Source organism: Catellatospora sp. KI3 (genome assembly GCF_029948125.1).
Taxonomy (GTDB): domain Bacteria; phylum Actinomycetota; class Actinomycetes; order Mycobacteriales; family Micromonosporaceae; genus Catellatospora.
In genome coordinates, this window is the sequence record NZ_JASAMB010000032.1 from 1 (window position 1) to 55,991 (window position 55,991).

Here is a 55,991-nt window from a genome sequence, read left to right on the forward strand (position 1 = left end):
CTTCGCGGGCAGGCCGCGCGGGTTGGCACCACAGTGATCACCATGGGGGATGGTGGTCGCACTGAGGGGGCGTGGCCTCACGTCGGTCCCGGCGTCGCTGACGGGCGGGTAAAGCATGAGCATAGTTGAGAACTCAAGAAATACCAGCACCTGATGCCTTTGTCACGCACCGCAGTTGCTCGCGCACGCACGTTTCGAGCATGTTTCCGGCGTGTTTTCGGAGCGGTACCTCCCCCGTGAGGTGCGCGGGCGGGGGTGGAGGTGGCACGATCGGTGCGTGCTCGGTTCCCCTCCCGACGACAGCGTCCGCAACCGCAGGTCGACCGGCCCCCAGGCGGGCCCACCAGTCGGCCCGCAGTTCGATGGCGGCCAGTTCCGTCCTGCCCCAGGCCCGGCCGGGCGCGGTCCCGCCGCCCCGGCGCCCGCCGCCCGCGACCCGCGCGGCGGGACGGACACGGCCACCCGGGCCCGGCGCGACGAGGCGGCCCGCAGCGGCCGCCGTGCGCTGCGCGGCGGGAGCGCCCCGGACCCCGACGACGATCTGGACATCACCGACGAGGGCCCGGAGCTGCCGATCGTCCCGGTCCGCCGGATGCTGGCACTGGCCATCGCCGGGTTCTCGCTGCTGATGGCGGTGGGCCTGGTCATGGGCGCGCAGACGGCCGGCGTCGGTTTCGGCCGCGTGCCGTACGCGGTGGTCATCTTCGGCGCGCAGCTGCTCTACATGTTCGCCACCACGATGGCGATGCGCCCGCCCGCGCTGCGGGTGGTCGCCACGGTCGGGGTGCTGGCCGCGATCGCCGCCGACGTCGGCGCGATCCTGCCCGACGTACCTTCGATCACCCCGCTGGGCCTGGTCGCCGCGGGCGGCCTGGTCGCGGGCGTGCTCGGCCAGATGTTCCGGCCGCAGGGCCGGATGCGCGTGTCGGAGTCGCTGGCCTCGACCGTCGTCATCGTCCTGGGCGTGGTGTCCTTCGCCACACTGATTGTTTTGACCCGCGTCCCGGCGGGCACCCAGGCCATCGTGGTGTGCCTCATCGCCAGCGGCATCGCACTGGGCGTCGCCCGGCTGACCGACGTGGTCGCGCCGTGGCCCCGCCTGGCCGACCAGGTCCCCCGCGGCTCGGCCGGCATCGTGCTGGGCGCCATGCTCGGCACCGCCGCGGCCGCGGTCATCGGCCGCTACATGGTCCCGTTCACGCCGCACGAGGCGGCGATGGTCGGCATGGCCGCCGCGGGCGCCGCGGTCCTGGCCGACCTGACCATCGGCTTCGCCGAGGCGGGCCGCGAGCTGGCCGGCGACGCGCCGACCATGTGGCTGGCCCGGCACATGCAGGGCCCGCTGGCCGGGTTCGCGCTGGCGGCTCCGGTCGCGTACGTCATCAGCGTGATCTTCCTGGTGCCCGCGTGAGGCGGGCGCTGCGCGTCACCGCGGTGGTCGCGGTGGTGCTGGGCGTGCTGCTGGTCGTCGCCGACCGGGTCGGCGCGCACGTGGCCGAGGACCAGATCGCGCAGCGGGTGGCGACCCGGCTGCAGGAGCGCGGCATCACCTCCTCGCCGCCGAAGGTGTCGATCACCGGGGTCCCGTTCCTGACCCAGGTCGCCGCCGGGCGGTACGACGAGATCGACCTGACCCTGCGCGACCTCAAGGGCGGCACCCTGCCGCTGCCGCTGCTCACCGTGCAGGCGCACGACGTGGTGGCCCCCACCGCCGGGGTCCTCGACGGCACCGTCCACCCGGTCGCGCAGCGCGTCACCGGCACCGCCACCGTGTCGTACGCGGACCTGGTCGCGGCCAGCGGCCTGGCCAACCTGACGCTGCGGGCCAAGGGCGAGCGCGAGGTGCAGGTGAGCGGCAAGCTGCCGCTGCTGGGCGATGTGACCGGCGCGGCCGAGGTGTCGGTGGTCGGCGGGAAGGTCCGCCTGCGCGCCACGGAGCTGCGCAGCTCCCTGGGCGGCGTGAGCCAGGCGCTGCTCGATACGTACCGGGAGAAGCTGGCGGTGACGTTGAGCCTGCCCAAGCTGCCGTTCGACCTGGCGCTGACCGACCTGCGCACCGCCGAGACGGGCCTGCTGGTCTCCTTCACGGCGGCTGAGGTGGAACTGGCCTGAGCGCCGAACGACCTGATCAACGGCTGGTACCGCTGTCCCGGATGATGGACGGCACATTCCCGGATAGCGGCCCCTGCTGGTAGGGTTCTGGATTATGAGCCCGCTGCTTACCAAACGGCGCGCGGTCGACCTGTGCCGCGTGGCCACGTGCCTCTGTCGCCCCGTCCTCTGACGGCGGCACAGTCTTCGCACTCGATCCTCTGATCGAACAGCAGCTCTGCCTCCTGACCCCCTGACCGGCGCTCATCGCTGAGCGCGTCGGGCCGTCAGCTTGCCGCCGTCGCCAAGTGCCCGGTGATTCCCTCGTGGACCCGTGCGCGGCGATGCTCCCCCGGTCTCCCGCATGCGCTACGTGGACTGTCACCCCAGATATCGACGTTCACCAGACCGCCAACTCTCAAGGGAGACCCTCCATGAGTCGCGAATCCGCCCTCGTCTCGGCTGACTGGGCCGAGAAGAACCTGACCACGCCCGGCGTGGTGTTCGTCGAGGTCGACGAGGACACCACCGCCTACGAAGGCGGTCACATCGCCGGTGCCGTCCGGCTCGACTGGCGCCAGGACCTGCAGGACCCGATCCGGCGGGACTTCGTCAACCGCGAGCAGTTCGAGGCGCTGCTGTCCTCGCGCGGCATCGGCAACGACGACACCGTGGTGCTCTACGGCGGGAACAACAACTGGTTCGCGGCGTACGCGTACTGGTACTTCAAGCTCTACGGCCACGGCGACGTGAAGCTGCTCGACGGCGGCCGCAAGAAGTGGGAGCTCGACGCCCGCCCGCTGACCAAGGACGTGGCGGAGCGCCCGGCGACCACCTACAAGGCGCAGGAGCAGGACCTGAGCATCCGCGCGTTCCGCGACGACGTGGTCAAGGCCATCGGCGTGCAGAACCTGGTCGACGTCCGCTCCCCCGACGAGTACGCGGGCCGCCTGCTCGCCCCCGCCCACCTCCCGCAGGAGCAGGCGCAGCGCGCGGGCCACATCCCGACCGCGATCAGCGTGCCGTGGTCGAAGGCGGCCAACGAGGACGGCACCTTCAAGTCCGACGCCGAGCTGACCGAGCTGTACGCGGCCGCCGGCATCGACGACAGCCTCGACACGATCGCCTACTGCCGCATCGGCGAGCGCTCCTCGCACACCTGGTTCGTGCTGCAGGAGATCCTCGGCAAGAAGAACGTGAAGAACTACGACGGCTCCTGGACCGAGTACGGCTCGCTGGTCGGCGTGCCGGTGGCACTGGGCGACGAGCCCGGGAAGGCGTGAACGAGATGACGACCCCGACTCAGACTGCTGCCTCCACCGCCGCGGCCGGCTGCGCCGCTCCCGACCAGGCCGCTCCGCTCCCGCTGAGCGTCGACCTGGAGAAGGAGACGGTCATCACCGGCGTCGTGCAGGCCGCCGGCGGCGACCCGGTCGCCGGGGCGTACGTGCGGCTGCTGGACCGCAGCGGTGAGTTCACCGCCGAGGTCGTGACCTCGCCCGCGGGCCAGTTCCGCTTCTTCGCCGCGCCGGGCACCTGGCAGCTGCGGGCCCTGTCCCGCTTCGGCAACGGCGACGCCACCGTCACCGCCGAGCGCGGTGTCAACCAGCTCAGCCTGACGGTCGCCTGACCGAACGGCACGAACACGCGCGAGGGCGCCGACCGGAGACCCGGTCGGCGCCCTCGCCGCATTCCCGGGCTGCGACGGCGTGACAGTATGAACGGCGTGACGATCGAAGCCCCGGCCCCGTACGAGTCGCCCGCGCCCCCGGCCCGGCCGGCCCGACGGCGGCTGTGGCGCTCGGTCGTGGCCGCCTGGGCGGTGCTGCTGCTGGGCCTGGCGGTATGGTCGGCCTTCCACGACCAGCCGACCGTGCAGGACCAGACCACGATCGCGTCGGCGCGGGCCACGGTCGATCAGACGGCGGAGCGGCTGCTGCGCCAGGCCCCGACCGGCTGGACCGTCACCGACCAGGGGTACGCCGACAGCACCTGCGACCTGACCGCCGCCCGCGCGGGCACCAGCACGGTCCGCACGATCACCCTGTCCGGCCCGGTCGGCGACGAGTCACGCACCCTCACCGCCCTGGTGGCGGGCATCCCGGACGTGACCATGCGCCCCGGTGAGGGGCCCGCCGAGTCCTTCTTCTTCGACGCCGGCAACTTCGTCGCCGCCCGCGGCAAGATCACCGGCGACGGCACCCTGGCCCTCGACCTCAGCACCGGCTGCCGCGCCCGCTGAAGCAAGGAAGGGCCCCTTCCTATCGCTTTACGTAGAGGAAGGGCCCCTTCTTAACGCCCAGGTGGGGGTGCGCTCAGTAGACGAGCGCCTGCGTGCCGTCGGCGAGGCACTCTTCGACGAAGACGGCGGCGCCCGCGATGCGTACCCCCTCAATGAGGTCTTGCTGGGTGATGCCGCGGCGTGCCGCGCACTGGGTGCACAGGGTCACCGAGCCCCCGGCCAGGACCGCCGCGAGCAGGTCGGGCAGCGGGGCGGAGTGGGGCAGTTCGAACTCGGCGGCCCGGCCCGGCAGGGCGAACCAGCTCGACTCCCCGGTGAGCCACAGCGACACCTCGGCCCCGGCGGCGACGGCGGTCGCGGCGACGGTGAACGCCTGCGCGCAGCGCTCGGGGGCGTCGGCTCCGGCGGTGGTCTTGACGATGAGTTTGCGTGCCACGCGGACAGCTTATGCGCGCCACCGGAACCTCCTTCTAGGATCTGTCTGTGGTCACCGAGATCGGGTTCGTCAGCCTGCTGGTCGCCGGCTTCGGCGCGCTCGCCGGTGGCCTGGCGTACCTCGCCGTGAAGATCTCCCGAGGACGCTGGTGAGGCCAACTCCCGGCGTCGCGACGATAGGTGTGTGCCGTGACCACTGAGGACAACCCGATCCAGCCGCCCGCCTGGCTCAACGCGCCGCCGGTCGACCCGAGCCCCTTCGAGGACACCCACGACCTGCGCCAGGGTCCGGACCTGCACCCGAAGCTGCTGGACCTGCTGCCGTTCGTCGGGCTGTGGCGCGGCCGCGGCGAGGGCAGCTACCCGACGATCGAGAACTTCCACTTCGCGCAGGAGATCCGGATCAGCCACGACGGCCGGCCGTTCCTGTTCTACGAGGCCCGCGCCTGGATCCTGGGCGAGGACGACAAGCCGGTGCGGCCGGGCGGCCGCGAGGTCGGCTGGTGGCGCCCGTCGGGCGAGCAGGGCGACGAGGTCGAGGCGCTGCTCACCACGCCCACCGGGATCATGGAGCTGTACGTCGGCAAGGTGAAGGCCAACCCGCCGCAGATCGAGATGGCCACCGACTTCGTGGCGCGCACCGCCACCGCCAAGGAGGTCACCGCCGGGCAGCGGCTGTACGGCATCGTCGACCGCGCCCTGCTGTACGCGCAGGACATGGCCGCGATGGGCCAGGGGCTGACGCCGCACCTGAGCGCCAAGCTGATCCGCGTCGGCGGCTGACCGCCGTCGCGGCAGCGCCCCTTAACCGGTGTAGCTTCGCTTCGTGACTGATCAGAGCAGCGACCGCGCGATCCGCTGGGGCATCCTCGCCACCGGCGGCATCGCGGCCCGTTTCGCACAGGACCTGGCGAAGGTGCCGGGCACCGTGCTCGCCGCCGTCGGCTCGCGGACGGCGTCGTCCGCCGACACCTTCGCCCAGCGGTACGGCGCCGCGCGCGCCCACGGCTCGTGGGAGGCGCTGGCCGCCGACCCCGACGTCGACATCATCTACGTGGCGACCCCGCACTCGCACCACCACGAGACGGCGCTGCTGTGCCTGCGCGCGGGCAAGCCGCTGCTGGTGGAGAAGGCGTTCACGCTCGACCTGGCCACCGCGCAGGACCTGGTGTCGGTGGCCCGCGAGCGGGAGCTGTTCCTGATGGAGGCGATGTGGACGCGTACGCTGCCCGCGATCCTGAAGGCCAAGCAGCTGCTGGCCGACGGAGCGATCGGTGAGGTCGTCAGCGTTCAGGCGTCGTTCGGCATCGGGCTGGACCCCGGCCCGGAGCACCGGCTGCGCGACCCGAAGCTCGGCGGCGGGGCGCTGCTGGACCTGGGCGTGTACCCGGTGAGCTTCGCGCAGTTCCTGCTGGGCGCGCCGACGCAGGTGCGGGCGTGGGCGACGCTGCACCCGGAGGGCACCGACGCGCGTACCGGCATGATCCTGGGCTTCGACTCCGGCGCGGTGGCGACGCTGTACTGCGGCGTCGGCGGCGACGTGCGGATGGCCACGATCACCGGCTCGACCGGGAAGATCGACTTCCCGTGGGGGTTCCACGCGCCCGACAGGTTCGTGCTGCACCGCGACGGCGCCGAGCCGCAGCAGTTCGACTTCGACCCGACCGGCCTGAATTACGAGGCCGAGGAGGCGACCCGCTGCCTGCGCGCGGGCAGGCTGGAGTCGGACCTGGTGCCGCTCTCCTCGACGCTGGCCGTCATGAGCACCCTGGACGCCGTCCGCGCCCAGATCGGCGTCGTCTACGCCTGACCTGCGGTAAGGAAGGGTCCCTTCTTATCGCTTTACGCGGTATAAGGGGCCCTTCTTAACGCCCATCGCCGGGAGGCGGGCCGCGGGCCGCAGCCGCCTGACGGCGACAGTTAAGAAGGGCCCCTTCCTATACGCAATGCGATAAGAAGGGGCCCTTCCTTACCCCAGAGCTAGAAGATGGGGCGGACCAGGACGTACGCGATGATGGCGGCCAGCGCCGCCCCCGGAAACGTCAGGATCCACGCCATCACGATGTTGCCCGCCACGCCCCAGCGCACCGCGGAGAACTTCTTCGTCGCGCCCACGCCCATGATCGACGAGGTGATGGTGTGCGTGGTCGAGATCGGCCAGCCGTGCGCGGCCGCGGTGAACAGCACGGTGCTGGCGACGGTCTCGGCCGCGAAGCCCGCCATCGGGTCGAGGTGGATCACGCGGCGGCCCAGGGTGCGGATGATGCGCCAGCCGCCGGCGTAGGTACCGGCCGCCAGCACGGTCGCCGAGGTGTAGTAGACCCAGCCGGGGATGTGGTCGGGGCTGGACTGGAAGCCGCCGACGTAGAGGGCGAGCACCACGATGCCCATGGTCTTGGCGGCGTCCTGCATACCGTGGCCGAACGACATCGCGATGGCCGACAGCGACTGCATGAACCGGAAGAACCGGTTGAGCGGCGACGGGTGGGTGATCCCGGCGGCCTTGGTGCCGCGCAGGGCCTTGGCCAGGCCGTACACGCCCCACAGCAGCAGCAGCATCAGCAGCGCGCCGAGGATGAAGCCGGTGAACGGAGAGATGATCATCGGCAGGACGACCTTCTCCACGATGCCGCCCCACAGCACGGTGCCGTTGACGTTGAACAGCGAGGCGCACAGCGTCGCGCCGACCAGGCCGCCGATCAGGGCGTGCGAGGACGACGACGGGATGCCGAACCACCAGGTGAGCAGGTTCCAGGTGATGGCCCCGAGGACGCCGGCCAGCACCACGCCGAGGCTGGCGGCCCCTTCGGGCAGGGTGACGATGCCGCTGCCGACGGTCTTGGCCACCTGGCCGCCCCAGTGGGCGCCCACGAAGTTGCCCAGCGCGGCGATGCCCAGCGCGATCCGCGGGGTCAGCGCCCGGGTGGAGACGCTGGTCGCGATGGCGTTGGCGGCGTCGTGGAAGCCGTTGGTGTAGTCGAACACCATGGCCGCCAGGATCACCGCGATGACGGGGATGAGCAGGTCGTTCATGCCGGCCCCCGCAGGTTCGCGTCGCCCGGGGCCACTAGGACTCCTTGACCGCGATGGTCTCGACGGTGTTCGCCACGTGCTCGAACGCGTCGCAGGCCGCCTCGAGCTCGTCGGCGACCTCCTTCATCTTGAGCACCGTGAGCGCGTCGTACTCGCCGCTGAACAGCCGGACCAGCAGCATGCGGTACGTGCGGTCGCCGTCGTTCTCCAGGCGGTTGCACTCGACCCAGTAGTCCTTGAGGCCCTTCATCTGCTTGAGCCGCGGCATGGCCAGCGCGGTGACCTTCGCCTGCTGGTCGAGCACGTCGATCATCTCGATCATCTCGCGGGGCAGGGCCGGGAGCTTGGTCAGGCCGTACAGGTAGACCAGGTTGCCGACCGCTTCGAGGTGGTCCATCACGTCGTCCAGGCCGGAGCCCAGGCGGTAGATGTCCTCCCGGTCGAACGGGGTGATGAAGGTCGAGTTGATCTTGTTGTACAGCTCATGCGTGATCTGGTCGCTGTCGTGCTCGACATCGGCCAGACGCTCGCTCACCGACTGCACGTCGGCGCCGGGCAGCGCCAGCTCGGTCAGCAGCTCGGTGCCGCGAACCAGGTTCTGGGCGGCACGGGAGAACATCTCGTAGAAGGCGCCCTCTTGGGGGCGGAGCGAAAACTTCACCGCTTGCACCTTTGGGTCGGTGGTTTCTCAGGACGGTCCGGTCGGGGGGCAATGCTAAGCAGCCTCACATTCCGTTGGCGCACTGGTCACCCGTTGCCGTACGGGATTCATGACCTGTTCACCTCTTGTTCACCTTCGGCAGGACCGGCGAAACCTAGCCCGATCCATCCCCCTCCAGCCGTTTGATCTCGGTTTCTGGGTCGAAATCAGGCGGCGGATAGGTCAGTTCGAGCCCGTTCAGCGCGTCGAGCACCAGGTGCGCCACCGCCCAGTCGCGGTACCACTTCCGGTCGGCCGGAACGACGTACCAGGGGGCGTGACCAGTGCCACACCGGGCGATCGCGTCACCGTATGCGCGCTGGTAGGCGTCCCAGTACGCCCGGTTGTCGACGTCCTCGGGGTTGTACTTCCAGAACTTGGTGGGGTCGCGCAGGCGCTCGAGCAGGCGGCGGCGCTGCTCGGCGTACGAGATGTGCAGCATGACCTTGACCAGCGCGCAGCCGGAGCCGACCAGCTCCTGCTCAAAGGCATTGATCTTGTCGTACCGCGCCCGCCACGTCTTCGGCGGCACCAGGTCGCGCACCCGCGCCACCAGCACGTCCTCGTAGTGCGAGCGGTTGAAGATGCCGACGTAGCCGGCCTCGGGCAGGGCGTGGCGGACCCGCCACAGGAAGTCGTGCTGCAGCTCCTTGGGGGTGGGCGGCCCGAAGCCGACGATGTGCAGGCCCTGCGGGTTCATCGTGCCCGCCACCCGGCGTACCGTGCCGTCCTTGCCGCCGCAGTCCATCGCCTGGAGCACCAGCAGCACCCGGCGGGCCTCGGTCCGGTCCTTCTTCGCACAGGCGTAGAGCATCTCCTGGCGCTGCGCCAGCCGCGTGCCGAGCTGTGCCAGCTCCGCCCGCGCCCAGCCCTTCGGATCGCGCCGCACCTGCTTGCCCTCGGGCAGCCCCGGCGTGCTCGCCGGATCGATCGACGCCAGGTCCACCCCGGACCCGACCCGCAGCAATTCGGACACCTGCGCCACATCCCGATCATTGCGCAGGATGCCCGACCCCGCCTCCGCTACGGCCAATCCCGTCTCAGATGATCACGGTGCCAGGGTGGGAACACGCCGTTGAACACGTCCCCAAGTTCATGATCAACGCGTCGAGGCGGTGGGGCAGACCTGGGCGAGCCAGGGGTGGTAGTGGGTGGCGAAGGGTTCGCGGGGGGTGCGGACGGCCCTCAGGAGCCACTGGGCGGCGGCGCGGGCCTCGCGCACCACCTCGTCGGGGTAGTTGAACTTCGCGCGGTGGGCGGCGAACTCGTCCTCGTCGACCAGCTGGACCTCGCCGGTCTCGCGGATCTTGCGGACGTCGAGGTCCAGGTCGGTGACGACGACGGTGCCGTCGTGCCAGGTCGCCGGGGTGGTGATGTCGCAGTAGACCGAGGTGTTGCGCGGGGCGGCGTTGAACATGGCGGTCCACCAGCCCGAGTGCGGGACGAGGACGACGCCGGGGATCTCGTACACCTTGCCGCTGTCGCTGACGGTGCCGCTCGGGATGCCCAGCCAGGTGCCGTGCTCGTCGCGGCCGAGCAGGACGGCCGGGTAGGCCCGGTGCGCGCTCCCGTCGAACTTCCGGATCTCCACCCGTACGACGCTCATCGGCAACCTCACCTCGTGGCTGATCCCACAATGCGCCATACTCCCAAATCCGGCGCCGCGTTGGAAGAGCGTCGGTGCGTGCCGGTACGGTCAATCGGTGCCGCCGAAGAAGACCCGAACCCCCAGCCACAGCGCGCTGGAGCTGCTCGCCGCCGCGGTGGGCTCCGTCCCCGGCGGCGCCACCAGGCCGGGCCAGCAGGCGATGGCGCAGGCCATCGCCGACGCCGTCGAGTCCGGTGACCACCTGCTCGTGCAGGCGGGCACCGGCACCGGCAAGTCCCTCGCCTACCTCGCCCCCGCGCTGGTCGTGGACGGCCCCGTCGTCATCTCGACCGCCACGCTCGCGCTGCAGGCGCAGCTGGTCGACAAGGACCTGCCCCGCATCGGGAAGGCGGTCGCCCCGCTGCTCGGCCGGGAGCCGACGTTCGCGCTGCTCAAGGGGCGGCACCACTACGTCTGCATGGCCAAGCTGGAGCACTCCGACGAGGCCGATCCGCAGGACTCGCTGTTCGACGCCGGTGGCGGCGGCGGCACGAAGTGGCTCGGTGAGGCGGGCCGGCTGGGCAAGCAGATCACCCGCATCCGCGACTGGGCCATGGAGACCGACACCGGCGACCGCGACGAGCTGGACCCGGGCGTGGACGACACCGCCTGGCGGATGGTCTCCACCCCGGCCCGCGAGTGCGTCGGCGCCGCCCGCTGCGCGTACGGGCCGGACTGCTTCGCCGAGCTGTCGCGCGCCCGCGCCCGCGAGGCCGACATCGTGGTCACCAACCACTCGCTGCTGTCGGTGGACATGATGGCCGGGCGGCACATCGTGCCCGAGCACAAACTGCTGATCATCGACGAGGCGCACGAGCTGGCCGACCGGGTCTCCAGCGCCGCCCAGGCGGAACTGACGCCGGACGCCGTCGACCGCACCGCCCGCGCCGCCCGCACCTTCCTCGAGGGCGAGGAGTACCAGGCGCTGGTCGAGGGGGCCGACGCGCTGACGGTCGGGCTGGCCGAGACCCCGGCGGGGCGGATCACCGGACCGCTGCCGCAGGCCATCGTCGAGGCGTGCACGCTGCTCGACGGCGCCACCCGGCGGGCGCTGAGCCGCATCGGCGAGATCAAGGCCGACGACCCCGACCCGGTGCGCAAGCAGCAGGCCAAGGCGCTGCTCGACGAGGTCTCCAAGACCTCGCAGCGGCTGCTGGAGGACAACGACCACGACGTGGCCTGGATCGAGCAGGAGCCGCGCCGGGCGCTGGTGGTCGCGCCGCTGTCGGTGGCCGGCCTGCTCAGCGAGAACCTGTACGACGAGCGCACCGTCGTGGCCACCTCGGCCACGCTGACGCTGGGCGGCCGGTTCGACACGGTGGCCCGCTCGCTGGGCCTGCCGGTCTCCGACAAGCCGAACCAGGCCGACGGCTGGACCTCGCTGGACGTCGGCTCCCCGTTCGACTACCCGAAGCAGGGCATCCTCTACGTCGCCGCGCACCTGCCCCGCCCGGCCGCCTCGGGCCTGCCCGACGCGGCCGGAGCGGAGCTGCTGGCGCTGGTGCAGGCGCTGGGCGGCCGCACCCTCGGGCTGTTCTCCTCGAAGAAGGCCGCGACGCAGGCCGCCGAGCTGCTGCGGGCCAAGACCGACCTGACCGTGCTGCTGCAGGGCGACGAGACGCTGCCGCTGCTGGTGCGCAAGTTCCGCGAGGACCGCAACAGCTGCCTGCTCGGCGTGATGTCGCTGTGGCAGGGCGTGGACGTGCCGGGCGACGCGTGCCAGCTGGTCGTCATCGACCGGCTGCCGTTCCCACGCCCGGACGAGCCGCTGGCCGCGGCCCGCTCGGCCGCCGTGGACGCCACCGGCGGCTCCGGCTTCGCCTCGGTCAGCGTGCCGATCGCGGCGATCCGGCTGGCGCAGGGCGTCGGGCGGCTCATCCGGACCAGCTCGGACAAGGGCGTGGTCGCGGTGCTCGACTCCCGGCTGGAGACGGCGCGCGGCTACGGCGCCTTCCTGCGGGCCAGCCTGCCGCCGTTCTGGTACACCACCAAGCAGGAGGTGGTGCTGAACTCGCTGCGCAGGCTGTCGCAGACCTAGAGGTAGAGGCCGGTGGCGTCGGGCTCGACCCGGGACGCCGCCACGGCGTGCACGTCGCGCTCGCGCAGCAGCACGTACGACTCGCCGTGCAGCTCCACCTCGGAGCGCTCGTCCGGGTCGAACAGCACCCGGTCGCCGACCTGGATCGCGCGCACGTGCGGGCCGACGCCGACCGCGGTGGCCCAGGACAGGCGGGTGCCCACCGAGGCCGTGGCCGGAATCACCAGGCCCGCCGAGGAGCGCCGCTCCCCCTCGCTGGCCTCCTGCTTGACCAGGACCCGGTCGTGCAGGAGTCGGATCGGCAGCCCGGTGTCGGTGGTCGACGAGTTCACAGTCACGCCGGTCAGGGTACTTCCCCGAGGTGCGGCGGGCTCCAGGCGACTAACCTGAGCCAATCGTCCTAAGGAGGCGACTGTGGGTCGGTTGGAGAACTTCAAGGCGAACGTCCGGCGCGCGTACGAGGCGAGCCGCGCGGGCGTGCGCGCCCGTCGGGAGCAGGAGGAGCGCGAACGGCGGCTGGCCGAGCAGCCGGTGCCCGCCGTCGAGCCGGAGCAGGTCCACCACTCGACCATCAGCCGCGACGACGCCGACGTGCCGTACGGCCTGCGCATCGGCGCGGCGTGGGGCTGGCGCTTCCTGGTGCTCGGCTTCGCCCTGTACTACCTGCTGCAGCTGCTGGGCCGGGTCAGCCTGGTCATCGTGCCGCTGCTGATCGCGCTGCTGCTGGCGGCGCTGCTGGCCCCCGCGGTGCGGCTGCTGAAGCGCTGGAAGGTGCACAGCTCGCTGGCGACCGCGATCGTGGTCGTCGCCGGGCTGGGCGCGGTGGTCGGCACGCTGTGGCTGGTGATCAGCCAGTTCCTGGACGGCCTGCCCAGCCTCATCGACAAGGGCACCGAGGGCGCGAAGAAGATTCCCGGCTGGCTCAAGACCGGCCCGCTGCACCTCACCGACCAGCAGCTGGACAACCTGATCAAGCAGTTCACCGACATGATCAACGCCAACAAGGACGCGTTGACCACCGGCGCGCTGACCACCGCCACCACGCTGATCGAGGTGCTCAGCGGCCTGTTCCTGGTGATCTTCTCGCTCTTCTTCTTCCTGCGCGACGGCCGCTCGATCTGGCGCTTCCTGCTGCGGCTGCTGCCCAAGAACGCGCGGGAGCCGCTGGACCGGGCCGGGGTGGCCGGCTGGAGCTCGCTCGGGTCGTACGTGCGGGCCACCGTGCTGGTCGCGTTCATCGACGCGGTCGGCATCGGCATCGCGCTGTTCGCGCTGCGCGTGCCGCTGGCGCTGCCGCTGGCGGCGCTGGTGTTCCTCGGCGCGTTCATCCCGATCGTCGGTGCCACCCTCTCCGGCGCGGTCGCCGTGCTGGTGGCGCTGGTCGCCACCAACAGCTGGGTGACCCCGCTGCTGGTGCTCGCCGCGGTGATCGCGGTGCAGCAGATCGAGGGCCACCTGCTCCAGCCGCTGATCATGGGCCGGGCGGTGGCCATCCACCCGCTCGCCGTGATCATCGGTATCGCGGCCGGCGTGTCGCTGGCCGGGATCATCGGCGCGCTGATCGCGGTGCCGCTGATCGCGGTCCTGAACACGGCCATCCGCCAGCTGGTCAGCGCGCGGGTGCCGACCGGCGCCGAAGTCGCCGCGGTCGCGGTTCAGCCCGCGGCGGGGCCGGAGCCGAAGTAGGGCTGCGGCGGGTAGTGCGGATACCCCGGCGGGGGCGGCGGGGGCGGCGGCAGCAGCATCGGCAGCGGCACCACCGGCTCGGCCGGGGCGGGCACCGGGCGGGCCACCCCGTCCGGGAAGACCACCTGGTACGAGCTGCCGTCCCAGTGCGCCGGGGGCATCTGCGGGTCGCGTCCGGCGTACACCTGCCGCGCCGCCGCCAGGCGCGACAGCAGCTGCGCCTCCTCGGCCGCGCTCTCGGCCCGCTGCGCCTCGGTGGTGTCCAGGCCGCGGTTCATGCCGTCGCGCACCAGCGCCAGCCGGGTGGCCGCGAACTGGAAGTCGCGCATCGCCCGGCGCCCGGTGTCGCCCGCGACCCGCCTGGCCCAGACCTTGGCCGCGTGGCGGCGCCCCAGCGTGCCCAGCGACGCCACCTCCGGCGGGGTCAGCCAGCCCGCCGCGGCGTACGCGGGCAGCACCTGCAGCGCCAGTCCGCCCTCGCGGGCGCGGACCCACAGCGCAACGCCGATCATGGTCAGGAAGACCGGCATCATCACGGCGATGTAGCCGTACAGGAAGAACAGCGGGCTGTACTCGGCTGACAGGACGGCCATCAGGTTCCACGAGCCGTGCATGATCATCGCGAGCAGCAGGCCGCAGATCGGCGCGCACCAGCGCACCACCCGCCGGGGCGTGCGCGCGGCGATGCCGATGCCGACCCCGGTCATCGAGGTGAACAGCGGATGCGCGAAGCCCGACAGCAGGATGCGCATCAGGAACATGGTGAAGACCAGCTGCGCGCCCGAGTACGGCCCGTACTGCGAGTTGGCGTCGGCGAAGCCGTGCCCGCCCAGGTAGAGGATGTTCTCGACCATCGCGAAGCCGACCCCGGACAGTCCGCAGTAGACCAGCCCGTCGGTGACGCCGGACAGCTCCCGGCGCATGAACCAGAAGATCAGCAGCGGGCCGAGCGCCTTGCCGCTCTCCTCGATCACCGGCGCGACCACGGTGGCCACCACCGCGTCGGACCAGCCGACGACCTCGAAGAAGAACTTGTTCACCCCCAGCGCCAGCAGGGTCGCCGGGAAGGCGCCCCACGCGAACGCGCCCGCGAGCAGCCACGGCGGCTCCGGCTCGTACCGGTCGAGCCAGAGGTAGATGCTGACCAGCACCGGCACCGGCAGCACCGCGGCGACCAGGCCGATGAGGAACGCCTGCGGCCCGAGGTCCATGCCCAGGTAGGTGAGCATGCCGATGGCCGACCCGGCCACCACCACGATGACCAGCGCCAGCGGCAGCCAGCGGCGCCAGCCGGAGCGGCGGGGCGGTGGCGGCACCGGGTCGCCGTCGGCCAGGTAGGACGGCAGCGCGGCGGCGTACGGACCGGCGCCGGGCGCGGTGGGATCGGCCATGACCCGCAGCCTACCCAGGAACGCGAAAGGCCGCCGCTTCCCACCGATTGAGCAATCGAGCAGTAGCGGCTGGCGATGAGACGAGTTCAGATCGCTATACTGGCGCTCAGGTTACGAGTGTCAGCCGCCCACGCCGTCCCGGCGCGGGCAAAGCCCCGGCTCGCTGGCCGGCAACCCTCTGTGTTCGCGGCGGGGTGCCCCGGGTGAAGACCAGGTCCAGCCCGATGGTCGTGCTGGGCAAGCGCGGACCTCCTGCCTGTCACCGCAGCCGGGGTCCATGACCTCGGAGGTGCCCCCGTGACCGCTGTCGCCACCCGTTCGTGCTCCCCCGACACGGCCGTCGAGCCGGTCGGCCCGGTCGAGCCCGTACGCGTCGCCGAGGCCGACCTCGCCATCCTCGGCGTGCCCGGCCAGATCAATCTCGACTACGCCGCCACCGCCCCCTGCCTCAAGGCCGCCGCCGACGCCGTGACCGAACTGCTGCCCTGGTACGGCTCGGTGCACCGCGGCGCGGGCGCCCTGTCCCAGCGCTGCACCCTGGCCTACGAGCGGGCCCGGCAGACCGTCGGCGACTTCGTGGGCGCCCGCGCCGACGACTACGTGATCTTCACGCGCAACACCACCGACGCGCTCAACCTGCTGGCCGCCGCGCTGCCCGAGGGCACCACCGTGGTCACCTTCGCCGGTGAGCACCACGCCAACCTGCTGCCCTGGCACCGCGCGGTACGCCTGCCCGTGCCCGACTCGGCCGGCGCCGCGGTGCGCTACCTGGCCGCCGCCCTGGCCCAGGTCCGCCGCGACAGCCCCGACAGCCCGGTGCTGGTCGCGGTCACCGGCGCCAGCAACGTCACCGGCGAGCTGTGGCCGGTGCGCGAGCTGGCGGTGATCGCGCGCCGCTTCGGCGCCCGGGTCGCGGTCGACGCGGCGCAGCTCGCCCCGCATACGCCGATCGACCTGACCGAGCTGGACGTCGACTACCTGGCCCTGTCCGGGCACAAGCTGTACGCCCCGTTCGGGGCCGGCGCGCTGATCGGACGCGGCGACTGGCTGGACGCGGCGGAGCCGTACCTGGCCGGGGGCGGGGCGACCAGCGGGGTCGGCGACGCCACCCACGACGTGCGCTGGAACACCGGCCCGGCCCGGCACGAGGCGGGCACACCCAACCTGCTCGGCGCGGTGGCGCTGGCCGCGGTCTGCGCCACGCTGGAGGCCGCCGACCGCGACGCGCTGCACCGGCGCGAGCAGCTGCTGCTGGCCCGGCTGCGGGCCGGGCTGTCGACCATCCCGGGCGTCGCCGAGCTGCGCACCTTCGAACCGGCCGCGCCGCGCATCGGGGTGGTCTCGTTCGCGGTGCAGGGCCGCGACTCGGCCGAGGTGGCCGGCTACCTCGCCCGCGAGCACGGCATCGGGGTGCGCGACGGCCTGTTCTGCGCCCACCCGCTCGCCCGTCGCCTGCTCCGCGAGGCCGCCGACCGCAACCGCTGGACGGCCGCCCCCGGCACCGCCCTGCGCGCCAGCATCGGCCTCGGCACCACCGAAGCCGACATCGACGCCCTCATCACCGCCCTCGCCGCCCTGTAACCCGTTGATCATGAACTTATGGACGTCTTCGTCGGCGTGTTCACCCCCTGACGCCGTGATCAACTAACTGCTCCGTCCTCCCGGGAGGGGCGGGGGCCGGGCGAGCCGCCCGCGGGCGCCCGGATGGTGGAGTGGGCGCGGCGGACCAGGCGTTCGGCGCCCTCGCGGGGCAGGCCGGTGGCGCGCAGGAGGTCGGTCGCGGTCGAGCGGACCTGGGCGTAGATGACCTGGCCGGAGAAGTCCAGGCCGGCGGCGTGGGCCTCGCGGGCCGCGCGCACCGCCCGTACGCTCGCGTCGCGGCTGTCCTCGGGTTCGCGTGCCGCGGCCAGGTCGCGGCGCAGCAGGTCGACCGCGTCGGCGAGCTGGTGCACCGCGTCGACCAGCGGCGGCGGCACCCGCTCGCCGTCGCGCAGGACGGAGGTGATCCGGCGTACCAGGACCCTGCTGTTGCGCAGCGCCCGCGCCAGGTGGTCGGCGGCGTCGACGTACTCGGTCAGCGCCGCCCGCTTGCGCCAGTGCACCGGCGCGATCGTGGACAGCTCCCGCCCGGCCGTCAGCGACTCGCCGAACGTACGCAGCTGCCCCTCGGCCGCGCGCATGTCCACCAGCGCGGCCTGCGCCGCGTCGGCGTCGCAGTGCTCCAGCGCGTCGGCGCTCTCGTGCAGCCCGCGCGACAGGCTGTCCAGCAGCGGGGTCACCGCCCGGCGCACCACCGTCAACGGGTTCAGCGGCAGCAGCAGGCCCATCACCACCAGCGCCACCGCCCCGCCGACGACCGCGTCGACGAACCGGCTGAGGAAGTAGTCCGAGCTGGTCGGCAGCAGCGTGGCGACCAGGATGCCGGAGGAGGCGGACTGGCTGACCAGGGCCGCCGAGCCGCCCAGGAACACCGCCAGCGACATGGCCAGGAACACCACCAGGGCCAGCTGCCACACGCCCCGGCCGATGTAGAGCACCAGCAGCTCACCGAGCAGGATGCCGACCGCGTTGCCCGCGACGATCTCGAACGCGCGCCGCATCCGCTGGCCCATCGAGATGGCCAGGGTGACCACGGCCGCGATCGGCGCGAAGTACGGCTGCCGGTGGCCGAGCAGGTCGTGCGCCACGTACCAGGCGCCGCCCGCCGCGATCGCCGACTGCGCGGCCAGCAGCCAGCCGGTCCGCACCCGGTGCACCCGGTCGCGCAGCGTGACCTGGGTGCGTTGGCGCAGCTCGGCGGCGTCCATGAGACCACTGTGGCGCAGACCGCACCGCGAGCCGGGCCGATGCGTCAAGATTGCGCCATGGTCGAGGTAGCCCGATTCGCCGCCACCGCCCGTGCCGCCGGGGCCACCGCCCCCGACGACACCCTGACCGCTGTCGGCACCGAACTGGTCAACCGCTGGTCGGAGCCGCACCGCTACTACCACAGCCTGTCCCACCTGGCCGCGACCCTGGACCTGGTCGACGACCCGGTGGTCGCGTTGGCGCTGTGGGGCCACGACGCGATCTACGACCCGACCGCCGCCGACAACGAGGAGCGCAGCGCCGAGCTGACCGCAGGGTTGCTGGCCGAGTGCGGCCTGCCCGCCGCCGTGGTCGAGGAGGCGGTCCGGCTGGTACGGCTCACCGCCGGCCACCGCGTCGACCCCGCCGACCGCACCGGCACCGAACTCGCCGACGCCGACCTGGCGATCCTGGCCGTCCCGTGGCCGGACTACTGCGCCTACGTCGCCGGCGTACGCGCCGAGTACGCCCACGTCCCCGACGAGCTCTGGCAGGTGGGCCGCGCGACGGTCCTCCGCAACCTCCTCTCCCTGCCCGCCCTGTACCACCACCACCCCGCCTGGGAGTCGGCGGCCCGCGCCAACCTCACCCGCGAACTCTCCGCCCTCCACGCCCCCGGCTAACCCGCCCCGCCCACCGCCCACCCCGCGTCGATCATGAACTTATGGCACGGTTCGACGGCGTGTCCCGAGCACAACCTCATGATCAACGTGTGGTGGTCGACGGGGTGGGGTCGGCGGCGCGGGCGAGGTGTTTGGGGAGGCGGAGGTCGGCGGCGCGGAGGAGGCGGGCTATGTCGCGGGCGGTGACGCGGGTGGCGCCCAGCCATACCGCCACCGGGACGAGCTCGGACGGGATGTCGTAGTGGTCGCGGTCGAAGCCTTTGCGGGGGGCGCCGAGCAGCTCGGCGAAGGCGTGCAGTTCGGTGCGGGAGACGTCGCTGACCAGGTGCGCCCAGAGGCGGCCGTGGGCGGGCCAGACCGGGCTGTCGACGTAGATCACGCGTTCACGCTAGCGTGCGTGGGTGACCTTGCTCGATGAACTGCGCGACGCGCTGGGGCCAGACCGGGTGATCACCGACCCCGACCTGCTCACGTCGTACCGGCGGGACGAGGCGGATCTGGTCGAGGCGGGGGTGCCGCTGGCGGTCGTACGCCCGCGGGACACCGCCCAGGTCGCCGCCGCCGTCACCGCCGCCGCGCGCCGCGGCGTGCCGGTCGTGGTCCAGGGCGCCCGCACCGGCCTGGCCGGCGGCGCGAACGCCGTCGACGGCTGCCTGGTGGTCTCGATGCTCGGCATGGACCGGATCCTGCACCTCGACCCGGCCAACCGGATCGCCGTCGTCCAGCCCGGCGTCGTGAACGCCGCCCTGGCCCGCGCGGTCGCCGCCGAGGGCCTGCGCTACCCGCCCGACCCGGGCTCGTGGGAGAGCAGCACCATCGGCGGCAACGTGGCCACCAACGCGGGCGGCATGTGCTGCGTCAAGTACGGCGTCACCACCGAGTACGTGCTCGGCCTGGAGGTCGTGCTCGCCGACGGGCGGATCCTGCGCACCGGCCGCCGCACCCCCAAGGGCGTCGCCGGGTACGACCTGACCAGGCTGTTCGTCGGCTCCGAGGGCACCCTCGGCATCATCACCGAGATCACCGTCGCGCTGCGCCCGGCCGCCGAGGAGTCGCTGACCCTGGTCGCCGTCTTCCCGACCACGGCCGCCGCCGGGGACGCGGTGAACCGGATCTTCTCGGCCGGGCTGTCCCCCAGCCTGCTGGAGCTGCTGGACCGGGTGCACCTGGAGGCGATCGAGGCGTACCGGCCGATGGGCCTCGACACGAAAGCGGCCGCGCTGCTGCTCGCCTCAGCCGACACCGGCTCGCGCGCCGCCGCCGACCTGGAACGGATCGCCGAAGCGGCGCACGCGGCCGGGGCGATCGAGGTGTGGCAGGCCACCGACGCCGAGGAGGCGGCGCAGCTGCTGCTGGCGCGGCGGCTGGCGCACCCGGCGATGGAGCGGCTGGCGCTCTCGCTGTACGAGCACGGCGGGCTGATCATCGACGACGTGGCGGTGCCGCGTACCCGGCTGGCCGAGCTGCTCGACGACGTCGCGGAGATCTCCGCGCGGCACGGGGTGCCGGTCGGCGTGGTCGGGCATGCCGGGGACGGGAACATGCACCCCAACATCGTGGTCGACCGGGCCGACCCGGCCAGCGTCGCGGCGGGCCGCCGGGTCTTCGACGAGATCATGGAGCGCGGCCTGGCGCTGGGCGGCACCTGCACCGGCGAGCACGGCGTCGGCCTGCTCAAACGCGACTGGCTCGCCACCGAACTGGGCGAGGTCGGGGTGGACGTGCACCGCGCGATCAAGGCCGCCCTGGACCCGACGAACCTGCTCAACCCGGGCAAGGTGCTCGCCTCCTGAGCCGGCACCGGCCCACCTAGCATTGACACTGGCCTATCTAGAGCACGAATTTCGCCACTTCGTCTTCCAGATAGGCCAGCGTCAATATCAAGCCGGGGTGGGGGCAGCGGCCGCGGCGGCGGCTGAGGCGGGCGGGGCGGCCAGGCGGGCCGCGTCGGCGGCGGCGTCGTCCGGCATCCGCTGGGACTCGCGCTCGGCCTCCACCCGGGACCGGTACGCGGCGATCTCCGCCTCCACCGTGGCGCCGTCCCAGCCCAGCACCGGCGCCATCAGCTCGGCCGCGCGGCGGGCCGTCTCCACCCCCCGGTGCGAGGTCTCGAACGAGATCCGGGTACGCCGCGACAGCACGTCCACCAGGTGCCGGGCCCCCTCGTGGCCGACGGCGTACACCACCTCGGCGCACAGGTGCTCCGGCGCGCCCGGCAGCGGTGCCCGCAGCGCCGGGTCGGCGTCGATCAGGGCCAGCAGCTCCGTGGTGAGCGTGCCGTAGCGCTCCAGCAGGTGCTCGATCGCGCCGGCGCTGAGCCCGTGCCGCCGGGCCAGGTCGGCCCGGTCCCGCCACATGGCCTGCCACCCGTCGGCGCCGAGCAGCGGCAGCTCGGCGGTGCCGCTGCCGCGTACGGGGCGCAGCCGCCGGGCGGCCCGGTCGATCACGTCCTGGGCCATCACCCGGTACGTGGTGAACTTCCCGCCCGCCACCAGCAGCAGCCCGAGCAGCGGCTCGACCACGGCGTGCTCGCGCGACAGCGAGGACGTCGAGTCGGACTCCCCCGACAGCAGCGGCCGCAGCCCCGCGTACACGCCCTCGATGTCGGACCGCTGGACCGGCCGGTCCAGCACCTCGTTGACGTGCGACAGCAGGTAGTCGATGTCCTTCGCCGAGGCCGACGGGTGGGCGCGGTCCAGCGCCCAGTCGGTGTCGGTGGTGCCGATGATCCAGTGTCCGCCCCACGGGATGACGAACAGCACGCTGCTGGCGGTACGCAGGATCAGCCCGACCTCGCCCGTGATCGCCGAACGGGGCACGACCAGGTGCACGCCCTTGGACGCCCGCACCCGGAACCCGATCTTCGCGTCGGGCAGCCACGACGACACGTCGCCACTCCACACCCCGGTGGCCGCGACGACGGTCCGGGCGCGCACGTCGAACTCCTCGGTGCCGTCGCTGACCCGTACCCCCGTGACCTCGCGGGCCTGGCGCAGCACACCCACCGCGCGCACCCCGGTCACCACGGCGGCGCCGAGGCTGGCCGCGGTCCGGGCCACCGTCACCACGAACCGGGCGTCGTCGACCTGCCCGTCGTAGTAGCGGATCGCCCCGGCCAGGCCCTGCTCGCGCAGCGACGGGAACAGCCGCCGCGCCCCGGCCTGGGTGAGGTGCCGGTGCAGCGGCATGCCCCGCTGCCCGACCAGCCCGGCGAACGCGTCGTAGAGGGCCACCCCGGCGCCGTAGTAGAGCCGGTGCCAGGCGCGACGGGCCACTCCGGACACGCTGCGCTGCTCCGAGGGCAGCGGCACCAGGAACGGCACCGGCCGGACCAGGTGCGGGGCCAGCCGGGTGGTGAGCAGGCCGCGCTCGCGCAGCGCCTCGTGCACCAGCGGGAACTCCAGCTGCTCCAGGTAGCGCAGGCCGCCGTGGATCAGCTTGGACGAGCGCGACGAGGTGCCGGCGGCGAGGTCGCTCGCCTCGATGAGCGCGACCCGCAGGCCGCGCGAGGCGGCGTCCAGCGCCGCACCGGCGCCGGTCACTCCACCCCCGACGATCAGTACATCGAATTCTTCCTCGCGAAGCCTGCGCAGATCAGCGCTGCGGCGCTCGGGCGAGAGGGCGCCGGCGGCAAAGCGGGACACGCTGCGGTCACGCATCCCATCACGGTACCGTGCGGCTGTGTCCTCATACGGTGATCGAGAGGGTGTTCCGCACAACTCGGCCGCGCCCGTGCCGGGCCATGCCGGTTGGCCTGCGGCGACGTGGCAACCGCCGGGACCGTCCGCCCCGGATCCGGCCGTCGGCCCGATGATCGGCGCGGTCGTGGTCGGCCTGTGGGCGGCCTTCTTCGCCTTCGCGAGCCAGTACGGCGTCGTCTTCGTGCAGCAGGTGCTGGGGCAGCTGGGCCTGGACGCCCCGGCCTGGCTCTGGCTGGTCCTGGCCGTCGGCGCGGCCGTCCTGGTCGGCGCCCCCGCCGCCATGCTGGCATTCCTACCCCGACACCAGGGGGTACGGGCCACCGGCCGCGCCTTCCTCGCCGGTGCCGGCGCGCTGGCCGTCGGCTGCCTGCTGCGCCTGATCCCGGCGATGGCCAACGAGCTGTACCTGCTGGCCCTGGCCGTCGTCGCCGCGCTGGCCGCCTGGCTGCTGTCGCGCCGCCGCCCCGCCCCGGGCGCGGCCGCGCCGGGCGCCCTGGGCTGGGCCGTGCTCGCGGGCCTGGCCGTGCTGGTGCCGTTCCTGTGGGCGGGCGCGCTGGGCGGGTTCACCGAGACGGTCGCCGCCGTGCTGGCCGCGGCCGCCGTGGGCTGGTTCGCCGCCGTCGTGCTCGGCTGGGATCTGTGGCGGCACTTCACCACCCGCGGCAAGCCGACCCTGGCACTGGTCGGCGGGCTGGTCGCGGGCGTGGTGCTCGCGCTGGTCGCGGCCGGGACCGGCGCCTCCGGCGTACAGCTGCTGGCCCTGCTGGTGCTGCCGCCGCTGGGCTTCGCCACGGCGGCGCTGGCCCCGGCCAGCCCGTCCGGCCGGGCCACCCTGGTCACCGTCGCGCTGGCCGCGTTCGGCCCGCTCGCCTTCGTCGACCCCGACGAGCTGAGCCTCAGCCTGTACGACCGCGACATCCCGTACTACGCCTTCATCGCCGCCGCGACCGCCTGGGTGATCGCCCTGATCTTCGGCCTGGGCTACGGCCTGGGCCTGCTGCGCACCGTCCGCACCCGGACCGTCGCCGCGCCCTACGCCCCGCCGCCCGTGCCCCAGGGGCCGACCCCGCCGACCGCGCCGCCCGCCTACCCGACCGCCGGTCTTCCGCTCGGGCCCGGCGCCGCCAACCCATGGGACCTGCGGCAGCGCCCGTTCGTCGACAGCCTGACGCTGCTCCCGCGCACCGGCGGGCGGATGCTGTCGGCCGGTCTGGCCACCGCCCTGGGCGTCGGCGCGGCCGTCTTCTACCTCGTCGGCGGCCAGCCCGGCCTGTATGGCGACCAGCTGTTCGTGGTGCTCAAGGAGCAGGCGCCGCTGACCGGCCTGCCGACCACCACCGGCCTCGGGCCGGGCCGCGACGCCCGGGTCGCCGCCGTCTACCGGCGGCTGGTCGAGCACGCCGAGCGCACCCAGGCCCCGCTGCGGGCCGACCTGGACCGCTGGCACCTCGACTACCAGCCGTACTACCTGGTCAACGCGCTGCGGGTGAACGGCGGCCCGGAGCTGAAGGCGTGGCTGGAGACGCGCGACGACGTCGACCGGGTGCTGGTCGACCAGCGGCTGCGCCCGCTGCCCAAGCCCCTGGAGGTCAGCCGCGGCCCGCAGTCGCAGCCCCCGGCGCTGGCCCAGTGGAACCTGCGCCAGATCGGCGCCCCCGACCTGTGGAAGCGGGGCGTCACCGGCCAGGGCATCGTGGTCGGCGGCTCGGACTCGGGCGTGGACGGCACCCACCCGGCCCTCGCGGCGCAGTACCGCGGCGGCGACGACTCCTGGTACGACCCCTGGTCCGGCAGCACCACCCCGACCGACCACAACGGCCACGGCACGCACACCATGGCCACCGCCGTGGGCCGGGAGAACGTCGGCGTCGCCCCGGGCGCCCAGTGGATCGGCTGCGTGAACCTGGAGCGCAACATGAGCAGCCCTTCGTTCTACCTGGACTGCATGCAGTTCATGCTGGCCCCGTTCCCGCACGGCGGCGACCCGTTCTCCGACGGGCGCCCGGCCCGCGCGCCGCACGTGCTGACCAACTCGTGGGGCTGCCCGCCGATCGAGGGCTGCGACCAGACGGTGCTGCGCCCGGCCACCTCAGCACTGGCGGCGGCCGGGATCGCGTTCGTCGCCGCGGCGGGCAACACCGGGCCGCGCTGCGGCTCGCTGGACACCCCGCCCGCCACCGACCCGGAGTCGATCACCATCGCCGCGACCGACGAGCAGCGGCGGGTCACCGAGTTCTCCAGCCGGGGCCCGGCCGACGGCAAGCCCGACCTGGCCGCACCGGGTGACGAGGTGCTGTCGGCGATGCCGGGCAACACGTACGCGAAGCTCAGCGGGACGTCGATGGCGACGCCGCACGTCGCGGGCGTGATCGCGCTGCTGTGGTCGGCGCGCCCCGAGCTGGTCGGCGACCTGCCCGCGACTGAGCGGCTGCTGCGCCGCACCGCCCAGCCGCCCGCCGCTCCGGCCCAGCCGGGCTGCGGAACGGAGGCCGACTCGGCCGGCGCCGGCATCGTCAACGCGGCGGACGCCGTGACCGCCGCCTCGGAGTAGCCTTGACCGTCATGATCGGCCCGTACGAGCCGCATCACCGCAGCGCCGTCATCGGCCTGCTGGAGCGGTCGCTACTGCCCGAGGACGCGGCCGAGGCGGCCGAGATCGTCGACCTGCTGGCCGGCTCGACCGGCTTCGTCGCGGTGGACGGCGACGCCCCGGACGGCGAGGTGGTCGGGGTGGCGCTGGCCAGCCCCGGCCATCGCGACCCGACGACCGGCCACCTGGACCTGCTCGCGGTCGACCCCGGCCACCGCCGGCACGGGCACGCGCGCGCCCTGGTCGAGGCGGTGGAGCAGCTGCTGCGGGCCCGCGGGCTGGCGTCCGTACAGGTCAGCGGCAACGCCCCGACGCACGCGTGGCCGGGGGTGGACGTGCGCTACACCCCGGCCCTGTGCACGCTGGCCGCCCTCGGGTACGCGCACGACCGTACCGCCTGGAACATGACGGCCGAGCTGGTCGAGGGCTCGCCCGCGCTGCGGGAGACCCGCGCGGCGCAGCAGCGCCTGGCCGACTCGCACGTCGTGGTACGCGCCGCGACCCCCGCCGACCTGCCCGAACTGCTGCCGGTGATCGCCGCCGAATGGGGCCCGGCCTGGGTGGCCGAGGTGGAGCGGGCGGTGGCCGGGCACGGCGGCTGCCACCTGGCCCTGCGCGACGGCGCCCCGGTCGGCTTCGCGGCCTGGGGCGGCTGCCGCCCGAGCTGGTTCGGCCCGATGGGCACCCTGCCCGCCGCGGCCGGGCTGGGCATCGGCGGCGTGCTGCTCCGGCGCTGCCTGCGCGACCAGGCCGAACGCGGCCTGCGGCAGGTGCAGATCGGATGGGTGGGGCCGGTGGCGTTCTATTCGGGCGCCGCAGGCGCCCGAATAGAACGCGTCTTCTTCCTCCTCACCAAGCCCCTCTGACGGCGGTAAGGAAGGGACCCTTCTTATCGCTTTGCGTAGGTGAAGGGTCCCTTCTTAACAGGACGGGCAACCACTGCGCGATTCGCACTATTTTTCGGGTTCGGTGATGGTTCGGTAGGTCACTACGCGACGATGAGGACGTGACAGCCTCGTCGTCAGTCCCGGGCAGCGCCGAGGAGGCGCACGGCGCGGCGATCATGGTGTCGACTGCGGCGGCCGTGGGCGGATTCCTCTTCGGATACGACACCGCGGTCATCAACGGCACCGTGGACGCGCTGCAGGAGACGTTCCACCTCAACTCCGTCGTCCTCGGCCTGGTGGTGTCGTCGGCACTGCTCGGCTGCGCGGTCGGCGCCTGGTTCGCCGGGCCGCTGGCCGACCGGCTCGGCCGGGTACGGGTCATGCTCATCGCCGCGGCCCTGTTCATCGTCAGCGCGATCGGCTCGGCGGTCGCCTTCGCCGCCTGGGACCTGACCGTCTGGCGGGTCATCGGCGGTCTCGGGGTCGGCGCGGCCAGCGTCATCGCCCCGGCGTACATCGCCGAGGTGTCGCCGGCGCACATGCGCGGGCGCCTCGGCTCGCTGCAGCAGCTGGCCATCGTCAGCGGCATCTTCGTCGCGCTGCTGGTCGACTACCTGCTCGCCAGCGTGGCGGGCGGCGCCATGCAGGACGTGCCGTGGGGCGGCGCCGCCTGGCGCTGGATGTTCGCCTCGGCGGCGATCCCGGCGCTGATCTACGCGGTGCTGGCGCTGCAGATCCCCGAGTCGCCGCGCTACCTGGTCCGGCGCGGGCGCCTGGCCGAGGCGCGCAAGGTCATCAAGCGGCTGATCGGCGGCGACGTCGACAAGCGGATCGGCGACATCCAGCGTACGGTCAGCAGCGCCGACGAGAAGGTGCAGCTGCGCGACCTGCGAGGGCCGCGGCTGGGGCTGCTGCCGATCGTCTGGGTAGGCATCCTGCTCTCGGTGTTCCAGCAGTTCGTCGGCATCAACGTGATCTTCTACTACTCCTCGACGCTGTGGGCGTCGGTGGGCTTCAGCGAGTCCAATTCGCTGCTGATCACGGTGATCACCAGCGTCACGAACATCATCACCACGCTGATCGCCATCGCCCTGGTCGACCGGATCGGCCGCAAGCCGCTGCTGCTCATCGGCGCCGCGGGCATGGTGGTCACGCTCGGCACGATGGCCTGGTGCTTCTCCACCGCCACCCAGACGATCAACGCGGCGGGCGAGTCGGTCACCACGCTCAGCCCCGACATCGGCAAGGTCGCCCTGGTCGCGGCCAACCTCTACGTCGTCGCCTTCGGTATGAGCTGGGGCCCGGTCGTCTGGGTGCTGCTCGGCGAGATGTTCAACAACAAGATCCGCGCGACCGCGCTCGCCGTGGCGGCCGCCGCGCAGTGGGTCGCCAACTGGCTCATCAGCACCACGTTCCCGGCCCTGGCCAGCATCGGCCTGACCTTCGCGTACGGCCTCTACTGCCTGTTCGCGCTGCTGGCCTTCATCTTCGTGTACAAGGCGGTGCACGAGACCAGGGGCCGCGAGCTCGAAGCCATGTGAGCGGATACGGAAGGAGCCCCGGCCGGGTGGCCGGGGCTCCTTCGCGACTACGGGTGGGACGAACCTGATCCCGAGGGGATCAGAAGTCCATCTCGCCGCCGCCGGGGCCCGCCGGGGCGGCCGCGGCCTTCTCCGGCTTGTCGGCCACGACAGCCTCGGTGGTGAGGAACAGGGCCGCGATCGAGGCCGCGTTCTGCAGCGCCGAGCGGGTCACCTTGGCGGGGTCGATGATGCCGGCCTTGAGCAGGTCGACGTACTCGCCGCTGGCGGCGTTGAGGCCCCAGCCGGGTTCCATGTTGCGCACCTTCTCCGACACGACGCCGCCCTCGAGGCCCGCGTTGACGGCGATCTGCCGCAGCGGGGCGTCGAGCGCGACCCGGACGATGTTGGCACCGGTGGCCTCGTCGCCGCTCAGGTCGAGCTTGTCGAACGCGGTCTTGCCGGCCTGCACGAGCGCCACGCCGCCACCGGCGACGATGCCCTCCTCGACGGCCGCCTTCGCGTTGCGGACGGCGTCCTCGATGCGGTGCTTGCGCTCCTTGAGCTCGACCTCGGTGGCCGCGCCGACCTTGATCACCGCGACACCGCCGGCCAGCTTGGCCAGGCGCTCCTGCAGCTTCTCGCGGTCGTAGTCGGAGTCCGACTTCTCGATCTCGGCACGGATCTGGTTCACCCGGCCGTTGATCTGCTCGGCGTCACCGGCACCGTCGACGATGGTGGTCTCGTCCTTGGTCACCACGACCTTGCGGGCGCGGCCCAGCATGTCGAGGCCGGTGCTGTCGAGCTTGAGGCCGACCTCCTCGGACACGACCTGGCCGCCGGCCAGGATCGCGATGTCCTGCAGCATCGCCTTGCGGCGGTCGCCGAAGCCCGGGGCCTTGACGGCGACGGACTTGAAGGTGCCACGGATCTTGTTGACGATCAGGGTGGCCAGGGCCTCGCCCTCGACGTCCTCGGCGATGATCAGCAGCGGCTTGCCGCTCTGCATGACCTTCTCGAGGATCGGCAGCATGTCCTTGACGTTCGAGATCTTGCCGTTCACGATCAGCAGGTAGGGGTCCTCCAGGACCGCCTCCATGCGCTCGGGGTCGGTGATGAAGTACGCCGAGTTGAAGCCCTTGTCGAAGCGCATACCCTCGGTGAGCTCGAGCTCGAGGCCGAAGGTGTTGCTCTCCTCGACGGTGATGACGCCTTCCTTGCCGACCTTGTCCATCGCCTCGGCGATGATCTCGCCGACGGTGGTGTCAGCGGCGGAGATCGAGGCGGTGGAGGCGATCTGCTCCTTGGTCTCGACGTCCTTGGCGAGCTTCGACAGCTCCTCGGCCACCGAGCCGACGGCGGCCTCGATGCCCCGCTTCAGGGCCATCGGGTTCGCACCGGCGGCGACGTTGCGCAGGCCCTCGCGGACCAGCGCCTGAGCCAGGACGGTCGCCGTCGTGGTGCCGTCACCGGCCACGTCGTCGGTCTTCTTGGCGACCTCCTTGACCAGCTCAGCGCCGATCTTCTCGTACGGGTCCTCGAGCTCGATCTCCTTGGCGATGCTCACACCATCGTTGGTGATGGTGGGGGCGCCCCACTTCTTCTCGAGCACGACATTGCGACCCTTGGGGCCCAGCGTCACCTTCACGGCGTCAGCGAGGATGTTCATGCCCCGCTCGAGGCCGCGGCGCGCCTCCTCGTCGAACGCGATAATCTTGGCCATAACGGCGTTGTCCTCCTGGACAAAATCCGAGGTCGGACGGCTGGCCCGCGACGACCGACTGCCACCATTCAGCAGCCCCGCCGGTCCGACTCTTGGTTTCGTTTTGGCACTCACCACAGGAGAGTGCCAATCACCTGTTTAGCACTCTCGCACCCCGAGTGCAAGCGAACCGACGAATGATCACAGGCGTTCGCCCATCCGACACATCGAGAGCCGTTCACGTTCACCTGTCGGCGCGCCGCGGCGGGCGGGGCTCAGCTCAGCTCGGCTGCCAGCACCGACGTACGCATCCGCGGGTCCTCGGACGCCCGCGCCTCGGCGTACGAGACCAGCACCCCGCCGAACTGGATCATGGTCAGGGGCAGCGAGACCAGCCCGACCACCAGGGTGATGCACAGGTCGGGCACCCCGTAGGGCAGCGCCTCGTCCAGCCCGGCCGCGACCGCCAGCACGGCCAGCACCGGCTCGAGCACCGCGACGGCGAGCAGCAGCAGCCCGAGCAGCGACAGCCGCCCCAGGGTGCGCCCGAACCGCCCGTGCGTCAGCGTGCGCGACCGGCTCATCGCCCGCTTGCGCTCGAACAGGTACGCCGGGCCCAGGAACGCCACCGAGAAGTACAGGTACGCCGCCAGCAGCAGCGCGATCAGGAGGCCGAAGTACGTGTCCAGCTGACCGAAGCAGGAGACGGCCATGATGCAGGCGGCGCCGATCAGCAGGTAGGCCAGCAGGTGCCAGAGGGACAGCGGGACGAACCGGCGCAGGCCGAACAGCAGCGCCGAGCCGAAGCCGACCGGCTGGTGGTCGGCCTGCCGCACCGCGACGTACGTGGCGGCGGCGTAGCCGAGCATCCGCACCGTCACGACCACCAGCGAGTAGACCAGCAGCGTCGTCATCAGCACGTCCATCAGCTCACCGCGGCGGCGCGCGAGCAGCGCCAGCTCGGCCGGGTCGACGCCGGTGGCCCCGAGCACCACCAGGAGCTTGAACAGCAGTGAGGGAAGCAGCTGCGTCAGCGCGAAGATCCCCAGCAGCAGCGGCCAGCCGCGGCGCAGCACCCCGCCGACGCGGTGCGTCCAGCCCGCGACGCCCTGGGCCGCCGGATTGACCAGCGGGTCGTCCTCGGCCCCGGTCACGGGGGCCGCCTGGGCGAACGCGTCGTCGGGCGGCAGGAACCCGTCGGTGATCGGTGCGTACGCGGCGGGGTCGTAGGGGCCGAGGGAGGGCTGTCCCATGTGACTGCTCCAGGCGAGGGGGGTTCGGGGCGGCCCAGTCTCGCACGCACGCGAGACCGGCGCCGCCCCGTTTCGCCCCTGCTCAGTTGAGCTCGGCCACCAGCCGGGCCGTGTTGGCACCCTCGTGCCCGCGCTGCTCGGTGTAGGTCACCAGGATCCCGGCGAACTGCACCATCGTGATCGGAAGCTGAATGATCGTGCTGAACAGCACCGCGACGATCGCCCCGGCGCCGAGGCTGAGCGCCTCGACGGCGTCGGAGTTGCCGCCGGACAGGCCGCCGACGCCGCCGCCGACCACCGCCTGCACGACCGACTCCACCAGGTTGGTGAGGATGGAGCCGACGATCAGCGCCACCAGCACCAGCGCGAGCCGCCCGAGCACCCGGCCGAGGTTGCGGTTGAAGATCTCGAACGAACGCGCCAGCGGCCGCTGCCGCTCGAACAGGAAGATCGGTCCGACCAGGGCGGTAGCCGGGATGACGTAGAGCGCCGGCAGGAAGCACAGCAGCACCGCGACGACGCAGAGCAGCCCGACGAGCAGCTGCCAGCCGAACAGGCCCATGCCGCGCCGGAACCCGTAGCCGAGGGCCTCGCCCAGGCGCACCGGGATGCCGGCGGCCTCGCGGGTGGTGGCGTAGGTGGCACCGGCGTAGCCGACCATCTGGATCATGTACGAGATCAGGCCGACCACGATCGCGGCCAGGATCACCAGCACGAACACGCCGCCGTCGAACGGCAGCTCGCCGCGCCGGGACGAGGTGTTGTACGTGGACAGGTTCGAGACCATGCTCGCCGCGAAGACGGCGGTCAGCACGCCGACGGCGAGGGTGAACAGCAGTCCGGGCAGCACGTGCGTCACCGCGAGGATGCCGGCGATCGACTTCCAGCTCCGCTTGAGCACCCCGCCCACGCGGTCGAACCAGCCGCTGACGCCCATGTTCGGCGGCGGGACCAGCGGGTCGGTGTAGGGGTCGTAGTCGGCCCCGGTGATCGGCTGCACCGGAGGCAGGAAGCCCTGCGGCAGGTACGCGGCGGGCATGTTGGGGTCGTACGGATCCGGGGCCTGGTAGGGGGTCATCACTGCTCCATCGAGGGGTAGAGAACTGGCAGTGTGCCAGATGCCGTCGATGGGCGCTGACCTGGCCTTCTACCGGCAACCGAAAAGCCCTGATCCGGGGGGATCAGGGCTTTTCCAGCGTCTCTCAAGCCTTGATGGCCGGAAGGTCAGGCGATGACCCGAACCTTCTCCGCCTGGGGGCCCTTCTGGCCCTGTGCGATCTCGAACTCAACGCGCTGACCGTCGTCGAGCGCCTTGTAGCCGTCCATCTCGATCGCGGAGAAGTGGACGAACACGTCCTGCCCTCCGTCGACCGCGATGAAGCCGTAGCCCTTCTCGCTGTTGAACCACTTCACGGTGCCCTGTGCCACGGTGCACTTCCTCACTTCTGTAAAGCTGGGTCGCCGTTCAGGCCGACCCGCGGCTGGGTGTTGTCAGCCGTCCTCGCACGCTACACGAGCACCCGCACCCTCGGACAGCCCCAAAACGGACCTGTAGCGCTCCCATTACAGTTCGACAGTCGGCAATCTGACGGAGAGCACGCTCTCCTGCGTGACCGGGGAAGTCGTCCTACGGTTGGGTGAATTGTGAAACGCCATGGTCGCCATGCCCGAGGCGGCGGCAAACCAGGAACGTTGATGCCTCTGGCCCTCGCCGTGATGTGCGCGGCGGGCCTGTTCATCGCCGGCGGGGCCGCCCGGGGAATGGAGTTCTTCAACGGCTTGGTCCACCGGGTCGCCCCGAATCTGGACCTGCCGCTGCCGCTGCCGCGCCGGCTGCCCCGGGTCGAACTGGACACCGAGGGGTTCGCCAGCTGGGCCATGCTCGACCGCCGGACCGGAGCCATGGCCGGCTCGGCCAACCTGGACGCGCCCAGCGACACGATGTCACTGGTCAAGGTATGGCTGGCCGCCGACTTCCTGCGCCGCAACGAGACTCCCGACCAGGCCAGCCTGGACCGCATCACGGTGATGATCCGCGACTCGGACAACCGCGCGGCCGACGCCTTCTACGTACGCAACGGCGGCGCGGAGGGGATCGCCCGCATGGTCGACGTCTGCGCCCTGACCGATTCGGCGCCGTTCGAGCAGCCCTGGTGGTCCAACACGATCGTGTCGGCCCGCGACGTCGCCCGGCTGGGCGCCTGCGTGGCCGACGGCCGCGCCGCGGGCCCGGTCTGGACCGAGTGGCTGCTCGACGTGATGCGCTCGGTGCAGGGCACGGGCGACTTCGGGCCGCGCTCGGCGTTCCCGGTGGGCACGGCCGCCCACATCGCCATCAAGAACGGCTGGCTGCTGCGCTCGGAGGACCGGCTCTGGCACATGTCCTGCCTGGCCGTGACCGACGACTGGAGCATCGGCGTCCTGCTGCGCTACCCCTCCTGGCTGGGCTTCGACCACGGCACCCAGCTGTGCCAGTCGGTCGCCGAACAGCTCATGCCCGCGCTGATCTCCCGCTGAACCCGCGCGTGAAGAAGGGCCCCTTCTACATCGCAAAGCGATAAGAAGGGGCCCTTCCTTACTTCAGCTGTCAGGCGGGGCGGCGGGACTGGACGGTGCGGAAGCGCGAGGCGACGAAGGCCCCGTCGGTCAGCGCCGCGTTGGCCGCCGGGTTGGCGCCCGAGGCGTGGAAGTCGGAGAACGCGGCCGACTGGTTCACGAAGATCCCGCCGGTCAGGTTCGCCGACAGGTGCACGCCCACCTCGAGCGCGGCCCGCTCGACCGCGTCGAGCACCGACTCGTCGGTGCTGTACACGGCGGCGGTGATGGCGCCCTTGGCGCCGACCGTCTCCCGGAAGACGTCGATGCTGGCCGCGGTGGAGGCGGTGGGCACGGCGAAGGTCACCGGGCCGAAGCACTCCGCGGCGTAGCCGTCGGTCGCCGTCACGATCATGGGGGTACGGCACACCGCCCCCGGATACGCCGGGTGGGCCAGCTCGGTCGAGTCGAGCACCACGTCGCCCAGCTTGCGCGCGCCGTCCATCCGCTCCAGCACCGCGTCGCCGACGATCGCGCCGGTCAGCTCGACCGCCTTGGCCGGGTCGCCGGTGATCGCCCGGACCGCGTCGGCCACCCCGGCCACGACCTCGTCGAAGCTCTTGTGCCCGGCCTCGGTCTCGATGCCGCCGGACGGGATCAGCAGGTTCTGCGGCGTGGTGCACATCTGGCCGCTGTACAGCGTCAGCGAGAAGGCCAGGTTGCGGCACATGCCCGCGAAGTCGCCGGTCGAGTCGACGATGACGGTGTTCACGCCCGCCTTCTCGGTGTATACCTGCGCCTGGCGGGCGTTGGCCTCCAGCCAGTCGCCGAACGCGGTCGAGCCGGTGAAGTCGATGATGCGGACCTCGGGCCGCAGCGCCAGGTCGGCCGCGACCGGGTTGTCCCGGGTGTCGACCGCCAACTGCACCGTGTTCGGGTCGAGCCCGGCCTCGGCCAGCACCTCGCGCGCCGCCTGCACCGTGATCGCCAGCGGCAGCACCGCGCCGGGGTGCGGCTTGACCAGCACCGGGTTGCCGGTGATCAGCGAGGCGAACAGGCCCGGCCACGAGTTCCAGGTCGGGAACGTGTTGCACCCGATCACCAGCCCGATCCCGCGCGGCACCACGTGGTACGTCTTGGCCAGCGTGTCCGCCTTCTTGGTCCACACCACGGACGCGACCTGGCGGGTCTGCTCGGCGTACCCGTAGGCGATCGCCTCCAGCGCGCGGTCGAGGGCGTGCGGGCCGCCGGCCTGGAACGCCATCACGAACGGCTGGCCGGTCGTCGCGTGCACCGCGTTGGCCAGCTCGAACACGCGCTTGTGCAGCCGGGCCAGGATCTCCAGGCACACCCCGGCGCGTACGCGCGGACCGGCGTCGCGCCACGAGGGCAGCGCCGCGGCGGCGTTCGCGATCAGGGTGTCGACGCCGGTACGCGGGTAGCGCACGTCCAGCGCGACGCCGAACGGCGACTGCTCCGGCGCGATCCACTCCTGCGCGGGCTGGTCCAGCGGGAAGTCCTTGCCCAGCAGCGCCTCGAAGGCGGCCTTGCCGTCGGCGGCGGCGGTCTCGCCGTACACCTTGGGGCTGGGCGACTCGGGGTAGGCCGACCAGTAGCCGCGCTCGGTGATCGCCCGCAGCGCGCCGGTCAGCAGCTCCTCGTGGGTGGCGAAGAGGTCGGTGACGGTAGCAGTCATGTCTGCCATCATGCCCGACGACGTGACCGCGCCCACCATGCCGTCAGCATCTACGCACCTTGAAGTCGTCGTCGACCTCGATGTACGCGTGCGACACGTAGATGTTCTCGCCGACCCGGTCCCACAGGTCGGTGCTGCGTACCGTCCCGTCGACCCTGTCGCCGCGCACCTGGCACCGGATCGGCACCTGCGCGTGCTCGGCCGCCCCGCCGCGCAGCGCCGCACCCAGCCGCGGCCCCGAGCGCACCCGCAGCGGCTCGCCCTTCGGCGTGTCCACGGTCCCGCGCTCGCCGTCCCCCGTCCACAGGAAGGTGACGTCGACCCACTCGTTGCGGTCCAGGCCCAGCCCGTCCCAGAAGGCGCCGTCGGCGATGTCGATCCCGGCCGGGTTGCTCACCTTCCGGCCGGACTCGTCCTTGCCCCGGTGGTACCCGTCCTCGTACGCGGCCTGCGCCTCGGGTCTGCCCCGGGGCAGGTCGTCCCACGAGTGCCGGTTCTCGGCCCAGTAGTCGTCCATGGTGTTCCACGGGCCGACGTCCCACACCGGCAGGAAGACGCAGCGGTCGTTGCCCTCGTGGCAGACCCGTACGCTGCGGTCGCCCTCGCCCTGGTCGGACAGCCCGCGCCAGGACGGCAGCGCCGCGAACCAGTCGCGGTTGGCGATGGTGTGGCCGTTGGCGGTCTTCCAGCCGACCAGGCCCTCCCGGGTGGCGAAGACCCGGGCGGTCAGGGTGCCGCCCGCCTGCGGCGAGCGGGCGTGGGCGACGGCGGTGGTCACCGCGGCGATCGTCAGCGCCGGCACCACGGTGACCACGGTCAGCAGGGCTATGAGCAGTCGCGGCCTCATAACCCCGCAACGATCATGCCCCTGACCAGGAAATCATCCGTTTAGCCCCTTTTGTCCCAACCCCAAGATCGGTCCAGTTGCCGGGCAAACGGGGGAGAGTACGCCCAAGATACGCCCGGTTGCCCGGCAACTCAGCCGATCTTGGGTCAGAGCTCGCGCTGCCAGTTCTGGGCGGCGCAGACGGGGCGGAAGCCCATCTGGTCATTGATCGCGATCATGTACGAGTTCTCGGCCGCGTTGAACGTGTCGATCACCTCGACGCCGGGCGACTCGGCGCGGAACATGCGCAGGTTCTCCAGCTTGACGAGGGTGCCGAGCCGGTGGCCGCGGTGGTCCGGGTCCACGATGGTGATCTGCTGCCAGGCATGCCACGGGATGCTGTCATGCGTGGTGATCGCGGTGAACGCGGCGAGCTGCCCCGTCTGCTCGTGCACCGCGCCGGTCCGCCACGTCATCCGGCCCCGGTCCCGCTCCACCTGCTCGATCTCGCGCATCCGCGCCCGGTCGGCCAGCTCCGCCTCCACCTGCAGATCACCCATCGGCGCGTCGGTCACCAGGCGTGAGTCCAGGTACGCCATGCCGTCGACCAGGTCGTCCGGGGTGTCGTCGTGCCACCGCACCAGGCGGTAGCCCTCGGCCTTCGCCCACGCCGACGCCAGCAGGTCGGCCAGCACCGCCTCGTCCACCGACGCCAGCTCCAGCCGTCGCTGCACCTCCGGCAGCGTGCTGCTGAAACCCGTCGCCGCCCCGAACGCCGCCCCGGCCTCGTCCCGGGCGGGCAGCCCCGGCAGCGACAGCGCGCTGTGCGACATCAGCACGGTGCGGCCGTGGTCCGCCGCCACCGACAGCACGAAGTCCAGCAGCTGCCGCCCGATGCCCTGCCTGCGGAAACGCGGATCCACCTCGATGGTGAAGGACAGCGTCTTCAGGTTGTCCTCGGTGGGCAGGTTGACGTCCACCCGGCCGACCGGCATCCCGTCGCGCAGCGCGACGTGCCAGAGGTGGAGCCGACCGGGGTAGGGGTGCGTCAGGAACTGCCGGACCAGGGCGGGCGTCATCGGCGGGAAGTGGGGGACCTCATGTCGCCGTACCTCTTCGGTCGCTTGGAACCATTGCTCGATCGAAGCGGCGTCGTCAGCGGTGAGCCTGGTGATGGTGAGGGTCATGCCCGACAGGGTGCCCCCGCCCACCAGGCCCTCGCATCCAATTTTCGGTACCTCCGAGGCTCAGCTCAGCAGGCCGGCCTCGCGGGCCGCCTTCAGCGACGGCTTCACCCGGTAGGTGGGGCCGACGAGCGCGGAGACCGCGTCGAGGGTCTTGAGGCCCTCGCCGGTGTTGTAGACGACCGTCTCCAGCGTCGGGTCGAGCTTGCCGGAGGCGATCAGCTTCGCGGTGACCGCGGTGGTCACGCCGCCCGCGGTCTCGGCGAACACGCCGGTGGTGCGGGCCAGCAGCCGGATCGCGTCGCGGATCTCGTCGTCGGAGGCGTAGTCCATCCAGCCGCCGGTGCGGCGCACGGCCTCCAGGGCGTACAGCCCGGCGGCCGGGTCGCCGATGTTCAGCGACTTCGCGATGCCGGTCGGCTTCACGGGAGTGATCACGTCGGTGTCCGCGTGCAGCGCGGTCGCGATGGGGTTGCAGCCCGCCGACTGGGCGCCGAACACCTTCCAGCCGCGCCGACCATCCGGAAGCTCTGGCGCCACCGCCAGACCGGCCTCGACCAGCTCCTGGAACGCCTTGTCCACCTTGGTCAGCAGCTCGCCGGAGGCCATCGGGATGACCACCTGGGCCGGGATGCGCCAGCCGAGCTGCTCGGCCACCTCGTAGCCCAGCGTCTTGGAGCCCTCGGCGTAGAACGGGCGCACGTTCACGTTGACGAACGCGGTGTCCTCGAAGTCGTCGGTCTCGACGAGCTCCGAGCACAGGCGGTTGACGTCGTCGTACGACCCCTCGATGGCGACCAGGTCGCCGCCGTACACGGCGGTCGTGATGATCTTGCCCTGCTCCAGGTCGTGCGGGATGAAGACGATCGAGGGCACCCCGGCGCGGGCCGCGTGCGCGGCGACGGAGTTGGCCAGGTTGCCGGTCGAGGCGCAGGCGTAGCGGGTGAAGCCGAGCGCCTTCGCGGCGGTCAGCGCCACCGACACCACGCGGTCCTTGAACGAGTGCGTCGGGTTGGCCGAGTCGTCCTTCACCCACAGCGGCGCGCGCAGGCCGATCTCGGCGGCCAGGGCGTCGGCGCGGACCAGCGGGGTCAGGCCCGGGTCGAGGGTGACGCGGTCGGCCTCGTGCTGCCCCACCGGCAGCAGCCCGGCGTAGCGCCAGATGTTCTGCGGACCGGCCTGGATCTGGGCCCGGGTCACCCTGGCCAGCGCCTCGGCGTCGTACCAGACTTCCAGCGGGCCGAAACACTCGTAACAGGCGTGCTGGGCGGCGAGGGGGAAGCGGGCACCGCAGCCGCGGCACTCGAGACCGCGAGCCGGAGAGTCGACGCCAAGGGGCGAGATGACGGAAGTCGTCACGAGGATGTCCTCTCATCTTCCCGACGTCGCCACCGTGGCGCGCCGGACGGAGTTGGCACCTGCCATCGATGGTGGTTGCCGGAGCGTCGTCGGGCCGTGTCCCTCAGCTCCTCTGGATGAGGTATTCAGTTGTGATTCGTAGTTAAGCAGAACGGCATCGGGCCGGGCCAGCGTTCCCAGGGGATGAGACCTACGCCTCATCCCCTGGACGCATCGTTCACTTCGACTTGGCCGCCTTGTCCTTGACCAGGTCGCGGATCGCCTTGGCGTCGGCGATCGCCGCCTTCAGCGCGGTCCGCCCGTCGCGAACCTTGCCCCGGGCCGCCTGCGTCTGCGCCTTGATCGCCTCGGCGTCCGGACCCGGCTTCACCGCCAGCAGCGCGTCGGCCACCCCGCTCACGGCCGCCTCAGCCTTGTCGAGTTGCGCCTTCATGTCGGCCAGCTTCGCCTCGGCGTCGCCGACGTCCTTACCGGCGGCCTTGGCCGCCGCGATCGCCTTGCCCAGCTTGTCGTACGCCGTCCGCAGCCGCGCCACGGCGGCGGTCTCGACGTCGGCCGCGAGCGTCAGGTGCACCTGCTTCTGCACCAGGATGTACACCCGGTAGTCCTCGACCATGCTGCGGGCGTCGGCCTTCAGCGCCTCCAGCGTGGTCTCCCCCGCCACCTTGGCCTTCAGCTCGGTCAGCCCGGTGACGGCCTGGTCGAGGATCGCCTTGAGCGCGGCCTGGTGCCCGTCGGACAGCCGCGCCGCGTTGTTGATCGCCACGCCGTTGGCGCGCAGCACGGCCAGGCGGCCGTCGATCCGCGCGGTGACCAGTCTCTTCGCCGCGTCCACGGTCGTGGCCCGGTCGGCGAGCACGACACCGGTCGGCGCCGCCGCCTGCGCGGGCAGCGCCGCGGTCAGGCCGAGGGTGGCGGCGACCAGTCCGGTGGCCGCGAGGCGGCCCGCCAGGAGCAGGCGCTGGGTGCTGGTGCGCTTGTCAGTCCGCATCGGTGGGGCTCTCCTCTGCCTTCTTCAGCTGTCCGTCCAGCTCGGTGAGCAGCTTGTCCAGCTCACTGAGGTCGGTGTCGGTCTGCGCGGCGACCGCCGCGGGGTCGGCGGCGCCCTGCGCCGGGGCGGGGGTGGTCACGGTCGTGCCGCCCCTGTCGGCCGGCGCACCGGCACCGTCGCGGGCACCGCCGGCGCGGCACCCGGTCAGCGCCACGCCGACCAGTACGGCGAGCGCCGTCATTGCGAGCACACGTTTCATACCGGGAACCCTGCCAGCCCCCGGTCAACCCCAGACCCCCCGCAATGTAAGCGTCACGTCAGAACCACCCCGGCCACCCGACCACCCCCGCCCGCCCCGCGCCCCGCCCCCGGCCCCCTTGAAATTGACGCTGGCCTATCCAGAAGACGATTCCGAGATCATCTTGCTCTAGATAGGCCAGCGTCAATTTCAAAGCGGTTGGGGACAGGGGTGATATGGCGGCAGCGGGTGGGCTGCGGGCGGGTCAGCTGACCACGTCCTTGCGGGAGAAGCGCCAGAAAGCCAGGCCCCAGAAGATCGCGGCGTACGAGATCGCCGAGATCGCCCCCTTGATCACGTCGTCGAACTGCATCGGCGTCGTCAGCAGCCCCAGGTACGCCTGCGAGAAGTGGGTCGGCAGGAGGTTGCGCAGCGTCCCCAGCGCGGTGATCTGGTCCAGGATGCTCGACACGATGTACAGCAGCACCGCCCCGCCGACCGCCCCCAGCGGCGCGTCGGTCAGCACCGACAGCAGGAACGCCAGCCCGGCCACGACCAGCAGCGTCAGCCCGAGGTACCCGGCGATCGACAGCAGCCGCAGCACGCCCTCCCCGGCGGGCACCTCGGCCGCGATCCCCGACTGCAGCGGATGCCACCCGTAGCGCAGCGTGCCCAGGGCGAGCGCGGTGCCCGTGAGCAGCACGATCGCCAGCGCCGAGTAGCTCAGCGCCACGGCCAGCTTGATCCCGAGCAGCCGGGCGCGGGGCACCGGCACCGCGAGCAGGTAGCGCAGGCTGCCCCAGCTCGCCTCGGACGCGACCGTGTCGCCGTGGAACAGCGCCACGACCACGACCAGCAGGAAGCTCGCCGAGACGAACACCGTGAACAGCGCGAAGTTGAGCCCGCCCGCCACGGCCACGTCGACCAGCTGCGAGAACTGGCCCCGGCCGTTGCGGCCGTCGTCGTCGCCGCTGCCCAGCTCGAACGCGATCAGCAGGACGACCGGCAGCAGCATCATGAACCCGAGCGCGAGCTGCGTACGCCGGCGGCGCCACTGCCGCTGGAACTCCGTGGCGTACGTCAGCGTCCGGCTCGGCCGGTACTCGGCGGCGGCGCCGTCGGCGCGGGCCGTCTCGACAGTGCTCATCGGTCTCCACTCCCTGCCGTCGACTCGCCCACCAGGGCCAGGAACGCGTCCTCCAGGCGCCGCCGCGGCGTCACCCGGTCGACCCCGACCCCGGCCTTGACCAGCGCCGAGACCGCCTCGGTACGGCTGACGCCGCCGAGGTCGACGACCAGCGTCCGCTCGCCGTCCACCGCGTACCCGGCGACGCCGTCGAGGCGGTCCAGGGTGCGGCTGGCCAGGTCGACGTCGGTGACGTCGAGCAGCGTGGTCGGGCTGTCCCCGACGATCTCCTCGACCCGCCCGGAGGCGACGACCTTGCCCTTGTTGACCACGACGGCGTGGGTGCAGGTCTGCTCGACCTCGGCCAGCAGGTGGCTGGAGACGAGCACGGCCCGGCCGTCTTGGGCGTAGCGCTGCAGCACCCGGCGCATCTCGGCGATCTGCGGCGGGTCGAGCCCGTCCGTGGGCTCGTCGAGCACCAGCAGCTCCGGCAGGCCGAGCATGGCCTGGGCGACGGCCAGGCGCTGCTTCATCCCGTGGCTGTAGGTCTTGACCTTGCGGTTGATGGCGTCGCCGAGCCCGGCGATCTCCAGCGCCTCGGTGAAGCGGGCCAGCTCCCACGGGCGGCCGGTGGCGCGCCAGTACGCGTGCAGGTTCTGCTCGCCGGTGAGGTGGGGCAGGAAGCCCGGCCCCTCGACCAGCGCACCGATGCGCGACAGGACCGGGGCGCCCGGCGCCAGCCGGTGCCCGAAGATCAGCACGTCGCCCCGGGTGGCCTGGGTGAGGCCCATCAGCACCCGCAGGCTGGTGGTCTTGCCCGCGCCGTTGGGCCCGAGCAGGCCGACGACCTGGCCGCGCTCGACCGTGAAGTCGATGTGGTCGACCGCCACGAAGTCGCCGTACGTCTTGCGCAGGCCGCGCACCCGCAGCGGCGTGTCGGCGTGCTCGGCGACGACCGAGCGGTCGAGCCGCCGGGTGCGGCGGCGGGCGACTCCGATCGCCACGGTCAGCCCGACCGCGAGCAGTGCCACCAGCCCGATCAGCAGGTACAGCCAGAGCACGTCGGCGGTGGCGATCGGGGTGGCCCGCACCGTCGGCAGGGTGAGGTCGGTGCCGTCGCCCGTGCCGAGGCCGACGGTGTACACCATGGGCGCGACCGGGCCGAGGTACGACTGGTCGGCGGTGGCCACGGTGAGGCGCAGCCGGTGCCCGGCCTCGATCTCGCGCACGATCGCGGGCAGCACCACGCGTACCGGCTGGGCCTGGTCGATGCTGGTCGGCAGGCCGGTGAGGCGGACCGGGGCGATCAGGCCGTTGCTGAGCGTGGCCGACCCCTTCGGGTCGACGTCGTACAGCTTGACGAAGAGCACCGCCTCGCCGGTCGGCGACGCGGCCCGGATGTTGACCGTGGGCGCGCCGACGATGGTGGTGTCCTCGTCCAGCGGCGCCGACTCCCAGCGCGCGTGCTGGCCGGGCAGGTCGGTGACCGCGCCGCTCACGAAGCTCGCCAGCGCACCGGCGCTGGGCAGCGACGACAGCGCGGCCGGGGTGCCGTTGGGCGGGTTGGCGACGGTGCGCGGCGGGCCGGTCAGCCGGACGCGGGTCGTCCCCGCGCCGTCCACGCCCGGGTAGTCGGTGACCTGGTAGCCGGTGGCCATGGTGCCCCGGTCGACGGCGTCCAGGCCGGTGATGCGCGAGAAGGTGAACGTGTCGGCCGGTGCCGCCCCGTTGCCCTTGAGGTAGTGGTCGAACCACTGCGCGGTCAGGTACTTCAGCCGGTCCTGGTCCGACTGCGGACCCTCGCCGCCGTCGTGGCCGCCGGTGAACCAGGCCACCCGGACGGGGGTGCCCTTGGCGGCGATGCCGCGCGCATTGGCGTCGGCCTCGGCCAGCGGGAACAGCGAGTCGGCCGCGCCCTGGACCAGCAGCGTGGGCGCCTTGATCCGGTCGAGCACCCCGGCCGGGCTACGGCTGGCCAGCAGCTCGCGCGAGGGCGCGTCGAGGCGGCCGGTGGTGGCGATGCGCAGGTACGTCTGGCAGACGTCCTCGGCCCAGCGGCCGCACTGCGGGTTGCCGGTCACGCGGTCGGCGGGGACGGCGGCCGCGCCGTCGGTGCCCTGGGCGCCGCCGAGGCTGATGCCGCCGCGGCCGCCGCCGGTGCCGGAGCCGAAGAAGACGCCCGCCCAGGCCTGCTTGAACACGCCGTCGTAGCGGATCGCGTCGTCGGCGGCGGCGTCGCCGGTGGCCGGGACGGCCGACTGGGCGAACAGCGACCGGCCCAGGTCGTTCCAGGTGATCATGGGGACGATCGCGTCGACGCGGTGGTCGTACGCGGCGAGCAGCAGCGACAGCGCACCGCCGTACGAGCCGCCGAGCACGCCCGCGCGCGGGTCGCCGGCGCCGTCGAGCACGATGTCGGGGCGCTTGGCCAGGTGGTCCAGCAGCCGGCTGGCGTCGCGCACCTCGTAGTCGGGGGCGTCCAGGTGGATCTGCCCGGAGCTGGCGCCGAAGCCGCGCGCGGTCCAGGTGAGCACGGCGTAGCCGAGCCCCGCCAGGTCCTGGGCGTCGGCCGTGACGCTCTCCTTGGTGCCGCCGAACCCGTGCGCCAGCAGCAGCGCGGGCACCTTGTGCTGCGCCGAGGCGTCCTTGGGCAGGTAGAGCCGGGTGTCGAGGGTGACCGACTCGTCACCGGCCGGGCCGGAGCGGACCGAGACCCGCTCGTCCACCGTCCGGTACGCCGCCGGGGTGGGCAGCACCGCCCAGACCACCGCCGCCGCCAGCAGCAGCGCGGCGACGCCAAACCCGATCCACCGTCCCCGGCTCCACCGGTCGACCCCTGTCCGAGCCCACCACCGGGCCACGAGCGCGCGCATGACCGCCACAGTACGACCACGCACCCCCGTACCCATCGGGGAGAACCCGGACGGTAGCTGAGAGTTCTTTCAGCGACCTTCCGGCTCGCTTACACGTACCGTGCCCGGCGGCCGGTCAGCGCAGGGTGCGGGGGCGGATGCGGGAGCCGCGCAGGCGGCGCAGGCGGCCGACCAGCACCGGGTCGTGCGCCAGCGCCGCCGGATTGTCCAGCAGTGCGTTGAGCACCTGGTAGTAGCGGGTGGAGGAGATCTCGAACCGGTCCCGGATCGCCTGCTCCTTGGCGCCCGCGTGGCGCCACCACTGCTTCTCGAAGTCCAGGATGAGCCGCTCGCGCTCGGTCAGCCCCGCCTCGGGCTCGGCCTCGACCGCCGCGCCCGCGGCGGGCCGGTCGGAGTCGACCTCGTCGTCCAGCTCGGTCGGTGGCGCGACGTCGTGCGGGGCGGGTTCGCGCTGGGGCGTGGGGATGAGCGGGAGCTCCTCCAGGGCCGCGCCGTCGGTACGCAGGCGCTGCCTGATCTGCTCCATTTTGTCCCCTCCCGCGAGCCGCGCCCAACGAGTCTAGGTGCCCCGCCTAGATCAGCGAAAGACCTGTTCGTGGCGTTGTCGCACACACGGAAGCCGGGCGGCACCGGAACTCCAGACAGGTGCTGGATACCCGGGCCGCCCGGCTTCATACGTACCGCGGAAGTGAGCAATGTCGCTCGGTCAGGCGACGTCGCGCCGCCGGATCTGCCAGAAGGCCAGCACCGCCAGCAGCACCGTCACGCCTAGCATGATCGAACCCGTGCCCTGCCAGGTCAGCGTCTTGACCACTTCCTCGCAGCCGTTCGGGTTCGCGCAGTTCGCGAACTCGTTGCCCACCACGAACGACTTCTGCATCCAGGCCAGCAGGTGCATGGGCAGCAGATACATCCCGAAGTACGGCACCTGCAGCATCGTCAGCACGATGGTCAGGCCGACCTGCCCGACGATCACCACGGCCAGCGCCACGCCGAGCGCGACGCCGGTGTGCCGCCCGATCGAGGCGAGCAGGAACCCGACGATGCCCATGGCCAGGATCAGACCCAGGCCGCGCAGTCCGGTGAGGCCGAACGACTGCCAGGTGCCCGCGGTCATCCCGTCGGTGTCGCCGCGCAGCCGCGCGATCAGCCAGAGCGCACCGGTCCAGAGCCCGAACGTGACCACCCCGATGCCGGTCAGCCAGCCGGCCAGCACGGCGAGCTTGGTGCCGAGCACCCGCATCCGGCGAGGTTGCCAGGTCAGCAGGCTCATCATCGCGCCGGTGCTCCACTCGGCACCGACGAACGAGGCGCCGATCACGAACGCGATGACCGCGATGATGGCGGCCCAGACCATGGTCAGCGGTTCGAAGTTGGCCTTGAACCCGAACGTCGCCGGCATGTACCACTCGGCCCGGATGTCGCTGCGCTGCGGCTTCAGGTCGTAGGTGCACATCTCCGCCTCGGGTGTGCCCTCCTTGACCGTGCCGCAGACCTGGTGCCGCTGCTCCCAGTACATGACCTGCTGCTGGTACTCCTGGTCGGCCTGCGCCTCCGCCGCCGCGATCGTCGCCGCGTCGACCTTCTGATTGCTGAAGAAGACCGCGGTCGCGATGATCGCCAGCAGCGCCACCGCGATGACCAGCAGCCACTTGATCAGGCGGCGCTTGAGGAAGCGGCGCCGCTCCGCGCGGACGAGACTCATGCCGCCACCCCGTTCTGCTCCGGCTTCACGCTGTTGTCGACCTGGCGGGCCTGGCCGGGCACCGGCGCGGTGCCGGTGAGCTCCAGGAAGACGTCCTCGAGGTCGGCCGAGAGCGGCGTGAGCTCGCTGACGTAGAGCTGGCGCTCGGCCAGCACCCGCGACACCAGCGCGGGCTTGTCCACGTTCGACAGCAGCAGGTGGTCGGGGTGGGTCTGCACGCTGACGCCCGCGCCGCTGAGCACCGCGGCGGCCGACGCCAGGTCGGTGACGTCCTCCAGGCGCACCCGCACCTGGTTGGTCGAGTGGGCCTGCAGCACCTCGGAGACCGGGCCGTAGGCGACCCGGCGGCCCAGCGAGATGATGGTGACGCTGTCGCAGATCAGCTGGATCTCGCCCAGGATGTGGCTGGACAGCATGACGGTCATGCCGCCCGCCGACAGCGCGGCCATCATGTCGCGCATCTCGCGGATGCCGCCCGGGTCCAGGCCGTTGGCCGGCTCGTCCAGGATCAGCAGCTTGGGCTGCTTGAGCAGGGCGGAGGCGACAGCCAGGCGCTGCTTCATACCGAGGGAGTAGGTCTTGACCCGCTCCTTGGCGCGGTCGCGCAGGCCGACCAGCTCCAGCGCCCAGTCGACCCGGGCCTGCGGCAGGTTGCCCGCGTCGGCCAGCAGCGACAGGGTGTCGTTCGCGCTGAAGTGCGGGAAGAACTGAGGGCTCTCCACGATCGCGCCGACCTGGCCGATGACCTGCGGCAGCGCCTTCGGCACGGAGTGGCCGAGCAGGCGCATGTCGCCGCTGTCGGGCCGGATCAGGCCGAGCAGGGTGCGCAGCGTGGTCGTCTTGCCGGAGCCGTTCGGGCCGAGGAAGCCGTGCACCTGGCCGGCCTCCACGTACATCTCGAAGCCGTCCAGCGCCCGCCTTGGGCCACCCCGGGCTCGGTACGTCTTGCGCAAGCCTTGGATCTCCAAGACAGCGGTCACGGGGACCTCCTAGATGTCGTCAGTGACCACCGCACCCTACGGGGTATGCAGTCTCCTCACCGCACCCGTGCACAGAATCTTCACGCCACGACCACCTGCAGCCCGGCCTCGCGGAACGAGGCGACCACGGCCGGGTCGGCGTTCGAGTCGGTGATCAGCGTCTCGATGCGCTCCACCGGGCAGATCCGGGCGAAGGCGTGGCTGCCCAGCTTGGACGAGTCGGCGATGATCGCCACCCGCTTGGCCCGCGCCACCATCAGCGAGTTCATCGCGGCCTCGCCCTCGTGGTGAGCGGCCGCGCCCAGCGCCACGTCGATCGCGTCGACGCCGAGCAGCACCAGATCCAGCGTCACCTCGCGCAGGATGCCGCCGCCCAGCGGCCCGACCAGCTCGAACGACTGCGGCCGGACCACGCCGCCGGTGACCACGATCTTCATCCGAGAGCGGACCAGCAGCTCGTTGGCGATGTTGAGCGCGTTGGTGACGACGGTCAGCTGAGCGCCGTCGGAGACCGAGTTGAGCTCGGGGCGTACGGCCAGGGCGCGGGCGACCTCGGTGGTGGTGGTGCCGCCGTTGAGCCCGACCACCATGCCCGGGTTGACCAGCGCCGCCGCGGCCGCGCCGATGCGCTGCTTCTCGGCGGAGTGCTTGGCCGTCTTGTAGCGCAGCGGCAGGTCGTACGAGACGCCGCTGGCCACCGCGCCGCCCCGGGTACGGGTGATCATCTGCTGCTGGGCGAGCTGGTCGAAGTCACGGCGGATGGTGGCCTGCGAGACGTCGAGCCGCTCGGCGGCGTCCTCGACACTGATCCGCCCGGAGTCGGTGAGCAGTTCCAGCAGCGCGTTCCAGCGGGCGTACCGGTCCACCGAGCCTCCGTATGCGCGATAGTGAGCAGATGCGTGCACACTAGTGCGCGAAACCGGCCCATGCAACGCGATGTGCTGCGCGTATGTGATGCTCAGGTTGCCATCCCGGCACCGGTCGCGCAGAATAGCGCGCGAAAACCCTGACTTTCGAACTGATCTGCGCAGCAGAGCGCGTTGGGAGTGCCGATGTCGTACGTCGCCGAGGAGATAGTCAGCCAACCCGACCTGTGGCTGCGCGCGGCAGACGCGGCGGCCGACGCGGCAGCGGCCCTGCCCCGACCGGGCGAGCGCGTCGCCGTGGTGGGCTGCGGCACGTCCTGGTTCATGGCGATGGCGTACGCGAACCTCCGCGAGGCCGCCGGCCAGGGCGAGACCGACGCCTTCGCGGGCTCCGAGTTCCCGGTAACCCGCTTGCCCGGGAACCAGGGGCAGAGTCCCATGAACCGGCCGTACGACCGGATCGTCGCGATCACCCGCTCCGGCACCACCACCGAGGTCCTCGACATCCTCAAGACCGCCGGCGCCCGCAGCACCGTGCTGGTCGGCGACGTGGACACCCCGGCCGTCACGCTGGCCCGCGACGTGGTCGCGCTGCCCTGGGCCGACGAGCGCTCGGTCGTGCAGACCCGCTTCGCCACCAGCGCGCTCGCGCTGCTGCGCGCCTCGCTCGGCGAGGACCTGACCGCGGCCGCCGCCGACGCCCGGCGCGCGCTGGAGCTGCCGCTGCCGCTGGACCCGGCCGCGATCGAGCAGGTCACCTTCGTGGGCCGGGGCTGGACCAACGGCCTGGCCCAGGAGGCCGCGCTCAAGTGCCGCGAGGCGGCGACGTTCTGGACCGAGGCGTACCCGGCGATGGACTTCCGGCACGGCCCCATCTCGATCAGCGCCACCGGGCGCGCGGTGTGGGCGTTCGGCGAGGTCCCGGCCGGGCTGCGGGGCGACGTCGAGGCGACCGGCGCGACCTTCGTACACGCGCCGGCGCTGGACCCGATGGCGCACCTGGTCACCGCGCAGCGCTTCGCCGTCGCGCTGGCCGAGCACAAGGGCCTGGACCCCGACGCGCCCCGGCACCTCACCCGCTCGGTGATCCTGCCGTGACCGCGCCCGGCCGTACCAGGAAGAAGGCCGCCACGGGCGGCACCGACGTCGTCGTCTCCATCGACGTCGGCGGCACCGGCATCAAGTGCGCCCTGGTCGACACCGGGCACCGGGTGCGCCACACCGAGCGGCACGCCACCGGCGCCGAGCGCGGCCCGCAGGCCGTGCTGCAGACCATCCTGGACATCGCCGCCGGACTCGCCGCCACCGCCGGCGCGCGGGGCTGGCGCCCGATCGCCGCGGGCGTCGTCGTCCCCGGCATCGTCGACGAGCAGGCGGGCGTGGCCCGCTGGTCGTCCAACATCGGCTTCCGGGACGTGCCGCTGCGCGCCGCGGTGGTCGAGCGCACCGGCCTGCCCACGGCCGTGGGCCACGACGTGCGCGCCGGGGGTATGGCCGAAGCCCGCCTCGGCGCCGGACGCGGGCGCCGCCACGTGCTCGTGCTGCCCATCGGCACCGGCATCGCCGCCGCCCACGTCGTCGACGGCACCGTCCTGTCCGGCGCGCACGGCGCCGCCGGGGAGATCGGCCACATCGTGGTCCGGCCGCAGGGCCCGGCCTGCCCGTGCGGCCTGCGCGGCTGCCTGGAGGCGGTCGCCTCGGCTCGGGCCGTGCAACTGCGCTACACCGAGCTGGCCGGCAGTGCCGCGACCGCCGCCGAGGTCGCCGCCCGCCTCGGCGCCGACCCCCACGCCGACCAGGTGTGGGCCGAGACCGTCGACGCGCTGGCCGACGGCCTGCTCACCGGCCAGGCCCTGTTCGACCCGGAGCTGGTCATCATCGGCGGCGGACTGGCCGAGTCGGGCGAGGCCCTGCTCGCGCCGCTGCGTCAGGCCCTGGCCGCGAAGGTCACCTTCCACCGGCTGCCCGAGATCGTGCGCGCGCAGCTCGGCGACGAGGCCGGCAGCCTCGGCGCCGCCCTGATGGCCCTGGACCTGGTCGGCAGCGGCGAGCACAGCGTGGACCCCGACGCCGTCGACGAGCGAATCGAGGAGAAGGCGTGAACCTGTCCGGACGGATCGTCACCCCCGACGGCGTCGTCGAAGGCACCCTGGTCGTCGCGGGCGACACCATCGCCGCGATCGAGCCGGGACCGGCCGAGGACCGCTGGGTGCTGCCCGGCTTCGTCGACATCCACAACCACGGCGGCGGCGGGCACACCTTCACCACCGGCGACGCCGAGCAGGCCCGCGCCGCGGCCGCGTTCCACCTCGGCCACGGCACCACGACCCTGCTGGCCAGCCTGGTCTCGTCACCGGCCGTGCTGATGCGGGCCGCCCTGGCCGCGTACGCGCCGCTGGTCGCCGAGGGGGTGCTGGCCGGGGTCCACTTCGAGGGCCCGTGGCTGTCGCACGCCCGGTGCGGGGCGCAGAACCCCGAGTTCCTGCGCGACCCGGCGCCCGAGGAGCTGGACGAGCTGCTGAAGCTGGGCGCGGGCGTGCTGCGCATGGTCACCATCGCGCCCGAGCGCGACGGGGCACTCGACGCGATCGAGAAGATGGCCGCGCACGGGGTGGTCGCGGCGGTCGGGCACACCGACGCGTCGTACGAGCAGGTCATCGCCGCCGTCGCGGCCGGGGCGACGGTCGCCACGCACCTGTTCAACGGCATGCGCCCGCTGCACCACCGCGAACCCGGCCCGATCGCGGCCCTGCTCGACTCCGCGAGCGTCGTCTGCGAACTCGTCGCCGACGGCATCCACCTGCACGACGGCACGCTGCGGCTGGCCGCGCACACCACCGGCCCGGACCGCGCCGCGCTGATCACCGACGCGATCTCGGCCACCGGCATGGCCGACGGCGAGTACGACCTCGGCGGCCAGACCGTCGTGGTCGCCGACCGGGTCGCCCGCCTCGCCCAGGGCGGCAGCATCGCGGGCAGCACTCTGACCATGGACGCCGCGCTCCGGCGCGCCGTCGGCGCGGGGCTGCCGCTGGTCGACGCCGCCCGGATGGCGGCCACCACCCCGGCCCGCGCCGTCGGCCTCGACACCGAGGTCGGCGCGCTGCGCCCCGGCCTGCGCGCCGACGCGGTGCTGCTCGACGGCGACCTGGCCGTCACCCGGGTGCTGCGCGCGGGAGCGTGGGTCTGATGGCGCTGGTCCCCACCGGCAGGCTGGTCGCCGACGCCGCCGCGCGCGGTACCGGCGTGGCCGCGTTCAACGTCATCACCCTGGAGCACGCCGAGGCGATCACCGCCGGGGCGGCCGCCGCCGGACGCCCGGTCATCCTGCAGATCAGCGAGAACGCGGTGAAGTTCCACGGCGGCCGGCTCGGCCCGCTCGCCGCCGCCGCGCGCGCGGTCGCGCAGGAGGCCGAGGTGGACGTGGCGCTGCACCTGGACCACGTCGAGTCGGTCGAACTGCTGCACCAGGCGCCCCGGCACGGCTTCTCGTCGGTCATGTTCGATGCCTCGACGCTGCCGTACGCGGACAACGTGGCCGCCACCCGGGCCGCCGCCGAGTTCGCGCACGAGCACGGGCTGTGGCTGGAGAGCGAACTCGGCACGGTCGGCGGCAAGGACGGGGCGGCACCGCTGGGCGCGCACGCGCCCGGCGCCCGCACCGACCCGGCCGAGGCGGTCGACTACGTCAAGGCGACCGGCGTGGACGCGCTGGCCGTCGCGGTCGGCTCCTCGCACGCGATGACCAGCCGGGACGCGGCCCTCGACCACGAGCTGATCGCCGCCCTGCGCGCGGCCGTGGCGGTGCCGCTGGTGCTGCACGGCTCCTCCGGCGTCGCCGACGACGAGCTGCGCCGCGCCGTGTCGGGCGGCCTCGTGAAGGTGAACATCGGCACGGCGCTGAACATCGCGGCCACCGGCGCGGTACGCGAGGTGCTGGCAGGCGACCCGAAACTGGTCGACCCGCGCAAGTATCTCGCCCCCGCCCGAACCGCGATGGCCGCCACGGTCCGCCACTTCCTCGACCTGCTGTAGCGCCCGCAGACGCGCGCGCCGCGGGCCTCCGGCGGTTGGGAAGGGCCCCTTCCACTCGCATTACGTTGTAGAAGGGCCCCTTCCCAACGGGGTACGGACGCCGGCTTCCGGCGGGTGAGGTGTGGCGAGGGAGGGGCTATGCGGCTGGACCTCGTGCACGATGAGCGCCTGACCGCGCACGATGTCGCACTGTGGCTGTGCCGCGACGACCTGACCGATCCGGAACTGCCCGGCAACAAGCTGCGGAAGCTGAAGTACAACCTGCTGGCGGCGCGCGAGCAGGGGCACCGCACGCTGCTGACCTTCGGTGGCGCGTACTCGAACCACCTGCGCGCGGTGGCGGCAGCGGGGCGGCGGCACGGATTCGCGACCGTCGGAGTGGTCCGGGGCGAGCCCCGCCACCCGCTCAACCCGAGCCTGGCCTACGCCGCCGCGCAAGGCATGCACCTGGTCTACCTGGACCGCGACCTCTACCGCCAGAGCCGGACGCACATCCCACCGGTCCTGGCCGAGCTGTGCGAGCGCATCGGCGACTACTACCTGCTGCCCGAGGGCGGCAGCAACGCCCTCGCGGTACGCGGCTGCGCCGAACTGCCCGCCGAGATCGACATCCCCTACGACCTGCTCTGCTGCCCCGTCGGCACCGGCGGCACCCTGGCCGGGCTCGCCGGGGGCCTGCCGCCGGGCGCCACCGCCCTCGGCTTCGCCGTCCTCAGGGGCGCGAGCTTCCTCGCCGACGAGGTGACCCGCCTCCAGACCGAGACTTGGGGCGCCCCGACCGCGAACTGGCGCCTCGACCTCGACCACCACTTCGGCGGCTACGCCAGGACCCCGCCCGACCTGCTCGCCTTCTGCACGGACTTCACCGAGCGGCACGGCTACCGCCCCGACCCGATCTACACCGGCAAGATGCTCACGGGCCTGTATGCCCGCATCGCCACAGGCGCAATCCCCGCCGGCACCCGCGTCGTCGCCGTCACCACCGGCTGAGCGCCCAGCACCCCGGTAGACCGCACCCTGAACCGCCCGCCTCCTGTGCCCCGACCTCGCGCCCTGCCCGAGCGCCGCGCGCCCGTCATGATCGGTTGCAGTTTCGGGGAAAGTGCTGGAAGTCGGCCCAAGATTCGTGCAGTTTCCCCGAAAGTGCACGCCGACCGATCAGCGGCGCGCGGGTCAGCGGCGGTTGACGGCGTAGGCGAGGGTGCCGAGGACGAGCATGCCGACGCCGGCCAGGACGGTCGGCTCCGGCAGGGTCGTGGCGAGCACGATGCAGCCGATCAGGCCCAGCGCGGCCACCGCGCGCAGGGTCTTCGGCCCGCCCAGCGTCCACGCGGCCGCGTTGGTGATCGCGTAGTAGGTCAGCACGGCCACGCTGGAGAAGCCGATCGCGCCGCGTACGTCGGCCAGCGACACCACGGCCACCACGATCGCGGCCACGGCCAGCTCCGCCAGCCAGGGCGTCTCGTACCTCGGGTGCACGGCGGCCAGCCGACGGGGCAGGTCCGCGCGCCGCCCCATCGCCAGCACGGTGCGGCCGACGCCCGCGAGCAGGCTCAGCAGCACGCCGCAGACCGCGATCGCGGCCCCGGCGCGCACCACGGGCACGAGCACGGGGGCGGAGCGGGCGACGACGTCGGCCAGCGGGGCGGTGGACGTGGCGAGATCAGGCATGCCGAGCACGGTCAGGCAGGTCAGCGCGACGGCCGCGTAGATCACCAGCACCACCGCGAGCGCGATCCGCACCGCGCGGGGGATGGTGCGGGCCGGGTCGCGCACCTCCTCGCCCAGCGTGGCGATGCGGGCGTACCCGGCGAAGGCGAAGAACAGCAGGCCGGCGGCGGCCAGCGGGTCGGCGGTGCCGGCGGGCCCGGCTGCGGCCGTACCCCCGTGGGTCAGGCCCGCGACCACGGCCGCGACCAGCACGGCCAGGGTGATCACGACGAGGATCCGGGTGGCCAGCGCGGTCTTGGCGACGCCGCGCACGTTGACCGCGGCCAGCAGCACCACGGCCGCCGCGGCCACCGGCCGGGCGTGCTCCGGCCACAGGTAGAAGCCGATGGTCAGCGCCATCGCGGCGCAGCTGGCGGTCTTGCCGACGACGAAGGCCCACCCGGCCAGGAAGCCGGTGTACGCGCCCAGCTGCTCGCGCCCGTACACGTACGTGCCGCCGGACTCGGGGTAGCGCGCGGCGAGCCGGGCCGACCCGGTCGCGTTGCAGGCGGCCACCAGCGCGGCCAGCGCGAGCGCCCCGAGCAGCGCGGGCGCCGTCCCGGCGGCGGCCGCGGCCGGTCCCCACACCACGAACACGCCCGCCCCGAGCATCGATCCGAGCCCGATGACGACGGCGTCCAGCGGCCCGAGCCGACGCGACAACGCAACGATCACCCGCGCAGGCTAACCGCCCCGGGTTGGAGTAAGGAAGGGCGTGTTCTTAACGCTCCGTGTACAGAAGGGGCGCCCTGTCGGCTTTGCGGAGGTCGGGCAGCACGGCGTCCCAGTCGACGCGGTGGATCAGCCGGTCCAGCAGCAGGCCCAGGGCCAGCGCCGCGATGCCGTCGGTGATCCAGTGGTACGACAGGTACGTCGTCGTCAGCAGCACGATGACCGGCGGCGCGACCCGCAGCCAGCGCACCAGCACCGGCGGCAGCCTCCACATCCGCGAGGCGAGGATGACGATGAGCCCCCACCACACGATCGCGTTGACCACGTGCCCGGACGGGTACGAGTTCGAGTAGGCCACGGCGAGCGGGTTGAACATCTCCACCGCGTTGGGCAGCGCGCTGCTCGGCGCGTCGCGATGCGTCCAGATCTTCAGCGGCCCCAGCGTCACGTACGTGAGCAGGAAACCGGACGCCCACGGCAGCAGCGCCCGCCACGACCGGCTGCGCACCAGCAGCAGCACGGTCAGCCCGCCGGTGAGGATCCACGTCACCAGCCAGCCCTGCCCGAGGTAGTTCAGCAGCCAGGCGAGCCAGTGCGCCCAGGTCGGCTGGTGGGTCTGCACCCAGTCCCGTACGCCCAGGTCCAGGTCCGCCGTGACCCCGCGCGCCACCAGCACCGTGACCAGCACGAACACCGCGACCAGGGCGACGTCCCACCACCAGCTCGCGAACCGGTCCAGCCTGCGCGTCCACTTCACCACCGCCCCACTATGCAGGAACCGCGCGGCCGCCGCGGAATCCGTCACCGGATCTCCACGACTTCCGCGCGGTCGCGGGTGCTGCGTGGTCAGAGCTTGCCTGAGATCTGCTGGTAGATGAGTTCGAGGCGGACGCCGGAGTTGGGGCAGCCGCCGAAGTGGTGCAGGGCGACCACCTTGTTCGTCCGGCGGGAGATCACCGGAGAGCCGGACGAGCCGCCCTCGGTGTCGCAGTAGTAGGAGACGTCGGTGTCCTCGTCGTACCCGTCGTAGGAGTCGTCCTGGATCGCGCAGTTGCCCGCCCGGTCGCGGTCGCTGGTCAGCGCGACCATCGCCGGGGCGCCGGCCGGGTGCTGCGGGATGTAGAGCTCCTCGCCCGGCGCCGGGCGGCGCAGATCCAGCTCCAGGTAGCCGAACTTCTGCACGAGGTCGAAGTCGGTCACCGAGAACAGGCTGTAGTCGAGCGTCTTGTCGGTGGTGATGAGCTGGTCCAGCCACACCTTCGTCGGCCGGAACACGGCGTACCCGCCGCACTCGGCGCACTGGTAGTTGAACCACACCTCCACGTCGGCGGCCTGCTCCCGGTCGGCCACGCAGTGGTTGTTGGTCAGCAGCCGGTTGGTCGGGCCGACGCGCCAGGCGGTGCACAGCTCCACCCCGTCGATCAGCATCCGGGCCACCGCCTTGGACCGCCGGTAGACGACCGGATCGGTGCTGCGGTAGCAGACCGCGTCGGCCTTGTCGTCGTTGGCGCAGACGGTCTCCTCGCGCCCGGTCCGCGCCTGCTTCTTCTTCTCCAGCCGGTACGACTCCGACGCCGCGTCCCGCTCGGCCTCTGTGTACCCGTGCGTGACCTTGTCGATCACCACGCCGAGCCGGTCCACGGCCCCGCCCAGCCCGAGCAGGTCCAGCGCGCCGGTGTGCAGCTCGACCAGGGCGGTGTCCCCGGTGACCGACATCGCCCAGCGGCCGGCCGTGCCCAGCACCGAGCCGACCGCGTCGCCCTCGATGCGGTGCACCTCGGTCCGGGCCGGGTCGCTGACCGTCAGGTAGTCGCCGGGCAGCAGCACCAGCTGCGAGAAGTGCACCTTGACGAACTCGGCCCCGGGATAGCGCAGCGTGGCGCTCTTCTTCCCGTCCAGGTACCCGAGCACAGTATCGGCCTTCTCGACCCTGCCCGCCTCGGCCCGCCCGGTCTGGTAGGTCTTCGCGGCCCCTACCTCGGCCTCCGGCGACTGCTGCGGCACCACCGCCGCGACGGGCTCGGCCGGGTTCTGCACGCCGCTGACCAGGGCATGGTCGGCGCCCACGGCCGCCGAGGGCTCGCCGCGCCCGTGCAGCACCGACGCGCCCGCCGCCGTCGCCACCGCCAGCACGGCAGAGATTCCCATCACCATCGCGACCGTACGCCGCATCCGACCCGCCTCCTTGAGCGTCCGAACCGATCTCCCGGATGCACAACGACGCAGGCCACGGGCCGGACCCTCGGCCGAAAAGGGGATGCGACACACGGCTGGTCCGAACGTCGGCGCACATCCGTACGCTTAGGCCCGTGCGGATAACCTCTGCCCTCGTCGACCCTGCCCTTCTCGACCTGCCCTGGTCCACTCCACTGGAGGAGTGGCCGGCCGACCACCTCGTCGCGCTGCCCCAGGGCATCTCCCGTCACGTCGTACGCTTCGTGAAGCTCCAGGGCACGGTGTACGCCGTCAAGGAGACCCGCGAGAAGATCGCCGAGCGGGAGTACGACCTGCTGCGCGCCCTGGAGCGCATCAGCGCCCCGGCCGTCGAGGCGGTCGCGATCGTCGCCGACCGGGTCGCCCTGGACGGCGAGGTGCTGGAGCCGGTGCTGGTCACCCGGCACCTGCAGTTCTCGCTGCCGTACCGGGCGCTGTTCTCGCACACGCTGCGGCCCGAGACGATGAACCGCCTGCTCGACGCGCTCGCCGCGCTGCTGGTGCGGATGCACCTGCTCGGCTTCTTCTGGGGCGACTGCTCGCTGTCGAACACCCTGTTCCGGCGCGACGCGGGCGCGTTCGCGGCGTACCTGG

General features: G+C 72.4%; 52 protein-coding genes, 1 pseudogene and 2 riboswitches. Of the genes and pseudogenes, 24 read left to right on the forward strand and 29 right to left on the reverse strand.

The genetic code is table 11. The features are described 5' to 3' along the window. Positions 1-362: 362 nt before the first annotated feature. The 6 genes and pseudogenes from QEZ54_RS32910 (at position 363) to QEZ54_RS32930 (ending at position 4,333) form a co-directional block, all read left to right on the forward strand. Positions 363-1,411, forward strand: a pseudogene (locus QEZ54_RS32910) (hypothetical protein). Further along, positions 1,408-2,112 carry a DUF2993 domain-containing protein gene (locus tag QEZ54_RS32915; protein ID WP_281308668.1) on the forward strand — a complete coding sequence of 235 codons (705 nt, stop codon included), beginning with the start codon at positions 1,408-1,410 and terminating at the stop codon, positions 2,110-2,112. Before QEZ54_RS32910 ends, QEZ54_RS32915 begins: the two are co-directional and overlap by 4 nt. A gap of 94 nt (positions 2,113-2,206) precedes the next feature. Continuing rightward, positions 2,207-2,284: an Ms5788A family Cys-rich leader peptide gene (locus QEZ54_RS36415; protein WP_348650600.1), complete on the forward strand. Its 78-nt coding sequence runs from the start codon at positions 2,207-2,209 to the stop codon at positions 2,282-2,284. A 241-nt stretch (positions 2,285-2,525) separates the two neighbouring features. Continuing rightward, a complete protein-coding gene (locus tag QEZ54_RS32920) occupies positions 2,526-3,374 on the forward strand; it encodes a sulfurtransferase (protein ID WP_281308669.1) in 849 nt (282 codons plus the stop codon). A gap of 5 nt (positions 3,375-3,379) precedes the next feature. Next, complete coding sequence (locus QEZ54_RS32925; protein ID WP_281308670.1) at positions 3,380-3,721, forward strand: DUF1416 domain-containing protein; 342 nt, start codon at positions 3,380-3,382, stop codon at positions 3,719-3,721. A gap of 96 nt (positions 3,722-3,817) precedes the next feature. After that, entirely contained in the window at positions 3,818-4,333 is a 516-nt protein-coding gene (locus tag QEZ54_RS32930; protein ID WP_281308671.1) for a hypothetical protein, read from the forward strand. A gap of 73 nt (positions 4,334-4,406) precedes the next feature. Here QEZ54_RS32930 and QEZ54_RS32935 read toward each other — a convergent pair whose 3' ends face one another. Next, complete coding sequence (locus QEZ54_RS32935; RefSeq protein WP_281308672.1) at positions 4,407-4,769, reverse strand: DsrE family protein; 363 nt, start codon at positions 4,767-4,769, stop codon at positions 4,407-4,409. A 47-nt stretch (positions 4,770-4,816) separates the two neighbouring features. On the opposite strand from QEZ54_RS32935, the gene mtfM reads away from it, so the two are divergent. Genes mtfM through QEZ54_RS32950 form a run of 3 tightly spaced genes read left to right on the forward strand, consistent with a single transcriptional unit; the run spans position 4,817 to position 6,578 of the window. Beyond that, the gene (gene mtfM, locus QEZ54_RS32940; RefSeq protein WP_275411636.1) at positions 4,817-4,921 is read left to right on the forward strand and encodes a small membrane protein MtfM; all 105 of its coding nucleotides are present in this window, start codon (positions 4,817-4,819) and stop codon (positions 4,919-4,921) included. 36 nt (positions 4,922-4,957) lie between these two features. Further along, on the forward strand, positions 4,958-5,551 hold the full coding sequence (locus QEZ54_RS32945; RefSeq protein WP_281308673.1) for an FABP family protein: 594 nt from the start codon (positions 4,958-4,960) through the stop codon (positions 5,549-5,551). A 43-nt stretch (positions 5,552-5,594) separates the two neighbouring features. Beyond that, on the forward strand, positions 5,595-6,578 hold the full coding sequence (locus tag QEZ54_RS32950; protein WP_281308674.1) for a Gfo/Idh/MocA family oxidoreductase: 984 nt from the start codon (positions 5,595-5,597) through the stop codon (positions 6,576-6,578). Between the two features lie 170 nt (positions 6,579-6,748). On the opposite strand, the gene QEZ54_RS32955 is transcribed toward QEZ54_RS32950, so the two are convergent. From QEZ54_RS32955 to QEZ54_RS32970, 4 genes are all read right to left on the reverse strand, one after another. Next, positions 6,749-7,801 (reverse strand): inorganic phosphate transporter, encoded by a 1,053-nt coding sequence (locus QEZ54_RS32955; RefSeq protein WP_281308675.1) that lies wholly within the window; start codon positions 7,799-7,801, stop codon positions 6,749-6,751. A gap of 34 nt (positions 7,802-7,835) precedes the next feature. Then, positions 7,836-8,462, reverse strand: a complete 627-nt coding sequence (locus tag QEZ54_RS32960; protein WP_281308676.1) for a DUF47 family protein — start codon at positions 8,460-8,462, stop codon at positions 7,836-7,838. Positions 8,463-8,616: 154 nt separating this feature from the next. Next, on the reverse strand, positions 8,617-9,486 hold the full coding sequence (locus tag QEZ54_RS32965) for a PPK2 family polyphosphate kinase (RefSeq protein WP_281308677.1): 870 nt from the start codon (positions 9,484-9,486) through the stop codon (positions 8,617-8,619). 114 nt (positions 9,487-9,600) lie between these two features. Next, a complete protein-coding gene (locus QEZ54_RS32970) occupies positions 9,601-10,113 on the reverse strand; it encodes a DUF402 domain-containing protein (RefSeq protein ID WP_281308713.1) in 513 nt (170 codons plus the stop codon). 196 nt (positions 10,114-10,309) lie between these two features. Here QEZ54_RS32970 and QEZ54_RS32975 point away from each other — a divergent pair, with 196 nt between their 5' ends. Beyond that, positions 10,310-12,187 carry an ATP-dependent DNA helicase gene (locus QEZ54_RS32975; protein WP_281308714.1) on the forward strand — a complete coding sequence of 626 codons (1,878 nt, stop codon included), beginning with the start codon at positions 10,310-10,312 and terminating at the stop codon, positions 12,185-12,187. Here the strand turns inward: QEZ54_RS32975 and QEZ54_RS32980 are convergent. Further along, a complete protein-coding gene (locus QEZ54_RS32980; RefSeq protein WP_281308678.1) occupies positions 12,184-12,525 on the reverse strand; it encodes a co-chaperone GroES in 342 nt (113 codons plus the stop codon). The two genes, QEZ54_RS32975 and QEZ54_RS32980, sit on opposite strands and share 4 nt — an antisense overlap. A gap of 76 nt (positions 12,526-12,601) precedes the next feature. On the opposite strand from QEZ54_RS32980, the gene QEZ54_RS32985 reads away from it, so the two are divergent. Further along, complete coding sequence (locus QEZ54_RS32985; protein WP_281308679.1) at positions 12,602-13,873, forward strand: AI-2E family transporter; 1,272 nt, start codon at positions 12,602-12,604, stop codon at positions 13,871-13,873. Here QEZ54_RS32985 and QEZ54_RS32990 read toward each other — a convergent pair. Further along, on the reverse strand, positions 13,843-15,264 hold the full coding sequence (locus QEZ54_RS32990; protein ID WP_281308680.1) for a PrsW family intramembrane metalloprotease: 1,422 nt from the start codon (positions 15,262-15,264) through the stop codon (positions 13,843-13,845). The genes QEZ54_RS32985 and QEZ54_RS32990 overlap by 31 nt on opposite strands. Positions 15,265-15,373: 109 nt before the next feature. Beyond that, a riboswitch (SAM riboswitch) is annotated at positions 15,374-15,514 on the forward strand. A gap of 143 nt (positions 15,515-15,657) precedes the next feature. Between QEZ54_RS32990 and QEZ54_RS32995 the strand changes: the two genes are divergently transcribed. After that, on the forward strand, positions 15,658-16,845 hold the full coding sequence (locus tag QEZ54_RS32995) for an aminotransferase class V-fold PLP-dependent enzyme (protein ID WP_281308715.1): 1,188 nt from the start codon (positions 15,658-15,660) through the stop codon (positions 16,843-16,845). A gap of 59 nt (positions 16,846-16,904) precedes the next feature. Here the strand turns inward: QEZ54_RS32995 and QEZ54_RS33000 are convergent, their stop codons facing one another. Continuing rightward, positions 16,905-18,071 (reverse strand): FUSC family protein, encoded by a 1,167-nt coding sequence (locus tag QEZ54_RS33000; protein WP_281308681.1) that lies wholly within the window; start codon positions 18,069-18,071, stop codon positions 16,905-16,907. 57 nt (positions 18,072-18,128) lie between these two features. Here QEZ54_RS33000 and QEZ54_RS33005 point away from each other — a divergent pair, with 57 nt between their 5' ends. Continuing rightward, the gene (locus QEZ54_RS33005) at positions 18,129-18,734 is read left to right on the forward strand and encodes a metal-dependent phosphohydrolase (RefSeq protein WP_281308682.1); all 606 of its coding nucleotides are present in this window, start codon (positions 18,129-18,131) and stop codon (positions 18,732-18,734) included. 82 nt (positions 18,735-18,816) lie between these two features. On the opposite strand, the gene QEZ54_RS33010 is transcribed toward QEZ54_RS33005, so the two are convergent. Beyond that, positions 18,817-19,113 carry a DUF4031 domain-containing protein gene (locus QEZ54_RS33010; protein ID WP_281308683.1) on the reverse strand — a complete coding sequence of 99 codons (297 nt, stop codon included), beginning with the start codon at positions 19,111-19,113 and terminating at the stop codon, positions 18,817-18,819. A gap of 22 nt (positions 19,114-19,135) precedes the next feature. On the opposite strand from QEZ54_RS33010, the gene QEZ54_RS33015 reads away from it, so the two are divergent. Next, positions 19,136-20,527, forward strand: a complete 1,392-nt coding sequence (locus QEZ54_RS33015) for an FAD-linked oxidase C-terminal domain-containing protein (RefSeq protein WP_281308684.1) — start codon at positions 19,136-19,138, stop codon at positions 20,525-20,527. Between the two features lie 87 nt (positions 20,528-20,614). Here QEZ54_RS33015 and QEZ54_RS33020 read toward each other — a convergent pair whose 3' ends face one another. Beyond that, entirely contained in the window at positions 20,615-22,393 is a 1,779-nt protein-coding gene (locus tag QEZ54_RS33020) for a glycerol-3-phosphate dehydrogenase/oxidase (protein ID WP_281308685.1), read from the reverse strand. 151 nt (positions 22,394-22,544) lie between these two features. On the opposite strand from QEZ54_RS33020, the gene QEZ54_RS33025 reads away from it, so the two are divergent. The 3 genes from QEZ54_RS33025 (at position 22,545) to QEZ54_RS33035 (ending at position 27,453) form a co-directional block, all read left to right on the forward strand. After that, the gene (locus tag QEZ54_RS33025) at positions 22,545-24,986 is read left to right on the forward strand and encodes a S8 family serine peptidase (RefSeq protein WP_281308686.1); all 2,442 of its coding nucleotides are present in this window, start codon (positions 22,545-22,547) and stop codon (positions 24,984-24,986) included. 11 nt (positions 24,987-24,997) lie between these two features. Continuing rightward, on the forward strand, positions 24,998-25,891 hold the full coding sequence (locus QEZ54_RS33030; protein WP_281308687.1) for a GNAT family N-acetyltransferase: 894 nt from the start codon (positions 24,998-25,000) through the stop codon (positions 25,889-25,891). A gap of 140 nt (positions 25,892-26,031) precedes the next feature. Then, positions 26,032-27,453, forward strand: coding sequence for a sugar porter family MFS transporter (locus QEZ54_RS33035; RefSeq protein WP_281308688.1), 1,422 nt, complete (start codon positions 26,032-26,034; stop codon positions 27,451-27,453). A gap of 79 nt (positions 27,454-27,532) precedes the next feature. On the opposite strand, the gene groL is transcribed toward QEZ54_RS33035, so the two are convergent. From groL to QEZ54_RS33055, 4 genes are all read right to left on the reverse strand, one after another. Continuing rightward, positions 27,533-29,155, reverse strand: a complete 1,623-nt coding sequence (groL, locus tag QEZ54_RS33040) for a chaperonin GroEL (protein ID WP_281308689.1) — start codon at positions 29,153-29,155, stop codon at positions 27,533-27,535. Positions 29,156-29,409: 254 nt separating this feature from the next. Further along, the gene (locus QEZ54_RS33045; protein ID WP_281308690.1) at positions 29,410-30,387 is read right to left on the reverse strand and encodes a hypothetical protein; all 978 of its coding nucleotides are present in this window, start codon (positions 30,385-30,387) and stop codon (positions 29,410-29,412) included. 82 nt (positions 30,388-30,469) lie between these two features. Further along, positions 30,470-31,465 (reverse strand): hypothetical protein, encoded by a 996-nt coding sequence (locus tag QEZ54_RS33050; protein ID WP_281308691.1) that lies wholly within the window; start codon positions 31,463-31,465, stop codon positions 30,470-30,472. 146 nt (positions 31,466-31,611) lie between these two features. Continuing rightward, entirely contained in the window at positions 31,612-31,815 is a 204-nt protein-coding gene (locus QEZ54_RS33055) for a cold-shock protein (RefSeq protein ID WP_033342363.1), read from the reverse strand. Between the two features lie 267 nt (positions 31,816-32,082). Here QEZ54_RS33055 and QEZ54_RS33060 point away from each other — a divergent pair, with 267 nt between their 5' ends. Further along, positions 32,083-32,904: a serine hydrolase gene (locus tag QEZ54_RS33060; protein ID WP_281308692.1), complete on the forward strand. Its 822-nt coding sequence runs from the start codon at positions 32,083-32,085 to the stop codon at positions 32,902-32,904. Between the two features lie 70 nt (positions 32,905-32,974). Here QEZ54_RS33060 and paaN read toward each other — a convergent pair whose 3' ends face one another. From paaN to QEZ54_RS33120, 12 genes are all read right to left on the reverse strand, one after another. Then, a complete protein-coding gene (paaN, locus tag QEZ54_RS33065; RefSeq protein ID WP_281308693.1) occupies positions 32,975-34,618 on the reverse strand; it encodes a phenylacetic acid degradation protein PaaN in 1,644 nt (547 codons plus the stop codon). Positions 34,619-34,661: 43 nt separating this feature from the next. Continuing rightward, complete coding sequence (locus QEZ54_RS33070; protein ID WP_281308694.1) at positions 34,662-35,465, reverse strand: hypothetical protein; 804 nt, start codon at positions 35,463-35,465, stop codon at positions 34,662-34,664. Between the two features lie 146 nt (positions 35,466-35,611). Further along, the gene (locus QEZ54_RS33075; protein ID WP_281308695.1) at positions 35,612-36,631 is read right to left on the reverse strand and encodes a GNAT family N-acetyltransferase; all 1,020 of its coding nucleotides are present in this window, start codon (positions 36,629-36,631) and stop codon (positions 35,612-35,614) included. Between the two features lie 60 nt (positions 36,632-36,691). Further along, positions 36,692-37,987, reverse strand: a complete 1,296-nt coding sequence (gene thrC / locus QEZ54_RS33080; protein ID WP_281308696.1) for a threonine synthase — start codon at positions 37,985-37,987, stop codon at positions 36,692-36,694. Positions 37,988-37,996: 9 nt separating this feature from the next. Further along, a riboswitch (SAM riboswitch) is annotated at positions 37,997-38,110 on the reverse strand. A 94-nt stretch (positions 38,111-38,204) separates the two neighbouring features. Continuing rightward, positions 38,205-38,978, reverse strand: a complete 774-nt coding sequence (locus QEZ54_RS33085; protein ID WP_281308697.1) for a hypothetical protein — start codon at positions 38,976-38,978, stop codon at positions 38,205-38,207. Continuing rightward, positions 38,968-39,237 (reverse strand): hypothetical protein, encoded by a 270-nt coding sequence (locus tag QEZ54_RS33090; protein WP_281308698.1) that lies wholly within the window; start codon positions 39,235-39,237, stop codon positions 38,968-38,970. The genes QEZ54_RS33085 and QEZ54_RS33090 overlap by 11 nt, the downstream gene beginning before the upstream one ends. Before the next feature lie 244 nt (positions 39,238-39,481). After that, positions 39,482-40,363: an ABC transporter permease gene (locus QEZ54_RS33095; protein ID WP_281308699.1), complete on the reverse strand. Its 882-nt coding sequence runs from the start codon at positions 40,361-40,363 to the stop codon at positions 39,482-39,484. After that, a complete protein-coding gene (locus QEZ54_RS33100) occupies positions 40,360-43,215 on the reverse strand; it encodes an alpha/beta fold hydrolase (protein WP_281308700.1) in 2,856 nt (951 codons plus the stop codon). Before QEZ54_RS33100 ends, QEZ54_RS33095 begins: the two co-directional genes overlap by 4 nt. 115 nt (positions 43,216-43,330) lie before the next feature. Continuing rightward, positions 43,331-43,741: a DUF3263 domain-containing protein gene (locus QEZ54_RS33105; RefSeq protein ID WP_281308701.1), complete on the reverse strand. Its 411-nt coding sequence runs from the start codon at positions 43,739-43,741 to the stop codon at positions 43,331-43,333. Positions 43,742-43,921: 180 nt separating this feature from the next. Next, positions 43,922-44,920, reverse strand: coding sequence for an ABC transporter permease subunit (locus QEZ54_RS33110; protein WP_281308702.1), 999 nt, complete (start codon positions 44,918-44,920; stop codon positions 43,922-43,924). Beyond that, positions 44,917-45,900 (reverse strand): ABC transporter ATP-binding protein, encoded by a 984-nt coding sequence (locus QEZ54_RS33115; RefSeq protein ID WP_281308703.1) that lies wholly within the window; start codon positions 45,898-45,900, stop codon positions 44,917-44,919. The genes QEZ54_RS33110 and QEZ54_RS33115 overlap by 4 nt, the downstream gene beginning before the upstream one ends. Positions 45,901-45,980: 80 nt before the next feature. Then, the gene (locus QEZ54_RS33120) at positions 45,981-46,766 is read right to left on the reverse strand and encodes a DeoR/GlpR family DNA-binding transcription regulator (protein ID WP_281308704.1); all 786 of its coding nucleotides are present in this window, start codon (positions 46,764-46,766) and stop codon (positions 45,981-45,983) included. Between the two features lie 186 nt (positions 46,767-46,952). On the opposite strand from QEZ54_RS33120, the gene QEZ54_RS33125 reads away from it, so the two are divergent. From QEZ54_RS33125 to QEZ54_RS33145, 5 genes are all read left to right on the forward strand, one after another. Beyond that, entirely contained in the window at positions 46,953-47,864 is a 912-nt protein-coding gene (locus QEZ54_RS33125) for a sugar isomerase (RefSeq protein WP_281308705.1), read from the forward strand. Further along, on the forward strand, positions 47,861-48,868 hold the full coding sequence (locus QEZ54_RS33130) for an ROK family protein (protein WP_281308706.1): 1,008 nt from the start codon (positions 47,861-47,863) through the stop codon (positions 48,866-48,868). Before QEZ54_RS33125 ends, QEZ54_RS33130 begins: the two co-directional genes overlap by 4 nt. Beyond that, positions 48,865-49,956 (forward strand): N-acetylglucosamine-6-phosphate deacetylase, encoded by a 1,092-nt coding sequence (gene nagA / locus QEZ54_RS33135; protein WP_281308707.1) that lies wholly within the window; start codon positions 48,865-48,867, stop codon positions 49,954-49,956. Before QEZ54_RS33130 ends, nagA begins: the two co-directional genes overlap by 4 nt. After that, positions 49,956-50,801 (forward strand): class II fructose-bisphosphate aldolase, encoded by an 846-nt coding sequence (locus tag QEZ54_RS33140; protein WP_281308708.1) that lies wholly within the window; start codon positions 49,956-49,958, stop codon positions 50,799-50,801. The genes nagA and QEZ54_RS33140 overlap by 1 nt, the downstream gene beginning before the upstream one ends. Positions 50,802-50,939: 138 nt before the next feature. Further along, on the forward strand, positions 50,940-51,791 hold the full coding sequence (locus QEZ54_RS33145; protein ID WP_281308709.1) for a pyridoxal-phosphate dependent enzyme: 852 nt from the start codon (positions 50,940-50,942) through the stop codon (positions 51,789-51,791). Positions 51,792-51,974: 183 nt separating this feature from the next. Here QEZ54_RS33145 and QEZ54_RS33150 read toward each other — a convergent pair whose 3' ends face one another. The 3 genes from QEZ54_RS33150 to QEZ54_RS33160 are packed head-to-tail and all read right to left on the reverse strand — an operon-like array spanning position 51,975 to position 55,331. After that, a complete protein-coding gene (locus QEZ54_RS33150) occupies positions 51,975-53,183 on the reverse strand; it encodes an APC family permease (protein ID WP_281308716.1) in 1,209 nt (402 codons plus the stop codon). Between the two features lie 49 nt (positions 53,184-53,232). Next, on the reverse strand, positions 53,233-53,988 hold the full coding sequence (locus QEZ54_RS33155) for a phosphatase PAP2 family protein (RefSeq protein ID WP_281308710.1): 756 nt from the start codon (positions 53,986-53,988) through the stop codon (positions 53,233-53,235). A 41-nt stretch (positions 53,989-54,029) separates the two neighbouring features. Next, complete coding sequence (locus QEZ54_RS33160) at positions 54,030-55,331, reverse strand: serine protease (RefSeq protein ID WP_281308711.1); 1,302 nt, start codon at positions 55,329-55,331, stop codon at positions 54,030-54,032. Between the two features lie 161 nt (positions 55,332-55,492). Here QEZ54_RS33160 and QEZ54_RS33165 point away from each other — a divergent pair. After that, on the forward strand, positions 55,493-55,991 hold a 499-nt coding region (locus QEZ54_RS33165; RefSeq protein ID WP_281308712.1), incomplete at its 3' end, for a lipopolysaccharide kinase InaA family protein.

Coding starts and splice junctions, on each gene's coding strand:
- QEZ54_RS33075 (WP_281308695.1), bottom strand. CDS start 36,631: ATGACCCTCACCATCACCAGGCTCACCGCTGACGACGCCGCTTCGATC.
- QEZ54_RS33145 (WP_281308709.1), top strand. CDS start 50,940: ATGCGGCTGGACCTCGTGCACGATGAGCGCCTGACCGCGCACGATGTC.
- QEZ54_RS33025 (WP_281308686.1), top strand. CDS start 22,545: ATGATCGGCGCGGTCGTGGTCGGCCTGTGGGCGGCCTTCTTCGCCTTC.
- QEZ54_RS33140 (WP_281308708.1), top strand. CDS start 49,956: ATGGCGCTGGTCCCCACCGGCAGGCTGGTCGCCGACGCCGCCGCGCGC.
- QEZ54_RS33110 (WP_281308702.1), bottom strand. CDS start 44,920: ATGAGTCTCGTCCGCGCGGAGCGGCGCCGCTTCCTCAAGCGCCGCCTG.
- QEZ54_RS33020 (WP_281308685.1), bottom strand. CDS start 22,393: ATGCGTGACCGCAGCGTGTCCCGCTTTGCCGCCGGCGCCCTCTCGCCC.
- QEZ54_RS33105 (WP_281308701.1), bottom strand. CDS start 43,741: ATGGAGCAGATCAGGCAGCGCCTGCGTACCGACGGCGCGGCCCTGGAG.
- QEZ54_RS33085 (WP_281308697.1), bottom strand. CDS start 38,978: ATGCGGACTGACAAGCGCACCAGCACCCAGCGCCTGCTCCTGGCGGGC.
- QEZ54_RS33045 (WP_281308690.1), bottom strand. CDS start 30,387: ATGGGACAGCCCTCCCTCGGCCCCTACGACCCCGCCGCGTACGCACCG.
- QEZ54_RS33070 (WP_281308694.1), bottom strand. CDS start 35,465: ATGAGGCCGCGACTGCTCATAGCCCTGCTGACCGTGGTCACCGTGGTG.
- QEZ54_RS33160 (WP_281308711.1), bottom strand. CDS start 55,331: ATGGGAATCTCTGCCGTGCTGGCGGTGGCGACGGCGGCGGGCGCGTCG.
- QEZ54_RS33090 (WP_281308698.1), bottom strand. CDS start 39,237: ATGAAACGTGTGCTCGCAATGACGGCGCTCGCCGTACTGGTCGGCGTG.
- QEZ54_RS32975 (WP_281308714.1), top strand. CDS start 10,310: ATGGCGCAGGCCATCGCCGACGCCGTCGAGTCCGGTGACCACCTGCTC.
- QEZ54_RS33005 (WP_281308682.1), top strand. CDS start 18,129: ATGGTCGAGGTAGCCCGATTCGCCGCCACCGCCCGTGCCGCCGGGGCC.
- QEZ54_RS33125 (WP_281308705.1), top strand. CDS start 46,953: ATGTCGTACGTCGCCGAGGAGATAGTCAGCCAACCCGACCTGTGGCTG.
- QEZ54_RS33100 (WP_281308700.1), bottom strand. CDS start 43,215: ATGCGCGCGCTCGTGGCCCGGTGGTGGGCTCGGACAGGGGTCGACCGG.
- paaN (WP_281308693.1), bottom strand. CDS start 34,618: ATGACTGCTACCGTCACCGACCTCTTCGCCACCCACGAGGAGCTGCTG.
- QEZ54_RS33030 (WP_281308687.1), top strand. CDS start 24,998: ATGATCGGCCCGTACGAGCCGCATCACCGCAGCGCCGTCATCGGCCTG.
- QEZ54_RS32925 (WP_281308670.1), top strand. CDS start 3,380: ATGACGACCCCGACTCAGACTGCTGCCTCCACCGCCGCGGCCGGCTGC.
- QEZ54_RS33060 (WP_281308692.1), top strand. CDS start 32,083: ATGCCTCTGGCCCTCGCCGTGATGTGCGCGGCGGGCCTGTTCATCGCC.
- QEZ54_RS32920 (WP_281308669.1), top strand. CDS start 2,526: ATGAGTCGCGAATCCGCCCTCGTCTCGGCTGACTGGGCCGAGAAGAAC.
- QEZ54_RS32990 (WP_281308680.1), bottom strand. CDS start 15,264: ATGGCCGATCCCACCGCGCCCGGCGCCGGTCCGTACGCCGCCGCGCTG.
- groL (WP_281308689.1), bottom strand. CDS start 29,155: ATGGCCAAGATTATCGCGTTCGACGAGGAGGCGCGCCGCGGCCTCGAG.
- QEZ54_RS33095 (WP_281308699.1), bottom strand. CDS start 40,363: ATGAGCACTGTCGAGACGGCCCGCGCCGACGGCGCCGCCGCCGAGTAC.
- QEZ54_RS33050 (WP_281308691.1), bottom strand. CDS start 31,465: ATGACCCCCTACCAGGCCCCGGATCCGTACGACCCCAACATGCCCGCC.
- QEZ54_RS32955 (WP_281308675.1), bottom strand. CDS start 7,801: ATGAACGACCTGCTCATCCCCGTCATCGCGGTGATCCTGGCGGCCATG.
- QEZ54_RS33000 (WP_281308681.1), bottom strand. CDS start 18,071: ATGGACGCCGCCGAGCTGCGCCAACGCACCCAGGTCACGCTGCGCGAC.
- QEZ54_RS36415 (WP_348650600.1), top strand. CDS start 2,207: ATGAGCCCGCTGCTTACCAAACGGCGCGCGGTCGACCTGTGCCGCGTG.